The following is a 57671-nucleotide window of genomic DNA, read 5'->3' as shown; positions in this document are numbered from 1 at the left end:
ATCAAATACATATTGGCTGGATTCTTCAACGCTCTGTATAATTTCAGGTGCATTGTCTACCAGTGCATTGATTTGACCTGTAACAATTGGACCAATCATGATATAAAACAAATAAAAGACTAAAACAATCGACAACAGAACGGTAAGAACTGCAGCCCATTTCGGAAATTTTCGCTTCATCAGAAAATGCAAAACCGGTCTTGTCAGATAAAATAAGACGCCTCCCAACAATAACGGCACAAAAATCGTCCCTGCTATAATGAATAAAGGTTCGAAGATCCCTTGTACTTCAATAAATAATCGAATAATGACTAAAGTCAAGATAATTCCTACACCTACTTGAAACCAAAGCTTGTTCGTCAAGCATTCCACTCCCTTTCTTTCAATAGTATACCCAGTTTACCATGAAAATATGGTATTATATTTTTTATGTTGTTTTGAAATTGTTGCTCGAAAAACACCACCAACAGATAAAATAAACAAACGAATCTATGGAGGAATTATTTCAATGGACCAACTATGGCTTACACTCAAATTTCTGCTTCTTGGCCTTTTCCAAGGTCTTACGGAACCGATTCCCATCTCCTCAAGTGGACACTTACTAATTGCACAGTATTTTTTAGATGTTCAAATTGAAGGAAGTGTGTCAACTTTCGCTTTGCTAGTCAATAGCGCATCACTTATTGCCGTCTTGATTATTTACCGTGAGGACGTTCAACGTCTCGTTGTTAACGGTTTAAAATACTTTACGGTAAAAAATACCGACACCAAAAGGGATTTCATGTTTATTGTTTACTTGGTGGTCGCGACTATTCCTGCTGCAATCATCGGCCTGTTATTTCAAGATGCGATTGATGACAAACTTTCAACCGTCGTGACAGTTGGCTTGACCTTAGTTGTTACGGGCTTTGGCCTTTGGTGGATTCGCAATATGCGTGGTCAGCGAAAAGATGGCAATATGACGATGAAAGACGCAGTTATTATTGGCGGCGCGCAAGCAGTAGCACTGATTCCGGGAATTAGCCGCAGTGGCGCCACAATTGTCGCGGCGATGGCCCGTGGCATCAATCAAGAAACAGCTTTGCGTTTTTCTTTCTTATTGTTTATCCCGATTAGTTTAGGTGGTGCTGTTTTAAGCATTACCGATATCATTAAAGACGACAACTTAGCTGCTATGGCCATTCCTTACATCATGGCTTTTCTGGGGTCTCTAGTTGCTTCGTATTTTTCACTAAAGTGGTTCATGAACATTATGGCAAAAGGTCAATTAAAGTATTTTGCTATTTATTGTTTTATCGTCGGCCCACTAGTTGTTTTCGCTTGGTTTTTATTAAATTAACAGAACAGGCAGGCTGTCAACATTGACAGCCTGCCTTTACTTTATCGATCGAAAAAATTTGCTGTATAATAAGGCTGATTTTCTGAGTTAAATGCCGTTCCTACTCCTAAATACCTAAACTCCGGTTTAAAAATGTTTTCACGGTGACCTATGGAATTCATTAATCCTTCATGTGCAAAAATACCACTGTATTGACCATATGCCAAATTTTCACCGGCCACAAAAAACTCAATCCCGTCTTCATTCATTCGATCAAAAGGCGATTGACCTGCCAGATTTGTGTGGCTAAAATATTGGTTTTCTGCCATATCATCGCTATGCTTCCGAGCCGTTATCATTGTCTGCTCATCCCATGTCAGCAGCGGTAAGTTTCGTTGAATACGAGCTGAATTGGTTAATTCAAAAAGTAAGTATTCATAGCCCTCTTTTAATTTTTCATTAGGCTCTGCATAAATTTCGGGACGTTTTTTCTCAAGTTCCTCATGAACGACTTGTACAGCAGTTACAGTATCTTCTTCATGGATATCGTAAAAAATTGTCGTGTACGTATTGTCAGTTTTAAAAACATCGTATTCTTCCCGGGTATCCAGTATATATTGAACATTTCCTTTTTGAAGACTTTTTAATGGCGTGCCAAGTAAAGAACGGACATCCGATTTAGTAGAAGACATCGTAATGCCTTCCTTTGAGGAAAATAAATCTTGATTGGTAAACATGCCATTCACTTTGTCATTTTGGTCATAAGACAATAACACATAATTTTGATAATCCTGATGGTAGCTGTGCCAATCCGTTCCGTATTCATTGCGCATTAAGCGAAGCGGCAACCCGACCTTTTCTTGAGCTTCTTTTTTGTCCATACCAAGTGTGACATTATGAACAGCAATCAAAGAATCCGTCTCAACAAGTTCAGGCTTTGCTACAGCCTCCGGCAATTCAACCGAACTCGAAACAATTAGTGACTGCAACTCGGTACCCATGCGGGATGTGAAATTTTTGGCTTCTTCAAAAGCCTGTGATACTTCTGGATGTTCAACAATATTTTCAACTGTACGATCGACAGAATCTAAAAAACTCAAATCGACATATTCCCCAACAGGTTCTTCCCAAATCGGGCGTGCAAAAAAAACCGCCAGCAACACAACAATCAACCAAAACAGTTTCCGCATATGCATCACCTCTTACTCTTCATTTTACTGGCAAACCTATCAGCAACAAAGCAAAAAGCCTTTAGACACCGAAAAGCGCAAGCGCCCATGTAGATTCGACGGGCATAAGACAGACCAGCAGTATGGCGCTCTTTGCCATACAGCTGGGTTGGCTTATGACCCTAGAATCTGGGCGCTGGAGCTAGACACCGAAAAGCGTAAGCGCCCGTGTAGATTCGACGGGCATAAGACGGACGCTTTCCGCGAGCACGGAAAGCAGCCACCCTTATGTTCCTTCCCCCTGCTCATTCCTTTGAAAAAACAGAAAAAAGATTGACTACAAATAAGAAAACGCCCGGATTAAAAAAAACTGCCGAGGTTTCTCGACAGCCTGAAGGTGCCATCACAAGTGATGACACCTTCTTACATACTTATACTTCTTCTGTTATTGCCGTTTTTTTAGGTGAACTAAATAGTAACGTAAAGGACAGTCCAAGCACGAACGTCACCACGCTAGCGATTAATGTAGTCAAGTCGCTCGAAAACCCGGGAAACACAACAAACAAAGAACCTAAGATCAAGCCAATAATTGCTGCGTAAGTCACGTAAGTAAAATGCGCTAACAAGTACTGAATGGCTTTACTGCTGACAATAAAGCCAACAATCACACCGGCTCCAATAGCCAAAGCGATTGGAATATTCAAAGTGGAGAGCGCATTGATAGCTGTCGAATAGACACCCAGTAGCAACAGAATGAACGAACCACTGATACCTGGCAATAGCATAGCCATACTTGCCAACCAACCTGAGAAAAACAGTAAAAAGAAAACAGGTAAAGTCAGCGACGTAATAGGTGCCAGATTTTCTTCTGTCGGGATAAAAGCTGTAACTGCCAAGGCAGTTCCGATTACACCCAACACAATCAAATGTCTAGCAGTAAAGTTCTTTTTGACTTCTGCTTGCTTCATGATATACGGGATAACGCCGATGATCAGCCCCATAAAGAAAAACTGAGTCGCTTCGTAATAATGCTCTAATACATACTCAATTACACGACTGAATACTAGCAGTGTAATGACAATTCCTATGCCAAGAGGCACTAAAAAACCTAAATATTTTTTCCAATCACGGCTGAAAAATCCACTGATTGACTCTAGTAATCGGTCATAAATCCCTAAAATAAACGCAATTGTGCCTCCGCTGACTCCTGGGATCAAATCACTGATGCCCATTAAGATGCCGCGGTATATATTCTTCCATTCCATTCGTCTAATCTCCTCGTCTTCAAATAACTTTTATTAGTATAGCATGGGTGAATTGGAAACTCGAGTATCACTTTGACCAGTTCACTCTACAAACCTGATTCGTTTAAAATTGTTTCTGCTTCTTCTATAATAGCTCTAACAATGTCCACGGTGGCCATTTCCTTATGCAGGCCTCTAGTAGATTGCCCTGCCCATAATGACATAAATTCTGGATTGTTAGATTTTGCAGCCGCTGAACGAATATCTTTTGTGAATGTGTTTTGAGAAGGAAATGGCAATGGCTCTATACCGCTTTGTTCAAATTCTCGTATAAAGCGATTTTTAATCGCGCGTGCGGGTCGCCCAGAAAAGCTTTTAGTTATAATTGTGCTTTCCTCGTCACTTTCAACTATCGCTTTTTTGTGTGCTGGATGTGCTCCAGATTCTTTAGCGCTAACGAAACGAGTACCGATTTGAACTCCTTGAGCCCCGAGAACTAGTGAAGCGACAAGGCCACGTCCATCCACAATACCTCCTGCTGCAATGACTGGAATTCCAACTGCATCTGCAACCTGTGGAACTAAAGACAGCGTACCCACCTGTGCACCTGACGGATGAGTAGCAAGAGAAAACGTACCGCGGTGACCTCCCGCTTCACTTCCTTGCGCTACGACAATGTCTGCTCCACAACTCTCTGCCTGTTTTGCTTCCTCTACGGTCGTAACCATCACTATAATTTTGACCCTTCGCGCTTTGGCCACCGCCATCTGTTCAGCAGATAAACAGCCAAAAGCTGTACTGATAATAGGTACTCCTTCTTCAATACAAATAGCAAACTGTTCTTCGCTCCAATTAGGTGACGAATAAGTTGACTGGAGGTTGCCAATAGCTAGTTCTGAAAAGAAAGGATTTAATACTTTTTGTACTTCTGCTAACCGGCTAAAATCGTCTTTTACTGGGGCTGCAAAAATATTAACACCAAACGACTTGTCAGTTTTCGATTGAATTTCTTTGATGGCTTGTCGCATAGCGTTCGGGGCCATATACGCAGCCCCTAAAGTGCCGAGTCCCCCTGCATTACTAACTCCAACAACAAGTTCAACAGTTGTCGTTCCCCCCGCCATACCGGCTTGAATAAGAGGGTAATCGATTTTAAGCAATTGACAAATTTCTGTTTTCAATAAAATCACAGATAGTCCCCGCCTCTCATTTGATTGCATGTTGCTAATGCTCTCAGTATCTCGTAAACAGCAATATACAGCAACAAGGAACTTTTTTACGAGATGCAACGTTTGGTATAGTAAGCAAACACAAAAGGCGGGATTTACTATGAAGGGATTCCTTTCATTTTTAGGCATCACTTTAATTGTTGGAGCATGTGGATTAATTCTCTTAACTTTTTACGGCAATCCTTTAGAAAAAGCGATCAGCCAAGAAAGTATGTACGCATATACCGAAACACGTGAGAATCGTGTTCCTGAGATACCTGAAGAAAATCAACTAACATCAAAAATTCCTGTGCAAGCAGCATTTACTACTACAGCCTATACCTCATTAGACAATAGTTGCATCGTAGTTTCTCAGAATTAGTAAAAAGGGGCTGCCGCAAAAGATCATAAACAATGATTTTTTACGCGCAGTCCCTTTTGCATGTGACAGCATGACAGCAAAGCTTACGAAAATAAATTGATGATACAAGTTTCAGGCAAACGCAAAACTGAAGGGGAAAGCGTGTTCGTTTATTGAGGGCAATCGATCGTTCGGGAAATTTCACCTGTGTAGTCTCGAAAAAGGACAAACCGAGTTTACGCTTGTGGCATTGGCCCACAAGCTTCTGAAAGTAGCTGACACCCATAACTACTTTCTATATTCTCGACGGCAATTCAAAAAGCAGGCGGAGAAAAAGGAACTCTTTTTCTCCGCCTGTCTTATTTTAGAGATTTATGGGGCAGTCCTTTTTACTGCAATCAAACAACTAAACGAATACTATTTCCTGATGGATCTTTAACTTCCCAATACTCATCCCGTTTGATTATTTCTGTTCCTCGTGAGCGTAAGTTTTCGATTGCTTTATCACGATTTTCCTTCTCCATTATTAATGTATAGTAATTCAACCCGGCTTCTTTCTCAGGTAGCGCGGGAATTCCTTCACCATTCCACATATTCAACCCAATATGATGATGGTATTTTTGATCTGCGACAAATAACGCTTGCCGCCCTAACCTCGAAACGACTTCAAGCCCTAATCCTTCTGTATAGAAGTTTTTAGCTTCTGTTAAATTCGAAACATGTAAATGAATATGACCCATAACCGTTTCAGCGGGTAGTCCACACCAAAGCATAGGAGATTTCTGAGCTTCCTCAATTAAACCTTGTGCATCAATTGGTTCTACCGCCATCGATACTTCCTCATTACGCCAATTCCAATGATCTGGTGTACGGTCTCTATAAATTTCGATGCCATTGCCTTCTGGGTCTGATATATATAACGCTTCACTAACTAAATGATCAGACGAACCTAATTCAATTCCTTGTTGATGAAGGTGCACAAGAATTTTCCCTAGTGCTTGTCGAGTCGGTAATAAAATAGCTAGATGATACAGCCCAGTGTAACGACCTTGTTTCGATGAAATCCCTTCAATTACTTCAAGTCTAACCAATACATTACCGCCAGCACCCAGTGCTACTAAATGCGGTTCTTCGGAAATCACTTCAAATCCAATTACCTCTGTGTAAAACTCTTTCATTTTCTTTATATCGACTACTTTCAATCCGATTTCACCTACATGTGTAACGGGCTTGTTGTGAAAATCCATTGCTTTTAACCCTCTTTTCAATTAGTTACTTTATGTAACTAACTATATTTTAAATACTTAATTACGTCAAGTAATTAAATTCTTTTAAAATAGTTGGCATTTATGCTACTATGTTAGAAAAGGAGTGATGAGCATGGATACTTCCATCATCTGCCCTCGTTTCGAGACAGCTATTTCCCTGCTCAGTCAACGCTGGACTGGGCTGATTATTTACCAACTACTTTCTGGATCCCAACGTTTTAGCGAACTAACCGAGATCATTGGTATCAGTGGACGGCTGTTATCTGAACGACTGAAAAGATTGGAAGCACAAGGCTTAATTACACGCACAGTTTATCCTGAGACGCCTGTACGGATTGAATATGCTTTAACCGAAAAAGGACGGTCGTTACAACCCGTTATGGATGAAATTCAAAATTGGTCGCAAGTATGGATAGATCCTACTGAAAAAAGCAACGAATAATTTTGTGGATCATTAGCAAAAGAGCTTATCCGAAAATCGGATAAGCTCTTTTTTTTATTCGATAGAACTTGCTACTTTTTCTCTCGTAGTCGAATAGCCTCCCTCAAATCGTTCAATTGTTTCATTTTTGAGCCAGTAAGTAACAGGAAATAGCTTATCTAAAAAATAACGATCATGTGAAACTGCAATAATCGTTCCTGAAAAATCACTTAACGACTCTTCCATCACTTCTTTTGCTTCTAGATCTAAATGATTTGTCGGTTCGTCTAAAATTAGTAGATTATGATGTTGATGCATCAGCTGTGCGAGTCGCAACCTCATTCGCTCTCCACCGCTAAGCTGTCGCACCGGTTGAAATACCATATTGCCAAAAAACAAAAATTGAGCGAGCATTGGACGTGCATCGTATTCCGAAACAGCAATTGCTTCACGAAATTCTTCTATAACGGTTCTATCATTATCCATCTCTAATGTGTGTTGAGATAAATAGCCGATTGATAAGTTACTTCCTAACTTTACATCTCCGGCATCAGCTGACTCTTTCCCAACCATCATGTTTAGCAATGTCGTTTTTCCTGTCCCATTTGAGCCAACAATCGCTACTCGTTCTCCGTAACGGATATGCATTGCAATGTCTTGAAACAGCATACGCTCTCCAAATTCTTTCCACACCCCATCCAGATGCACAACATCCTTGCCACTACGTCCGTCTATTTTCAAATTTAATGCCATCTGTTTTTTCGATAACAGAGGACGGTCGAGAACTTCAATTCGGTGTAACGCTTTTTCCATGCTTTTCGCTTGCCGATGCATACCTGCATTAGGCGGATTTGCTCGATTGGCCCATTCTCTCAATCGTTTGATTGCCTCTTTCATCTTTTGAATTTTCTTTTGCTGGTCTTGATAGTGCTGAAACTCTACTAATAAGCGAGCTTCCCGTTCTTTTACATAGTTCGAATAATTTCCTGTGTATTGAATCAACTCACCTTGTTCCAATTCCCAAATGTGCGTAACCGTTTCATCCAAAAAATAGCGGTCGTGAGATACAAGGACAATCGTTCCTTTATAATGGCTAATAAATGAACCGAGCCATTCAATCGCGTCTAAATCTAAATGATTTGTCGGCTCGTCGAGCAGGAGCAAATCTGGTTTTTGCAAAAGTAACTTTGCCAACCCCACTTTCGTTTTTTCTCCACCGCTTAACTGTCCCCATTGTGCAAATTTTAACGACTTAATCTTTAACCCGTTTAACACTTGGTCGATTCTCATGTCGATGTCGTAACCACCGCGTTGAATAAAATCATCTTGCATCGCTCCGTAACGAAGAAGAATACACTCCATTTCATCGGGATCGACAGTTTCCATCTGCTTTTCCATCTTCGTTAACTGCTCCTGCAAAGCATTTAACGCTAAAAACACAGCTTTTAATAATTGTTCTACCGTTTGCTCTGGCTGCTCATCAGGGGATTGTTCTAACAGACCGATCTTACTGCCTTTTTTCCACGTCACGACTCCTTCAGTTGGCTGCAAGGTTCCCGCGAGTACATTTAATAGCGTTGACTTTCCTTCTCCGTTTCTTCCGACAAGTCCAATGCGTTGACCTTCTGAGACTTCTCCTTTTATATGATTGAATATTTTTTGCGTTGCAAAATGGCACATTACTTGTTGAAACTGGCTAATAATCATTATGCTCTTCCTTCCTAATGAAGAGACATGCACACAAAAAGGCACGCCAAGAGGCATGCCTTTGTCAAAATCCGATTGTAGGCAGATGTCTCTTACTGGTAGTATTCACTCGATTTTGTTGGCTGAAAAAAGACAGATTTCTCCCCTCCAGCTACTCCAGTGAAAGTAACGCCATGAAGAATGTAGAGATATTCTTGACATTCTGTCATGCGCTTACCAGTTTGATTCATCTTACCCACCTCCTTAATGTATTGTTATCATCATACAATTTCATATCCAATTCGTCAATAATTCGTCAGAATATTCTTCCTTCAACTGAATTCATTGAAAGAAGTAGGGATAACTCTTAAGAAACGGGGTAATGATAATTAACAGCGGTTTCTCAGAAAGGTGGTCAGAATATGTCTATGTATTCCAGATTAACTTTTGATAATGACACCCGAAAAGTAGAAAAAGCTTTAAAAAAGTACGAAGACAAAAAAACGGAAGCTTTGGTTTTACTTGCAGAAATTGACATGCTCGAGAAGATGGAAGATGTCCAAGATGCGGAACTGTGGAAACGACAATCCATGAAGGAAAAGCTTGTTGCTGTAGAACGTCAGCGAAGGGACTTAGTAGAATTGGTTACAGATTACGTAGAAAAGCATGGAAACCAAGACCTTTACGTTTATACGGAGTTGCTGCAAGAGCTAGAAAGAGATAAAGCAACATAAAACCACAGCGGGGCTATTGCCTCGCTGTGGTTTTATTTTTTCCCGGATGTAGTTCGACCAATAGACTGTAGAATATCTCCCATCCACCCTTTTCGCTTTAGATAAAGATAAAGGACAAAGGTAGTACCGATAATCACCACTATCGACATGATATAGCCTATCTGCCATTTTAACTCCGGCATGTTCTCAAAATTCATTCCCCAAAGAGCTCCCCATGCCATAACCGGCGTAAATAAGGTAGTTAGTACCGTTAACGTTTTCATAATTTCATTGCCTCGGTAATTAGCTACTACATTTTCGATATCAACCATGTTATTCACTTCATCTTCATACGCGTTAACGAGCATAACACAGCGATCAATCCGATCAGCCGTGCGTTGGTATTCGACTTCTTCTGCAACTTTTTTACCGAAAGTTTCTTTAATCGCCATTTTAATTTCTTGAAATCCCATAATTAAATGTTTCCACAATAAAATTTCATGCCGAATATTCTCAATTTCTCCTAAGGTTTTCTTATTATTTTCTTCTTTGATTGCCCATAGTAAATCATGCAAACGTTCCTCAAAACTATCTATTTTATGTAAGATGGAAGCAACCATTTCTCCAAGAATAATATTCATTATTTCTATAGTAGAAGTGGCGTTTTCCATTTGACGCAAAATTTCATCTTTCTCCAAATCAGCATCTTGTTCAAAATCAATTTTATTCGTGACGAAGACCTCTTCTGATAAGTAAAAGTGAAAAACTTCACGTGAATCCTTGGATTTTGCGCTTTGTCGGTAAATCAATGATCCCCATAGTGCTTCTTGGCCACGATCCACCGTGTGAGTATGAAGTATATTAACAGCCGTATTTTTCGACTGGTCGATCCAATTGTGCATTTTTTTATTTTTAGGAAGAAATTTGCGGAAATTATAATCTTCAACGCCGTCTTCCTCATGCCAAATTGCATGTTTAAACGTATATTGCGGCATTGCTATGTCCCCTTCCTATTCAATACGATGCAAAAAGCAAGCCAGTACATGGCTTGCTTACTCTTTTTGCGGTGTATGATCTCTGTATTTTTCATTTGAGTTTTCTTCGTATTCCAAATCTCTGTTTGGCATCGGGTCCATTTCCTTTTCAGGCGGCATATTTCGACGTGGCTCAACTTCTGGAATCAGTCTTTCACCTTCTTTTTTTCCCTGGTCGTTCTTCATCCAAAACACCTCCTTGGATTGTTGTTATACCATAATTACCCGTTTTGATTTTTTATAATCCAAGAAAATCAATTGATTAATGCACTGCTAAAGATTCGATCAGCGCTGCGTCATCCGGATAAGCCAGCTCTAATTCTCGTAGTTCAGCTATAGATTTCCAAGCTACATCTGTAATCCACTCATCTTCAGCGTGAAGTACGATTTCGCCACCCGTTACTTTCACTTTAAAATAAGTAACTTCAAACGATACGGCCGAGTCCTCGTATTCACCAGTTCTAGCATCCAATTTCTCTATAATTTGAACCGTCAATCCGGTTTCTTCAAAGAATTCACGCATGCAGCATTGTTCTGCCGTTTCCTTGCCTTCAATACCGCCTGCTGGTACCGTCCATTTCTTTTCCTCACCAGGTATGCCTTGTAATACTAATAATACTTCGTTTTTTTCGTTGACACAGACACCTGCTGCGCCTTTCCAATTTGACATTTTCATGTAATCTCTCCTAAAGTCTATTTCGATTTGAGCAGTTTCTTGTCCTCTAAAAGAAGTACTATGCTGCCAGTTGTTTTTACCGTACCACATATTTCAGCGCGCTAGACGAGCTTATGCAAATAATTTTAGACAAAACAAAACGACTTACTCTAGTAAGCCGTTTTGTTGGGTATATTACTCTGCCTTTTTTCGATGTTCCTGCTCTAATACGATTCCATGAGTTGACTCTGGTAATCCCAAATCTCCAGAAAATCCATTTGCTCTGTAAAAGGCATCTGCAGCAGAAGAATCTGTCCGAACAACAAGCTCATGGAAATGTCCTTTTGCATCTTCAATAATTTTCTGTAATAGTTTTGTGCCAATCCCTTGTCTGCGAGCATTCGTAGAAATATAGAACCTCCGCAGTCTCCCTACACTTTCTTTACTGGAATAAGGATCACGGTTTAATCCACCGATAGCTACCAAATGATCCTGGTGATCCCATACTCCATATAACACTTCGGCGGTTTTATTGAATGTATTGCTCCCATCTTCGTACTGATCGACAAGTCTTCTTAGAAAACGATAGCCTTCTGCTTCACTTTCTTCCACTAGTTTTGAGACATCCATTGCTTTTAAGTCTTGGATTTCTTTGATTTCTATTGTCATGTCGCATCCTCCTCATTATGGATATTCACTTTCCACTTCCGAATTCTCTGACGCTTCCCTACTCTTTCAGTGTATAGCAGATATAGTTTAAATGCCATTAAATATCAGAATTTTCATTCAACTAAAATAAGGACTGTCCCAAAAGCCATGAAAAGTGACTTTTAAGGGGCAGCCTCTTTGTGCATTTATGAGAAAGGACAAATGTCCATTCCCATCAGCTATTTTAAACCTAAATCAGGAGACAAAAACCGTCCATTTCTGTAAAATGAAAATCCCCATCCCCGCCTTACAGAAAGGCCGATTTTATGTGAAATCCGAAGATGACTTCCCCAAAGGACAGCACGGAAAAGTATTGATGGACGTCCTCTTTGAACAGATAACGCAAAATTGACCGAGAAAGTGTGTTCGGTCCTATCAAAGGCAATCGGTCGTTCCGGCGATTCCTTCTCCGGGACCTCCATAAAGTACACGCGGAGGTCAAGATTATGGCATGGACCCACAATCTCCTGAAAGTAGCTGGCATTTACCAACTGCTTTCAAGGCGCTCACTATAAAAACAGACGAAGAAAAGAAATGCTTTTTCTCCGTCTGTTTTTAGGGACTTATGGGACAATTCTCTTTTTATTGAACGGTTTCTTCTCGTATCGCTTTTTTATCTTCTGTTTTCTTGATGATGAAAATACTCGCTTCATAAAGACCTGCCATTGGAATCAACACTAACAACTGACTCAAAAAATCCGGTGGAGTGATCAAAGCTGAAACAATGGCCAACACGAGATAAGACCATTTTCGGACCTTTTTCATTGAAACGGAAGTTAATATGCCAATGGATGATAAAAATAAAGCGATAATCGGCATCTCAAACAGTAAACCTAACGGAACGGTTGTCATAATCAAAAAGTGAATGTATTCATTTGCTGAAATCATGACATCGAAATTCGCCATCCCTAAACCAATCAAAAAGTGAAAACTGAGCGGATTGACGATAAAGTAACCAAATGCCAGTCCCAAAACAAACAGTAAAAACATGACTGGAGAGTAAAGACCTAGAAAACGAGCCTCTTTTTCTTCAAGTCCTGGTTTAACAAATTGCCAAATAAAATGAATTAGAAATGGTAAAGACAATCCTAAAGCTAATGTTGCGGATATTGACGTGTAAAATTTAATAACTTCCAAAGGCCCTAAAATAACCAAATTATTTCCCTTAACAATATAAGGAAACCAAAAATTTAACGTTGAGAAAACAACTAGTAGGAAGAACAAGAAAACAATCACACTTTTAATAAGTTGCTTTCTCAATTCTCCTAGATGGCCAACTAAATTTTCCACTCGCATTTCCGGTTCTTCCTTGGGCTCTTCTGGCTTTTGAACAGGAGATTCCGTCACCTTTTCCGAAGTCTCCTCCGCAGGGTTTTCTAACTGTTCTGCTTTTTTATGCAGTGGACTTGTTAATTTTTTGTCTCCATACGGATCCATCTAACCACCTTCATAGTTTCTCAGATTTTTTTAAGTCTTTATCCTCGACCTTTTCTTTTTTGACGGTTTCTTCGTCATCGTCATCCATTAAGCCTTTTGTTGAACGCTTGAATTCAGAAAATGTTTTCCCGACTGCTCCACCGATTTCGGGCAATTTTTTTGGTCCAAATATAATTAAAACAATGACTAAAATAATGATTAAGCCCGGCACGCCAATTGAAGCTAATCCTCCCATGTTGTTCTTCCTCCTTTATTAGACGAGTGATCCGCCTTCGCGGCTATAACGAATAATACCTTCTGCACAACGGTAAGCCAGTGCTCCGACAGTTCCCGTTGGATTGTAGCCGCCATTATGAGCAAAATTCCCAGCTCCTATAACAAATAAATTTTCTGCATCCCAGTGTTGCAAGAAGTTATTGACTACACTCGTAGCAGGATCTGCGCCCATTATCGTTCCACCCGTATTATGAGTAGTCTGATACGGCACGATGTCATAATCTGTAATCTCTCCACTTGCAGCAACTGTTTTCGCACCCATTTCTTTCACAATTCCAGCTGCTTTTTCCGTAATATAGCTGTGAAGTGCACGGTCTTGGTCTGTAAAGTTATATGTCAGTTGCAATAATGGAACGCCGTAAATATCCTTATACGTATCATCAAGTCCTAAGAAGTTCTCTTTGTGTGGCATCGAAGCTCCTTGGCCACCAACACTTAAGGTTCTTGTAAAGTTCTCTATTGATGCTTTTTTAAATTCTGCGCCCCACGACGGGGTTCCTGGAGGTGTCGGGTTAGATAGAATTGGCCGAGATCCAGTTTGAGTTGAAGACAAGCTCGCACCGTGAATAAAATCAAGATCTCCATGGTCAAAGGTGTCGCCATTAAAATCATCTATCGTCATGCCAAGAGCTCCTGCGCCCATAAATGTATTCATTTGTTCGTCAAAAAATCCTGTAGCACCCGGAAGAATTTGATATGCATAATTTTTACCTAAAGATCCTTGACCTGTTTCCGGATCGTATTGCTGACCGATGTTTGAAACCATTAACAATTTGGCATTATTCATGACGTAACTGGTCAGAACAACAACATTTGCAGGCTGTATAAATTCTTCGAACGTGACCGTGTCGTAGTACCTTACGCCCGTTACCTTGTCTCCTTCTTTCATCACTTCGACAACATTTGAATTGAATCTGACATCATAATTACCCGTTTCTTTAGCTGTTGGCACAACGGTTATCTCCGGTGAAGTTTTAGCCCCGTACTCACAGCCAAAGCGCTCACAAAATCCACAATATTGACAAGCGTTGATTTTCTGCCCATCTGGATTTTCGTAAGCTTCTGATAAGTTAGCAGAAGGCATCATAAACGGTGAATAACCCAAACTAGTCGCTGCTGTTTCAAAACGTTGCAAAATGGGTGTTTTTTTCATGGGTGGCGTTGGAAAGTCACTTGATCGCTTGCCCCAAAACGGATTTTTATCTTCTCCTGAAAGACCAATTGTTTTTTCAAAACGGTCAAAATAAGGCTCTAACTCGTCATAAGTGATTCCCCAATCTTGAATGGTGTAATCAGCCGATAGTTTATTTGCGCCGTATTTTTTATCTGTCATGGTTTTTATTTCAAAATCATACGGAAGAAAACGCCAGGTTTGACCATTCCAATGCGTTCCTGACCCCCCTAATCCTTCACCGAGTAAAAATGATCCTAATTGACGCATTGGCAATGCGCGTTGCTTACGATTATTTCGAAACGTCAGTGTCTCCTTCGACAGATCCTGCATCAACTCATAGCGGACAGCGTAACGGTATTCATCGTGGACCATACTAAAATCCGCAGTGCCACGCTCACGACCACGTTCTAGTCCCACCACTTTCAATCCTTCTTTTGAACATTCAGCAGCAATAATACCACCTGTCCACCCGACTCCTACGGTTACTACATCAACGCCTTCCAAAGTTGTCACCATATCGATTCCCCCTTTTCAGTTAATGATTCATGCCAAGAGATTTCGGTTTGATTTCTACAAAATCTTCACTTTCGATGTCTTTAATATAAGCAAGCTGATGTCCAGGAAAGCCTTTCATTTGCCAGCCATCCATATTGGCATTTCCACCATAAATCGGATCAGCATAAGCTCCCTCTAAAGTTGCTTGTCTCAATAATCGGAAAAAGAACTGAGATTCAACACCCCTCATTTTAATTTCATTTTCTTGGAAAGCTGTTAAAATTTCATCCATTTGTTCGCCTTCTAAATCAACAAATTTAGTTTTAAACCGACTGTCGGCTTCTTCTTGCATTAATTGAATGCCTTGTATAAACATCTCATTTCGCTTTAATCGACTTTGATAACCTTGTGTAGGCTCCCCTTGCGCAAATGGCGCCTGCATGTATTCTTTCGAATTTTCACCGTAGCTACCTGCTAGTTGATTATCAATAAAATAAGGCACAGCTAAACCAATTGCACCCGGTCCTAAATCATCTTCAGGAAAAATTCGCTCCGTAGCTTGAGACAAAACTTCAAAATCTGCCATACTTTTAAAAAACGTTAATCCTCTAATGCTACTAGAAGCTTCTTTCGTTCCACCTGAACTGCTAGAAGAATCTGTCGCATTATCTTGCTTGTTTGTATTCGCGCCAATTAATCCACCAATAATCCCTCCGCCAATTAAAGCACCTGTTGCAATACCTGAAGTTTTTAGAAAATCTCGCCGAGAAAAATTCTTATCTTTTTCCGCCATTTCACAAACCTCCTTTTTATTTTAATATTCTGAATACAATTACTATACTCCTTTAATACCGTTTTTTGCAACCAGACTAGTAAAAATCAATTTTTTTACATAAAAAAGATCAAAAAAAAAGAAGCCAAGGGAGTGGACACCTCGGCTTTGTAGCATAGTAATGTTTAGTTTAATACTTTAATAGTAATGTTTTTACGTCCCCAGTTTAGGGCTTCGCCTTGCGTTGGGATAAAGACATCAATTTTATTGCCTTTAATTGCGCCACCAGTATCTCCAGCGATTGCTTCGCCATATCCTTCTACCCATACTTTAGAGCCCAGTGGAATAACTGAAGGATCTACTGCAATTACTTTTTGGTTTGGATTTGCACGAAGATCAATTCCTGTTGCAGTCGTACCTGAGCATCCTGCGCAATAAGCTGTATAAGCTGTTGCAGAAACTGTCATTGTTTTACCAGCTTGCGTTGAAGCTTGTGTTGGTGCTTTTTCAGCAGGTGCACTTGCTGGCGTTGGTGCTGGTGCAGTAGACTTTGCTGGTGCAGATGCTGTTTTAGCAGGTGCTTTTTCAGCTACGGCAGTTCCGCCTTTAACTGTCAACGTATCACCTGGGTAAATCATGTAGCCTGAAATACCATTCCAGCTCGTTAAGCTATCTAATGAAATTCCGTGTGCACTCGCGATTTCGAATAATGTATCGCCTGATTTTACGGTATATGTCGAGCTATCTGTTTTTGGTGTTGCTGCCTGCCCATCAATTTCAAGTTCTTGACTTGGCAAGATCAAATCTGAAGATAGATTATTCCATCCCTTTAAGCTTTCTACCGATACGTTCTTATCTTGTGAAATCCCCCAGAGTGTATCCCCTGATTGAACTGTATATGACGATGAAGCGCTAGCTGTAGTAGCTGCTCCCACACTTAACACTGCAATAGCAGTTAGTGTAACGATATGTTTTTTCATAAATTGAAATTCCTCCTTTTCACTAACAGGAATGATCATAACACCTCGACATGTCAAGAACATGACAGAACGACAGATAGAATATCACAATTTCATGACACAGATTTAGACTTTATTACAAACTGTAATAAAACTAAGGGATTTCTTAGACTTATTAACAAAAAAGTTCTACAGCGTTTATTCCATTGAAATTAGGGAAACTTAAAAAGTTATTTAACGAAACTTAAAGGAGAGAGCTACTTGAAAAATGTTACGGTTGTTTTTTGGACTTCATTATTAATTTGTTTAGGATTGGTTGTTTGGGGGTTGTCTTCACCTGACAGTTTCAAGTCACAAACAGGGGAATGGACTGTGGCGATTTCAAATACATTCGGCTGGTACTACCTTCTGACGGTTTTTCTAATTCTAGCTTTTTGTATTTATTTAATTTTTTCTAAGTTTTCAACGTTAAAGTTGGGGAAACCTGAAGACAAACCAGAATTCTCTCTCGTTTCTTGGTTTTCAATGTTGTTTAGTGCAGGAATGGGTATGGGGTTAGTTTTCTGGACTACAGCCGAGCCAATTTCGCACGCCTTCATTAGCGCCCCAAAATCTGAACTCGGATCTAACGAAGCAATTCAAGAAGCAATGCAATTCTCATTTTTTCATTGGGGTCTGCATGCATGGGCAATTTACGGAATCGTCGCGTTGGTTTTGGCTTATTTCAAATTCCATAACGATGCACCTGGGTTGATCAGCGCGACGTTAATTCCTTTGTTCGGTGAAAAACTAATGGCTGGACCACTTGGTAAAATGATTGATGTGTTGGCCGTCTTTGCAACTGTTATCGGTGTAGCTTCAACACTTGGATTCGGATCTGCTCAAATCAATGAAGGAATTTCGTTTCTTTTTGGTACCCCCAATACATTTACATTCCAAGTGTTGATTCTTGCGGTGGCTACAGTTCTTTTCATCGCTTCTGCTTGGTCCGGTATTGGTCGTGGCATTAAATATTTGAGCAATATTAATATGGTTTTGGCGTTTGTTCTACTTCTTCTGTTATTGATTGTTGGACCTACACTTTATATCTTCAATTCGTTCTCTGATGCTATTGGCGGTTATTTAACAAACTTCTTTTCCATGAGCTTTAATCTCGAGCCAGTTAATGAGGAACGTCGTACTTGGGTTAATGCCTGGACCGTATTTTACTGGGCTTGGTGGATTTCATGGGCGCCGTTTGTCGGTATTTTTATCGCTCGTATTTCGCGTGGGCGCACAGTTAAGGAGTTTATGCTAGGTGTTTTACTAGTACCTTCACTCGTTTGTTTCATCTTTTTCGCAGTATTTGGCGTTTCTGCATTGAATTTAGAACAAAACAATATTGCCAAAATTTCTGAGTATAGTTTAGAAACAGCCACTTTTGGTGTATTGCAATATTATCCACTTGGAACTTTACTATCCATTATTACATTGGTTGTTATCGCCATCTTTTTTATCACTTCTGCCGATTCAGCTACATTTGTTCTCGGCATGCAAACGACCGGTGGCATGTTGAATCCGCCAAATTTGGTGAAGATTACGTGGGGCTTAATTCAATCAGCAGTTGCCGCAATCGTTATTTATACCGGCGGCACACAAGGTCTTCAAAACGCATTAATCATTGCGGCATTACCTTTTTCACTCGTTATTATTTTAATGGGCATTTCATTTTTAAAGGCTGCTTCATATGACCCCCTCGTAAAAAACAAAAAAAGGCAATAAAAGATCCGGCACCTTTAAAAGGTACCGGATCTTTTCTCTTTTATTTGAAAACGCTCGTACTATGCAATGGTTGAACTTTCGATTTTGGATCCAAATAAGATTTAGCGTTGTTGATGGCTGTCGGTGCTTCGCCGAAACCTACCGCGATTAATTTCACTTTGCCATCGTACGTGGCGATGTCACCTGCCGCATAAATACCCGGAATACTTGTTTCCATCTTAGAATTAACGATGACGGAGTTTTTATCCATCTCAAGACCCCATTCTTTAATGGCACCTAGAGAAGTGATATTACCGTAGTTACAAATTACATGATCGACTTCAAGGCGTTCTTCGTTGCCCTCTTTATCAATCAGTATAAGCTCACGGACCTGGCCGTTTTCACCGACCAACTCTTTGACACCAAATGGCTTTTTCACCTCTACTTTTGATGCCATTAAGACATCAATGTTTGCTTCGTGTGCAGTCATTTTCTCTCTGCGGTGGCTTAGCGTTACATGCGAGGCGACGTTTTCAAGCATCATCGACCAGTCGACTGCTGAATCGCCTCCGCCTAGAACCACTACTTTTTTATCGCTGAAGACCGTTAAATCTTTTACGCCGTAATGCAGCGATTTCCCTTCGAACGCTTCGCATCCTTCAACTGCAAGTTTGCGAGGTTGGAATGCTCCAACGCCAGCAGTCAATAAAATTACTTTTGTGTAATGAAGACCTTTGTCTGTTTGAATCACAAAATGATCACCATGACGTTCAGCAGCTGTTACCGATTCCTCTAAACAAATTTCAGGATCTCCATATTTTGCTTGTTGAACTAAATTGTCCACTAAATCTTTTGCTAATATTTTGGGAAATCCACCAATATCGTAAATGAATTTATCCGGATATAGTTCAGTCAGCTGACCACCAAGCTGTGGCAAACTGTCAATAATTTTCACTTTCATTTTGCGCATACCGCCGTAAAAGGAAGCAAACAAGCCCGTTGGCCCGCCGCCGATAATCGTTATATCAAAAACTTCGCGTTCTTCCATTTATAACACTCCTAATCTACTCAATACCTATATCCTATCATATTTACCCCTATTTCACGCCATTGGACTTATGACGGAAATTAAAAAAATAAAAGTTTGAATACTCTGTATTCCATTCATAACCTGGAGGGTAGATACAGATAAAAGGATGAATGCAGCGGACTTAGGACTTAACAAAAAGTAGTTGTCGTTATGAAAGGTTTAGGTAAAGCAACAGCATTGGGATTTGCTTGTCATAGAAGGCGGTTCATTAAAAGCCTTACAATGTGGCAAATGATTATACAGCCACCCAAAAAATCGATATACTGGGAAATGAACCAATTATAAAGGAGATGTTTACACATGGCGAAAAAAGGACACATCCACATGGAAAACGGCGAAATCATCGAATTCGAACTTTTCCCGAACGAAGCACCCAACACGGTTAAAAACTTTGAGGACCTTGCAAACTCAGGTTTCTACAATGACGTAACATTCCACCGCGTAATTCCTGGCTTTGTAAGCCAAGGCGGCGACCCAACTGGTACTGGTGCTGGCGGCAGCGGCAAAACAATCAAATGTGAAACTCAAGGCAACCCACGTAAGCACCAAGCAGGAAGCCTTTCAATGGCACATGCTGGTAAAGACACAGGTTCAAGCCAATTCTTTATCGTTCACGCACCACAACCGCATCTTGACGGCGTTCACACTGTTTTCGGCCAAGTGACTTCAGGACTTGAAACGGCTAAAGCAATGAGTAATGGCGATAAAATGACAAAAGTTCACGTTTTTGACGAAGAATAAAAGCGATTGAACGCAAACCGGTCTGGATTCCCATCCAGACCGGTTTTTTGTCCGATGTTTTATTCCATATTTTTCAAATACTATCGGGTTTGTTGTAAATACTGTCGGAATGGAATGAAATACTGTCCGATTTGAGCAAATACTGTCCAATTCACACCAAATACTGTCCAAATGCTAAAATCCATAAAAAAATACGCCCAGAGGCGCATTTCTCTACAATACTTTACTCAAAAACGCTTTTGTCCGCTCATGTTGTGGATTGCCGAACAATTCTTTCGGTACGTTTTCTTCAACAATATAACCTCCGTCAATAAACAACACGCGGTCACCCATTTCAGCGGCGAATCCCATTTCATGTGTCACGACGACCATGGTCATCCCTTCGCGCGCTAGTTGCTTCATAACATCTAGCACATCGCCTACCATCTCCGGGTCGAGTGCTGAAGTTGGTTCATCAAAAAGCATAATTTTCGGATCCATTGCCAGTGCGCGAGCAATTGCCACACGCTGCTTTTGACCGCCGGAAAGTTCGCCTGGATACGCCTTCGCTTTTTCACGAAGTCCAACTTTGTCTAACAATTCATAGGCCTTTTTCTCAGCGGATTTTCTGTTCCCTTTTTTTACTTTCATCGGTGCTAGAATGACGTTTTCCAAAACCGATTTGTGAGGAAACAGATTAAATTGCTGAAACACCATTCCGACGTCTTGACGAATTTTATTGATATCTACTTTCGGATTTGTAATATCCGTTTCTTCGATATAAACATGACCACCTGTAATTTCCTCTAGTCGGTTTAAGCAGCGAAGAAAGGTGCTTTTTCCCGACCCAGAAGGACCAATAACACAAATCACTTCTTTTTCTTCTACAACGGTACTCATATCTTTTATAACTTCCAGCTTGCCGAATGATTTTTTTAAATTTTCTACTCGTATCATAGTCATCGTAAAACAAACTTCCTTTCTACATAGCTCGCCAGCATGGAGAGCAAGTATATGATGACGAAGTATATAATTCCTAGGATTAAGTACACATTAAACGCGTCAAATGTGGCGCTGGCCTGAATACGCCCTTCTTGCGTCAAATCTGCCACCCCAATGACTGACAGCAAGGAAGTATCTTTCAGTGAAATGATTGCCTGGTTCGTAATTGTCGGCAACATGCGTCTGAAAGCTTGAGGCAAAATGATATAGCGCATATTTTGCGTTGAATTCAATCCAAGTGACCGCGCAGCTTCTGTCTGTCCTTTATCAATCGACTGAATACCTGCACGAATGATTTCTGAGAAGTAAGCACCTGCATTAATCGCTACCGTTACAATACCAGCAGTCGTATTATCCAAAGAAATAAAAGCTAAAGAGTTCAAACCAAAATAGATAAAGAATAACTGGACAATAAATGGTGTTCCGCGAATCGCATCAACAAAAATTTTCGCAATCCAATTTAAAATTTTCAACGGTGCCAGTCTAAACAACGCAACAATTAAACCGATTAAAAATCCAAGGACAATGGCAATCGCAAATATATATAACGTTACTTTCAGACCTTCCATTAAATATGGAAAGGCATTAACAATCGTATCCATTTTCACATCTCCTTTGAATAAAAAAATGCAGCGCGCTTATGCGCGCTACATTTTTAGTTTATTCTGCGATGTACTTCGCTAAAATTTTATCGTACTCACCACTGTCGCGTAATTCTTGTAGACCTGCATTGATTTGTTTAAGAACTTCTGCGTTTTCACCTTTTAGTACAGCAATTCCGTATTGATCTCCTGTTAAACGTTCGCCTGCTGTTTTCAAATCAAGTCCACTTTCCGCAATAGCATAAGCAATAACTGGGTAATCTTCTAGCAACACAGCTGCGTTACCATTTGAAACTTCTTGGAACATAGATGGGCTATCTTCGAACTGTGCTACTGTGTAGCCATATTCCGCTTCGTTATCACGAGCAAACTGAGCACCAGTTGTCCCACTCTTAACAGCTACCGTCTTGCCTTCAAGATCTTCTAAAGAATTAATTTCTTCATTATCTGCTGCGACAACAAGAGACAAACCTGCATCAAAATAAGGATCAGAAAAGTCTACTACTGCTTTACGCTCATCTGTAATACTCATACCAGCAATCGCAACATCCAATTGATCTGCTTGCAAAGCTGGGATAATTCCGCCAAAATCCATTGGGCTGAATTCAATTTCAAAACCTTGGTTTTCAGCAATCGCTGTAATCAAATCGATATCGATTCCTGTATATTCTCCGTCCACTTCAAATTCGAATGGCGGATAAGTTGTGTCGATTCCTACTGTGTATTTTTCTGCTTTACTGCTTCCGTCATCACTTGTCGCATCTTCTTCAGCTTCATCTGATCCACAGGCAGCAATGACGAATATCATTGCTAGCAATAGTGCTAAAAGACTCCATTTCTTCATTTTAAATCCCCCTTTTTTCAATTTTCAATCCTTCTGAACATTAATATATCACAATTTTCTGATTTTCAGAACCTTTGATAGAAAATAACTAACATTTAGCAAAAATAAAGGGACTAAATGACCTCTTTGTTAGCAACTCCTCTTTTTTTCCACAAACGATTAAATAGTCGAAAGTTATGAACGAGCGTTTTCACTACTGCATATGTTGGAATAGCAATCAAAATGCCAATAAATCCATACAAAGCACCGGCAATCATTAGCAACAAGATGATTGTCAACGGATGAATGTTTAATCGGTTGCTCATAATATTGGGTGTCACCAAATTCCCTTCAAGCTGCTGTACGACTAGTAAAACCAAAACCACCTTTACCGCCATCCATATATCGCCACTCATTAAAGCAACAAACAGGGCAGGAATAATCCCAATCAGCGGACCTAAAAACGGAACGATAATTAAGAACATCGCAAAAATTGCTAAACTAAGGGCATAATCCAATCCAATAAGTAAATAGCCGATATACATGAAAGTCCCAACAACCGCAGCAACAATCGCTTGACCGACAATAAATGCAGAAAGGGTCCGATCAATATCCTTCAATAGTTTTTTGCCTTCCGGCTTATGTTCCTCAGGCAAATACTTTGTTAAATGCGGAATAAACTTTTCGTCATCTTTTAATAGAAAGAACAGAACAAAAGGGACAACGATTAGCACAATCGCAACATTCATGACTGTTGTTAAAATAGTCATGACATTATTTAATAAGCTTTCTGAAAGATTTTCCAAAAAGTTCAAAGCTCCTGCTTTTATCTCCGGACCTGTAACTCCACCTAATTTAAAATCAGCCAGTAAATCATTCGATTCCTCGGTTACTTCTTCAACTTTTGAAGGCGCTAAGTTCGCCAAACTTTCGACTTGATTGGTGATGACAGGACCGAAGAAATAAAGCAAGGTAGATAAAGTTAAAATAATGATTGCAAAGACGATTCCAATTCCTATAATTTTAGATACATAACGCATCAGTACCTTCACAAATGGACGCAATAGGTAATAAAGAAGTCCACCGATTAAAATAGGGGCAAAAATAGTTGCGACGATGATTTGCAATGGCTCAAAAATATAATCGATCTTTCCTAAAAAGAACAAAGTAATGGCAACGAGCAAGATTGCCGTTGTGTATTCAAAAAACGGTTTTTTAATCCACAAAGTTTTCCCCACCTCTCTTTTATCCAAAGAATTTCCGACACAGAAAAGCGAAAGCAAAAAGAACTTTTGCTTTCGCTCGTGGTCATCTTTTTAGTTATCTTCTTCAAGCTCTCGCATTTCTTTATGAGTTTGTGGAAATGCATTGGCTTGCCATTCATCCCGGTAAGCTGAGTCTAACTGAGACAGACCCTTCTCAGCGGAGTCATCTAGAGCATCTACACTTTCGCGTTCGTCAATTTCTGAACTATTGTACATATCTATATCCGGTTCTACACGCACTGCATTTCTTTCTTGGTATGCGCGGTAGACAAAAATTCCAGAGGCCGCTGCAAGTGCGCTGCCAATAAGTGTGTTCATTGTCGATTTCTTCATCCATAATTCCCCCATAAAAATACATATATTTTCTCACTTCCTTTTATATACCCGTTATCTGTTTTCTAAACTAACTAAACAGAACTTAGCTCGCTGTAAATTTTCTCTCATAACAGGATTCCGCCTAGAACTACCGCCTCGTTTTTTGTATTTATCTTTGAACACAAGCACTTTAGTGATATAAGCGTAGCTGGTTAAATTAATCTTGATTTATTATTTTATATAACAATTATTTGTTACTTTTATCTTTATGATGTGGTAAAATAAGATCAAATAGGGAGGGATCAATATGAAGACTTTGTTGTCTTTAATTGCTGCTGTCATCCTGATGTTCAGTTCGTTTTTGTCTCCCGCCAAAGCGATTGTTTTGTTTGATGATGTGTATGCCAGCCACCCGTTCGCTTTTGAAATTGCTTACTTGTACGAAGAAGGAATCATCAACGGTTACCGTGATGGCACCTTCCGACCAAACGATCCTGTTACACGTGCCCACGCTGTCGCGATGATTGGACGTGCCTTAAATTTAGACGACACTTCCCGCTCGACCGGCTTTAGAGATGTATCCGCCAATAATCGGTTCTCAGGTTATATCGCTTCGGCCGTTGAAGAGGAAATCGTTTTCGGTTTCCCGAACAATTATTTCCGCCCAAACTGGACTGTCACTCGTGCCCAAACGGTTGCAATGCTTGACAGAGCCTTCTATTTTCCAGAAGCTCCGGCTAATACGTTTAAAGACATGAGTGCAAATCATTTTGCATTTGATGCCGTATCAAGACTTGCCCACCAAGGTGTTGCACGTGGCTATTCGAATAATACGTTCCGCCCCGATGTTCCAGTAACGCGCGCTCAATTTTCTGCATTTCTGGCACGCGCGATCGAGCCGTCTTTTATTCCTGAAAAACAGAAATTGCTTATGACAGCTAACGACATTTTGGCGGATCTGAAAGCCAAAAAATTTAGTGACGTGGCAACTTATGTGAGTTCAACAGATGGATTAACTTTCTGTCCTTACAGCGGTGGCTGCATCGATAGTGGTGGCGTCACTTTTACCAAAGCACAGTTACCTAACTTTATGAAAAACTCCACTAATTATCTATGGGGTTATCAAGATGGTAGCGGATTTGAAATCAAGTTGACACCAGCTAAGTATTACAGTGCGTACTTGATGAATGCGACCTACACCGCTAAAGAGCGATATGGGCAGACCATCCAACCAACTACACACGAGTTTATTCATCAGCTGTATCCTCAAGCAACGATTGTCGAATACTATTACCCAGGTACAGACCGGTATGGACAAATGGATTGGCAAAGCCTGAATATGGTATTTGAAAAGAACAGTAGTGGTGATTGGCAGTTAATAGCGATTGTCAACGATCGCTGGACAATCTAATTGCACCTAATAAGTAAAAAAATGCTCGGCGACTTTAGGTCCCGAGCATTTTTTCATTTTCGCTGACTTGTTCTAGCAATTTGATTAGGGCCACTTGAAATTTCTCATTATCTTCAGGCTGACGTTTTTTCGGTCCTTTCATTCTGCCTCCACTTTGTCGAATTTTTTTGGCGACATGACGGCCGTGGAGCAGCTGTTCAATATTTTCATCTGAATAAACACGGCCATTTTGATCGATTGGAATTCCGCGTTTGGCAAGTACCATTGCCGCAAGTCCATAATCTTGAGTGACGACAATATCCCCTTTTTTAACACGATTTACGAGAACAAAGTCCACAGCATCTGCTCCTTTTGATACGGTAATTGTCTCTGCTCCTTCTCGATGCATTTCATGGGAAGTGTCGCAAATTAAAACAACAGGCAAGCGAAATTTTTTAGCCAAATCGATGGTCTGCCCAACAACCGGACATCCGTCTGCATCAATAAGAATGTTGACCATTATTTTTCCACCCTTTCCACCATCTCGTCTACCAGTTTTTCAGCCGCTCTTCGGTAAAGATTGCTGGTGTGTACGAGTGACGCAATTAGCAGTACGCGCTCCAATTCTTCGGAGTCTTTAACTTCTACAACTTGATCGGCAGCTTCTTGTGTTTGGTGTTTTAAGGCATCCGCAAAAACCTCTGTGTTGCTTTGCTGAAGGGTTAAATAACTGCGATAAAATGCCTCTAAATCTAATTCTTTTTGTTCTGCCTTTTCATTAATTCCAGTTAACACTTGCTTAACGTCATTGATCGACAAAGCGCTTTTCATTTGATAAATCAAGCTAATCAACATAATGTGATCACGGCTGTATTTTTTGTTGTGAACCGGATAAAATAATTTTCCTTTAGCATAATTGTTAATCATCGTTTTGGTTAAGATTTTCTCATCGGAACGGCGCTTAGAATCAACAAAACTCGATTCAAACAATTGAATGACCTGATCGATATACAGGTCAATCTTTGGAATATCTTCTGGCAAAATCTGATTATGGAAAACCATCTCTCCGATGACATCAGTCGCTTTTCTCATACATCGCACGCTCCCTACAGGTATTTATATTGGATATCTTACCTTATTATTAGAGTTTCTCCAAACTTGACTCCCTTTAATAATGCGAGTATCGTTATAAATAGTTTCAATAACTACGTAGAGTGAGGAGCTATTCCATATGTCCGTATATATCCGAGAACCGTTTAATGCCTTATCCCATTTAGCAGGAGCTATTTTATCATTAGTTGCACTTTTGGCAATGGTTATTAAAACTGCTTATGCCAATGAACCTGTTTTGCACGTAATAGCTGTTTCTATTTTCGGCATCAGCTTAATTTTGTTGTATACAGCTTCTACCATTTATCATTCAGCTCTATCACAGCCTTATATTATTGCGTTTTTGCGAAAACTCGATCACTCGATGATTTTCGCTTTAATTGCAGGTTCCTACGCACCCTTTTGTTTAATCGCTCTTGGCGGAACACTTGGCTGGACCTTATTTTCACTTGTCACTATTTTAGGGCTCAGCGGAATTTTCTTTAAAATGGTTTGGTTTCATTCTCCGAGATGGCTCTCCACGGCGATTTACATCGCTATGGGCTGGATCATCATTTTCGCTGTCGTTCCCTTGGCAGACAGCCTTTCTTTAACCGGGTTGCTTTTGCTTGTTGCCGGTGGTGTTTCTTATACAGTCGGTGGTGTTATTTACGCAATAAAACCCAATTTTCTATCGTCTAAATACTTAGGTTTTCACGAGATTTTCCATCTTTTTATTCTCTTCGGCAGCCTTTTTCATTTCTTGTCTGTTTATTTTTACGTATTGTAAAATGCAACAACTAAAACCAACCTAAAAACAGATGGAGAAAAAAAGACTCTTTTTCTCCATCTGTTGTATTTTAAAGTATTATAGACAGCTGCTTTCTTAGTTTTCCTGCTTTTCTTGTTTCGATTCAATCCACATATAGTAAAAAACAACAAGGATTACAAAAAGACCGAGCATTAAGTAGAGATTTGAATACCCTGCAATTCCTGCGATTAATCCGAGCAGTACAGATCCAACTGCGATTCCGCTATCATAAAAAGCAAAGAACGTTCCTGTTGCATATCCGCTACGGTGTTTATCTGCAGCTTGGATGGCTAAACTTTGGAAACTTGGAAGCAAGGTTCCGTATCCAAGACCGATGAGCGCCCCTGATAGTAACAACATCCAAGAACTCTCCGTAAAACTTAGTGAAATGAGTCCGATTCCGAAGATGATGATAGATGGGATAATGACAACTTTTGGTCCACTAGTGTCGAATAGCCGCCCGGAAATCGGACGAACAATTAACATTGAAATTGCGTAAACAACAAAGAAAAAACTGGCAGCTTTGAGAAGTCCAAGTGATTCAGCATAAATCGAAATAAATGTAATGATGCTCGCATACGCAAACGAAATTAAAAATCCAACTGTCGCAATGGGTACCGTTTTTTTCTCTAAAAAATCATCTATCGATAGCTTAGATTTTTCTTGTTTTACGAACGGTGTTTCATCCACTTTAACGACTACTGCACAAAAGAACCCGATAATCATAATTACTGCTAACGTCGTGAAAACTGTTTGTGCTGATGCATATTGCTGTAAAGTCAACGCAATAAAAGGACCAACCACAACAGCAAGATTCATAGCGATACCGTAATAACCTAACCCTTCACCACGCCGCTCTGGCGGAATAATGTCTGCAGCGATTGCCCCTGCTACAGTGGTCAGTAAGCTAAACCAAATACCATGAAAAAAGCGGAGCCACAAAAGCACAGTAAAGCTACCAACAAATATATACAGCACAGTACTCACAGCAAAAAAGAAAAGCGAAATCATCAAGATTCGTTTTTTCCCGAATTTCTCTAGAATCATGCCTGCAAAAAAGCGCATGATAATTGCAGATAGTAAGAACACAGTTACTGCTAGTCCTCCGTCTGTTGCTGTACCCCCTAAATCATTCAATACATATAGCGGTGTATAGGTGAGTAGCGCGTAAAAAACGACAAATATAAAAAATGTGCTTACAGAAATGTTAATAAAGCTTCTCGTCCAAATTGGTCGTTTTTCACTCATTGTTTACATCCTTTTCACCAGAATTATTCGTTCCTATTTTTTTCAACAGAAGAATTAGCTGGTCTTGTTCTTTATCGGAAAGACCCGAAACTAAAGTTTTCTCGGTTTGCCCGATTCGTTCTGCTATTTCTGACATCTTTTGTTCAGCAAAAGGTGAAAGTTGAACAATTCGCTCGCGCTTGTCTTTGCCTTCTCTCCTCAATATCCATCCACTTTCTTCCAAACGTACAATCGTCCTCGTAACAGTCGGTGCTTCAACATTTAAGTATTGCCAAATTTCTTTTTGCGTCATTGAACCAAACTGTTTAAGGCAAAACAAGATAGACCACTGCGAGCTATATAATTCAAATTCTCTCAACGTATCATTTACTTCTTTCACCGATAAACGAGCTTTTTGATGAATTTCATGGAACAGTAATTTTCTCATCATTTTCATCCCCCGAACTACTTACTTAGGTAAGTATATGCTCTTTCTATAGACTAGTAAAGAAAAAGCATTTCGCTAAACGAACAAAAAGCCGTCTTCAAAAGAAAACGGCTTTTTGCTTCTATTAAATTAAAAATCCATGTTTTTTCGCGTCGAACAATAATTCTTCTCGAAACTTAGGATGAGCAATTGCCGCTAAGCGCCTTGCCCGCTCTGAGATGGAAACACCATGCAGACGAGCTACCCCATACTCTGTAACAATATGATCTACATCATTTTTTCCCGTAGTGACAACCGATCCGGGAGCAAGTTGTAGCTTAATACGTGATAATGTATCGTCTTTCGCGGTCGATGGCATGCAAATATACCCCTTACCATTTTCAGCAAATCGAACGCCGCGAGCAAAATCTACTTGGCCACCACTTGACGAGTAATACTTGCCGCCTACTGTTTCAGACGCACACTGACCGAACAAATCCACTTCTGTTGTCGAGTTTATCGATACAATATTTTTTTCTTTAGCAATTTCTCTAGGATCATTAACAACACTTACCGGCAAAAATTCAACTGCTGGATTATTATCGATAAAATCATATAAGTTTTTAGAACCAAAAGCAAAAGTAGCTACAATTTTTCCTGGATTCGTAAATTTCCGTGTTCCATCTACCGCACCCGCAGCTACCAGCTTTGCTACACCATCTGGTAGCATTTCTGTGTGAATTCCCAAATGCCGATGATCTTTTAGCATACTAATAACAGCATTAGGAACAGACCCGATTCCGATTTGCAAAGTATCCCCATCTTGAATATCTTGAATGATGGAAGATGCAATCAACAAATCTTTATCGCTTACTTCCATCACTTTTTCTTCTGAAAGAGCTGCATGATGCTCTACATAGCCTGCGATTTGGCTGATGTGAATTTGGTTGCGACCAAATGTACGCGGCATTTGATCGTTCACTTCTAAGATAAACGGCACTTTACCAATAAACTCAGCAATATAATCAGCCTGAGTTCCTAATGTAAAATAGCCGTGTTCATCCATTGGTGAAGCAACTGTTAAAATCATCGACATTTTAGTAGTTTTCCGAAGCAAACGCGGCACTTCATGGAAGTTGTTCGGAACAAGTTCCATTTTTGCCTGCTGGTAGACTTTTCGTGTAGCACCACTCAAAAAATACGAAACATGCCGCAATTGCTCGATGTCACCTTGGATGTACGAGCGTGAACGCAATGCCAACATTTGATGGATTCTTACCCCATCCAATTGCTCTGCATTTTCCTCTAATATATCTAGTAAGCGAATTGGCTCTCCATTAGCAATTGGAACGATCAAATCTGCTTTGGAATCGATTAAATCGATAACTTCTTGTGGCATTAATTTTTTTCCCATCACGTAACCCCCTGTACTTTCCCTCATAATGCTCTAGCTTTACTATACGTCATCACGACTCTATTTTCCTTCAAAATTTCTATACCATTGTACTTGCTGCACACATAAAAAACCGTCAGTTTTTCTGACGGTTTTTCAAGGCAAAACCGATGCCAGCCAAGCCAAATAATGCCATTAATGCCCACAAAATCACCAGAGTAATGGACCCTATTCCATCAGACCCTTGCACTACAGCAAATAACTGCAATGCAAAGAAAGCCAGACTGATTAAAGTAATTGCTCCAAAATAAACCATTCGCGCTTTAAAACTAAAGTTTTTCATATTGTAAACCCCTTTGGTTTCACTATTTTACACATTACGCTCTTATCTCTAGCATTCACTTTTTTGGAGTGTACTAAACGCTCGAATCCTTCGTAACCGATCTTATTTGATAAGAAATTTTGTGCGGCTATGTCCTTCTTTTGATTTTTTGACTTCCAGTATAGCCGGAATCGCAGCTTTCAGTTCTTGCACATGTGAGATAACACCAATCATTCGTCCTGATTTTTGCAAGTCAATCAAGGTTTCAATTGATTTATTAAGCGATTCTTCATCGAGTGAACCAAAGCCTTCGTCGATAAACATTGTGTCAATTGAGACATTGCCTTGGAAACTTTGAATGACGTCCGCCATTCCGAGTGCTAAACATAATGAGGCGTTGAATTTTTCTCCACCCGACATGGTTTTCACATCACGCGTCTGTCCTGTGTAAGCATCGTAAACGTCTAGACCCAATCCACTTTGTTTGCCACGGGATTCTTGACGGTCACTGCGAATCAAATGAAATTGACCATTGGATAAATTTTTCAGCCGTTCGTTGGCCGACAAGATAATTTGCTCCAAATATTCGATTTGCAAATAACGTTCAAATGAAATCTTTAAGCCGTTCTGTCCGCGAATCATGTCATGCAAATCAGCAATTCGATTCAAATTCTGTTCGGCTACAAGTGCACTTTCAATCACCCCATGAATACGCTCGATTAACTCTAACCCGATTTTTTCGAAATCGCGTGATCGATTGCGTTCTGCAAGTGCTTGCTCGTACGCATCTTTCAGTTCAACCAACTCTTCCTGTGCTTGACTCAAATCTTTGAAACTCTGAGTCGCAAGCTTTTCGTTAAGCTCGTTCACTTGTTGCGATAAAGTATGACGGGTTTGATTGAATTCAAGAATCTCTTTTTTCAATGTTGTAAATGCGGTGTCTGATATTTTTGCCTGCTGATACGCTGCTTCCGAATCAAAGGATGATTTCGTTAAAGCTTCCGTAAACTGTTGTTGCGCTTTTTCTCTTTTTTGCGCTATTTCTTCTGCTACGTCTTTAGCGTGATTGACGGAAACCAACGTACTAGCTAGCTTTTCTTTCGACTTTTGGAACTGCTCTTGAGCGCTAGTCCAGCTTTGTTCCAACTGCTGCTTGCGTGAAGAAACTTGCTGCAACTGCTGTTCTAAAACAGAGAGCTCTCGTAAATTTTCTGGAACCGCAGCCAGTTCGTTTTCAAAAACAGCTTTAGCTGCAAAATAAGAAGATTGCTTTTTCTGCACCTCTTCAACCAATCCACGGCTATTCCGCTCCAGTTCTTCTATTTTACGGGAACAATTAGCCAGTTGTTCTTTCCACTTCCGCACATCTAGTTTGGCGGCCTGCTGCTCTGTCATTTGCTCTGTTAACTGACGCTTTGTTTGTTCCAGCTGACGCGACTGCACTTCAGCCTGCTGGGCATTCAGGTTTACGTTTGTGAGTTCTATCTGTTTATTTTCCAGTTGCTCTTGCAAAGCAAACAATTTTGCTGATCCATTGCGGTATTCCGTATCCACTAAGTCAAAATCGAATTTTGCCATCTCCACTTGTTCTTTGGATACAGGTTGTTCTTCTGTTTTCAAGTCCATACCCGGATGGTCTAAACTTCCACAAACAGGACAAGCCTCTCCGTCATGCAATTGAGCGGCTAAAATATGCGCTTGATTGGTAAACCATCGCGATTCTAGTTGGCGGTAAGAAAGCTCTACTTGTTCAAAGTCTGTCTTTTTCGCTTCTTGAACAACTTGCTGCTGCTGTTTTTGCTGTTTCAGTAAAATGAACTCAGCCGTTAACTTAGCCTTCTCCGTGACTGCCATTAGCTGTTGCTGCGTTTCATCAGCTGTTTCCAGAGAAACTTCTAATTTAGTAATTTTTTCATCTAAGTCTTGCTTTTCGTTTTTCTGAACAGTGAACTCTTTTTCAGCGTGCTTTAAATGGAGTTCTGACTGCTGTAATTCTTTCTCAAGGCTGACTAGGTTTCCTTTTTTCTTTTCTAGCTCTTGAATGGCCGGCCATAGTTTTTCCAAATCACTAATTTGCTCACGTAGCTTGTCCCGTTCACCTTGAAGTTCTTGTTGTGCAATAAACTGCTTTTCAGCAGAAAGCTTTGTTTGTTGTGCCTGTTCTTGCTGGCGGATTGAATCTACTAACTCTACTTTTTTCTTCGTTTCATCAGCACTTAATTCATGAAACAAGTTTTCAATGCCTGCAATATAACTGGCACGTTCGGCCGATTGTAAAGTTGCTTCTTTTTCTGTATATTCTGCTTGCTGCTGTTGCAGCCGCTCAAGCTGTACTTTTTTCGTATTCAGTTCTTCAAAGCGATCATTCCACATTTTTGCCTCGTGATAAGCATTCATTTTGTCACCATGCTGTTTATAGACACTTTGATAATGCTGTTCATCCGCATTGATTTTTTCTTTGTAAAAGCTAGTTTCTTTCTCCAGTCCTGACAACACTTGATGAACATTCTTGTGTTCTCGATTTAATACGTCGAACAGTTCAGAATCTCGTTTTGGCAATGACGACATGATGCGTTGGAGATGGATATTCAAGTCATGTTGCTCACGTTCGAAAACTTTAACAGCGGCATCTTTTTTTTGTTTGAGCCGTTCACTGATCAATTTATATGGCTCTGTCTTGAATATTTTACGTAAAATCTCTTCTTTATTATCTGTTTCAGAAGTTAGTAATTTACGAAATTCACCTTGTGGCAACATAACAATTTGACTAAATTGATTTTGTGTCAGTCCAATAATTTCCTCAACACGTCGATTTATTTCCGAAACAATTTGCCGCTCAACACAAGGCTTTTCAACTCCGTCAATGCGTTCAAAGAATTCATAACGTTCGCCCGTTGCGCTTTTATTGCCTTTTTTCACGTGACCCATTTGACGCAAAATACGATAGATTTTGCCGTGTATTTCAAATTCCATTTCAATACAAGTGTGGGTCGTGTCATCTGCAAAATCACTTCTTAATATGCGTGACTCGCTGCGGTCCGAACCACTAGCAGAACCGTATAAAGCAAAACAAATGCCATCAAAAATGGTCGTCTTGCCTGAACCTGTGCTACCTGAAATGACGAATAGCTGATTGCCCTGCAAATCAGCAAAATCAATTTCTTCTGTATTTTTATAAGGACCGAATGCCGTCATCTTTAGCTTTAAAGGTCTCATGACTTCACCTCTTCTATTTTGGCAGGTTCTTCATGCAGAAACTCTTGCAATACCTCTTTAAAAATATCAATCGTTTCAGCTTTCGCTTTTTCGCCTTTTACTTCCTCGTAAAAATTATGAAACAAAGACAATGAATCCATCTTTCGGCGCGACTCTGTATCACTTTGTAACAGACTCCTAGAAAAATTCTTTCGTTCCACATGCATAGCATTCGGATACACGGAACGTACTTTTTCCATCGGAAATAATACAGGCGCTTCGTCCAATAAAGTCACGAAAACAAAATCCTCGCTCATTTCATGGTGCAAAATTTCATCAATAGTGCCTTCAACCGTACGCATATCACGTCTTGGATTAAATAACCGCTTAGCTACTGACACTTCGCCTTGTCCATCCATTTCAACAACATGGAAACCTTTTTTATGATGCTCTTCTGAAATCGAATATTTTAAAGGGGATCCTGAATAACGAATGGTGTCATTCAGCACATAATGTGCTTTATGAAGATGACCAAGCGCTGTGTAATGGAATCCTTCAAAATGGCTTGCATCTACATGCTCTGCTCCGCCAATTGATAGCGGTCGTTCAGAGTCACTGGTGTTTTCTTCTTGTTCACCATGAGGCGTCACAAATGCATGCCCCACAAACACATGTCGAGCTTGCGAATCGTATGTAGCTTTAATATTTTCTGTAATAGCCTTCATCGCGTCATTATGCGTACGGATGGTGTCATCTTCAAACTCGTAGCGGACCATAGAGGGATCTGCATAAGGCACTAAATGAAAATGAACTTCTCCAAACTGATCGTTCAAGACAGTGGCTTGATGATTTTTGTGGACATGGCCAGTGAGATGAATTTCGTTCATCTTCATCAATCGGCTACCAAAATTCAATCTTCCTGGACTGTCATGGTTGCCGCCTACTGCCAAAACGGGTGTCTTTAGTTCCAACACAATTTCCGCCAGTAGTTCATCTAGTAAATTAACAGCATCAGTTGGCGGAACCGCACGATCATAAAGATCTCCCGCAATAATAATAGCGTCAGGTTGCTCTTTTTTTATAGCATCTATGAATTGCTCCAGCACAAACTGCTGTTCTTCTGTCATGTAAATTCCTTGCACTAACTTTCCTAAATGCCAATCGGCAGTGTGAAAAAACTTCATCAAATTACCCCTTTCTCGTTTCACAAAAGAATATATGTTCGTTCTATTATACACGATACTACCTACTTGTTTTAACTGTGACGATGTTTTATAATAAGAACAAACGTTCTTATTATAAGGAGGGTTACTCATGAAAGCACAAATTTTGAAAGCTTTTAACTACCAGCAGCTGATCGATATGATGTACATGGCAAATGATGGCACCATTAGCAAACGCCGTATCAAAATTTTAAAAATTAGTGGCGACTCGTTTCAAGCCTATTGCTTTCTTCGCTACAAAAAACGCACTTTCAAAATAGATAATGTGCTTTCAGTGATGCCTGTTATCCATAGAGAACGCCAAATCATATAATTTCTGCCAGTATGATACACTGAAAGAAATATCTTTTGGAGGGTGACATGATGAGAATAACTGTTTATCTTGCTGGAGAAATTCATAGCGCTTGGCGCGAGGAAATCAAAAAAAAGGCAGCTACATTGGATTTGCCAATTGATTTTGTAGGTCCAATGGAACTTCATGAACGTTCGGATAATATTGGCGAGGCTATTCTTGGCGAACAGCCTAACGCTGTCGCCAAAGACCACGCTGCTTCTAGCTTTAATAACTTGCGCACGAGTGTCTTGATGCACAAAGCCGATTTGGTCATTGCACTTTTCGGTGAACAGTACAAACAATGGAATACAGCAATGGATGCCAGTACAGCACTTGCTTCGGGCAAGCCAGTCATTCTCATTCGTCCAGAAAAATTACATCATCCATTAAAAGAATTGTCACGAAAAGCACATGCCACGGTTGAAACCTGTGACCAGGCAATTAAAGCGTTAACGTATATTCTTGAATAAAAAAAGTCCCCTCAAAGGGGACTTTTTTTATCGATACCAACTTCCGACTATCGGATAGTCGAAATACTCGTTGTTGAGCGCTTTGAGAATTCCCATGATTGGAATAATGATGCCCATCAGTCCAAAGACAATTAGCATTGGAATGCCGATCAAGAAAACAATCAAAAAAATCGAGATGGAAATCAGTACACCTAAAACAAGTTGAAATAGCAGTGCCTGAATAGACAACTTCTTCACTTCTTTGTCTTGTGAAATGAGAAAAACAATTACCGGAACGAGAAATGGTGCAAAAAACGCACTAGCATGGACAAGTATTTTTAATCCTGTGTTCTCCATTGCGTAAACCTCCAGTCAAATCTTTCTTATCCTTTGTATACGATTGACTGATCAAAAAGTTTCGTTATTTATTCGCTTATTTTCAAAACGACTTTGCCAAACTGATTGCCAGACGCTAAATAATCAAATGCTTCTTGCGCTTGGTCTAACGAATAAGTTTTATCAACGACTGGTCGCATATTGTAAGATTCCATATGCTCGAGCATATCACGTAATTCTTCACGACTTCCCATCGTCGAGCCAAACAATTGATATTGTCCATAAAAAAACTGACGAAGATTAAAATCGACCGTATCTTCTGTAGTGGCTCCGAAAATAACAATGCGTCCACCTTTTTTCAAAATGTCGAGTGACCGATTAAAAGTAGCCCCTCCTACGCTGTCTATGACCAAATCAATTGTTTCATCTGCCATTTCTTCTACCCAATCGCTGTCAGTCGCAATAGTTCGATCGGCACCAATTTTCTGGGCGTGCTGACGCTTTTCTTCACTGCGGGAAGTCACGATTACTCTAGCTCCAATATTTTTAGCGAATTGAATTAAAAACGTTGCAACGCCACTCCCAGCACCTGGAATAAATAAGGTCTCGCCTTTTTTCACTTGCCCTTTTGTAAATAACGCACGGTAGCCCGTCAATGCCGGCAAAGCTAAACTTCCTGCTTCTTCCCAGCTTAAGTAATGAGGTTTTTTCTCTAGCTGTTCGGCTGACACAGTAATTTTCTCTGCAAATGTTCCGTGATCAGGCATCCCTAAAATATCAAACTCTACGGGTGGGCCTTCGCTATTGGTATACCAGCGCAGTGCAGGATTAATGATGACCTCGTCTCCAGCAGCAAAGTCGATGACATCTTCGCCCACTGACTCTACTATACCTGCCCCATCAGAGCCGACGATCATTGCCTCAGGATTGTCACCATAACGCTTGATTAAGCCCAAGTCTCTCCGATTGATGCCTGCTGCTTTTAGCGATACGACCACTTCTTCTGACTTCGCTAGCGGTTCTGGCATATCTTTTAGTTTCCATTCTCCAGATTCCATTACAAATGCTTTCATTTTGTTCATCCTTTCTGAAAATACTCACTAAACAACTCCAACTGTGTCTTACTAATAATATCTTGTGAAAAAAGCGGCACTTGCACCAATTTTTGTTTTGGAAAAGTTTCTTCGATCTGCTGTAAATACTTTTTCTCGTGTTTTTTTCTTTCCATTAAAAATTTACCATCTGCCTCTTCTGGCAGAATTTTATTGATAATCAACGTTTTTACATGAAGATGATATTGATGCAATAAATCCAATGCTTTTTTGGTTTCCAGAATAGGCAGCCGTTCTGGATTTAAGACGAAGATGAATCCTGTTTCTTTTTCATCTAGTAAGAGATCCCGTGCTTTAGAAAAACGCTCTTGTCGTTCTCTCAACACGTCATAAATAGGATCTTCACGAGGTTCACCATCATTTAGCAACTGTGTATAGTTTTCGTTCGTCTTACGCCGTTTTTCAAGTAACCCGTCAATCCAAACACCCATCAACTCAGGCAAAGTCAAAAGCCGGATAGTATGACCAGTCGGAGCTGTATCGAACACCAATTTGTCGAAGTTTTGTCGTTCTTCTAAAATAATATGAATTAGTTTATCGAACAATGCTGCTTCATCTGCACCTGGAGAAGCTTTCGCCGTATCCAATTGTCGGTTCACTTCCTCCATCATACTGGAGTGAACCGTACCTTTAATATTGGCTTTTACTGTTTTAATGTAGTTATCCGTTTCAATTTCAGGATCAATTTCCAGCGCGTAGAGATTGTCGGCAATTGCTTTTGTTTTACCGCCAATGTTCTCATTAAAAATATCGCCCACATTGTGTGCTGGATCTGTTGAAATCAATAAAGTTTTATTGCCTTCTTTGGCTGATCTCCAGGCAATGGCTGCGGCAGATGTCGATTTTCCAACGCCACCTTTTCCTCCAACAAAAATGATGTTTTTTGATAGCACATCCATCCTACTCCCTCATTCCTTATAACCCTAACAGCAACGAATGCCGGTTAACGGTGATTTATCCATTCCCATCCGCAGATGCCAATCATGGAACTCTTCAATCATGTACGGATACAATTCCAATGTGTAGTAATAAACTGGATTGGGAATGCCGAGCATCTCCGAGTAGAGCATTAGAAGAAAGAGATCATCTTCATCTCGAAGTTCACGTGCAATTTCAGTGCGATGCGGCAATTCAAGGACAGCTTCATAGAAAGCGATCAATTGTTTTAATTTATCGAACACCAACATAGTAGCACCTCTCTCTACTAAAAATACAAGGGATCACAACATGCATGATCCCTTGGCCATTCTTCATTTTATTCTTCTTCTGAGAAACCTGGATCTGTTTTATTCAATAATGCTTGGACAGCGGTTAGGATAATCCATAACGTAAAGACGAAGATGATAGCTCCAAATATGAACAACAGCATACTTGGCTGCTCTGCATACCACGCCCACTGCAAAAACACTTGCTGGAACATCGCCCAAAGCGTCATAAACATAAGGAAAATCATTGGGATGATAGTGATCATATAATTTCGCCCGAGCTTCTTAAGCCATATGGAAATTAACAATAAACTAATACCCGCGAGTAACTGATTGGCTGTTCCGAACAATGGCCACAACAAGTAACCACCTGACCCAAATCCGTTTGGTCCTTCAGGAAGCAACACTAGTGCTGCACTTGCTCCAACGGCAAGTGTCGTCGCGACGTGTTTTTTCTCAAGAGATGGAATTTTGTATTCGACACCTAATTCCGAAATGATGTAACGCATTAAACGAACCGAAGTATCCAAAGTTGTTGCAGCAAATGAAACAACAATAATCGAAACAATTGTTGAAGCGATTTCCGGTGGAATCAGCAATCCTTGAGCTAAATTGGTAGCACCTTCGATAAAGGCCCCTAAACCAGCTCCATTAGATGCTTGGAAACTGCTATAAGTTGCAAAGAACGATTCACGGTCGGGGAATAATGTAATAACGGCAATGATGGAAATCAATGCCAAAATCCCTTCTCCAATTGCCCCTAAATAACCGACAAAGCGGGCGTCTGTTTCTTTATCCAACTGTTTTGAAGAAGTTCCGGAAGAAACCAGTCCATGAAATCCTGAAATTGCACCACAGGCAATCGTGATGAACAACAACGGAAACCAGGAGATATCGGCATCTGGATTGGTCATCGGTGCTGTGATTTTAGGGTTCGTAAATAACAAACCAAGATAAAGAATACCAAGCCCAACGATCAATTGATGAGAGTTGATAAAATCGCGCGGCTGAAGTAGTTTCCAAACCGGTAGAGTAGAAGCAATATAAACATAGATCATCAAAACAATAATCCAAATAAAGAATGCGGTGGAAATCGGATCGAGACCGAATATTCCAGTGCCATTTTCTCCACCCATGTATTGAACAAGATCAATTTGAAGAAAGCTTATTTGGCTGGCGGCGATAGCGGTTATATACATAACTGCCAAAGCAAACAACGAAGGAATAAGCATTTTCTTATTTTTCTTATAAACAGCATGACCAATCCAAACAGCTAAAGGAATCTGAATAAATACTGGCACAACGCTAGCTGGATATGAGATAAATAGTTTAGCAATCACCCAAGCAAATACTGCGTTGACCATTAGCACTAAAATTAAAATGATAAACAAGAACAAAACTTTTCCTCGTTGACCAATCAACCGGTGTGCAAGTGTTCCGACTGATTGTCCTTTGTTTCGAACTGATAAAACCAATGTCCCGAAATCGTGAACACCTGCCGCAAAGACTGTACCGAAAACTACCCATAACACTGCCGGTAGCCATCCCCAATAAACAGCAATAGCTGGTCCTAAAATCGGTGCAGCTCCAGCAACAGAAGTAAAATGATGCCCCCATAAAACAAATTTGTTGGTCGGAACAAAATCGACGCCATCTTTAAAGCGATGTGCAGGAGTAACATAGTTCGGATCAAGTTTGAAAATCTTTTCTGCTATAAATTTGGAATAAAAGCGATAACCTAGTATAAAGATGAAAATTCCGATAGCAGCAAGTGCAATAGCATTCATGAATCCAACTCCTTTTCTTTTTTTACAAACGCTAAAAAATCGCTTGTATGGCAATCATAGATGATTGTCAAAAGAATGTAAATGTTCCGACAAATATTTCTTTTATTTCACAAATGCTACAACTGTATACGTGTATTAAGAACTTCCCTCTCTCTCACCCACCTAGAATTGGAAACAAAGAAATCACTCCGACAGTATATACGTTGTAACAGTAATTACAGAAAAACTATTGTCATTTATTCAGATAGGAAGTTGCAAACGATTAGCCTGAGCAATGTTTCTTGAAACTATTGAACAGCTTGTCTTTGTTCGTACAGCATTAATTTTGTAAAAATAATTTCAAGAATAGGAACAGAAAGCTGCACTTCTTTAGCTTTACCAAGTAAGTAACCTTGCAAATGTTCGGCTTCCGTAGGCTGCATTTTCTCAATATCACGTTGCATGGAGGACTTCATTTCCGCTGACATATCATTAATCCGTTGGAATTGTGTTTCAGCAATTGCTGGTGCGATTGGTGCACCTATTTTTTCCATAATAGCTACAAGTTCTTCCAAAAACACACGGATAACGTGTTGTCCTGTTTCAAGATCTCGTATAGGTCCGATAGACGTCTCCATCATTGATGTAATGCCAGACATCGCTGTGATGAACAAATATTTATGCCACATATCTTGATTGATGTCATCGCTCTTAACGAACTCTGCTTTGGTTCCTTTAAAGGCCAACTCTAATTTGCCAATCCGTTCTGTCTGTTGACCTGTTCGTTCCCCGTAAACCAATTGATGGACAGGACTGGTCTGGACAATTGTGCCGTCGTCCGACAAAGTCGATTCGACAAAACACAAGCCTCCAAGAACTTTTTCTTCTCCGAATGCTCGAATTAGTATCTGTAAGTGAGCAATCCCATTTAGCAAAGGCAGAATCATGGTTTCTGGACCGACGAATGGCTGAACATCTTCGATTGCAGTCGTAAGCTGATAGGATTTAGTAGAAATGAGCACAACATCAAACGGCTTGCTATTATCACTTTTAGTAATTAACTTCGGTGAAAATTGTAAATCTCCATTTTTGCTTCGAATGTTTAAACCTGTTTTCTCCAATATTTCTTTTTTGTTTGCTCTTACAAGAAACGTAACGTCTTCTCCTTTTTCTACTAAACGACCACCAAAATATCCACCAATTGCACCTGCTCCAACAATTAATATTTTCATTTTCTCACTCCTTGTCTATACTTTTTTCATGTTGCCAAATCTCATGAATTATTTTGCGCGTACATTCTTTTGTACCGTAGATATTCCAAATGTGCCAACCCTCTTGCATAACCAAAAGGATAAGGATGGTAGCAAGTCAACCGTATATCGATGACATTTTTGTTCGCTAATTCAGATTCCAACAACCTCCACGTTAGGTCATTGTTTAAACCTGCACCGAAAACTGTCCAACTCTCACCATGTTCCGCTAAAAAGCGATGTACACGATTTAACCAAAAGGACAATTCAATTCAAATCAGTTTAACTCCGAGCTTCTCAAGCATGGGGATGGGATTGAAACATGTTACAGACAGTTACTATGTCATGGCTTGAGAACCAATTTCCCAATGGTTTTCCGTCCTTGCAGCGAATAATGCGCTTTGGCAGCTTCAGCAAGTGGATAAGTTCCACCAATCGTTAAAATCAATTCACCAGTCTTCATATAAGCTAATAGTTCACTAAAACTTTTTTGAATCAATTCAGGGTTGCGCATAATCTGTGGTAAGAAAAAGCCGATAACAGATTGATTTTTACGCATTAATTGACCTGGATTAAATGAAGCTTGTTCTCCACTGGCTGCTCCAAAAATGACTAGCCTGCCAAATGGAGCAAGACATTTCACGGTTTTATTAAATACTTCACCACCAACCATTTCGAGTGCTAAGTCGACACCTTTACCGTCCGTGATAGCTTTTATTTTATCTACCCAGCCTTCTTCTGTGTAGTTAACTAGATGGGTTGCTCCCATTTTTTGTGCATGAAATAGCTTTTCTTCAGTGCTAGCTGTCGCAATAATTTTTCCTGCACCAAAAATCTTTGCTAATTGCACCGCGATTGCACCAACACCACCTGCAGCAGCATGGATCAATACAGTTTCTCCTTTTTCAAGACGCCCCATAGTTTTCAATATATGATAAGCACTCAATCCTTGAAGCGGCAAGGCGACCGCTTGCTCAAAACCTACACCTTCAGGAACTCTTGTTAAAACACTTTCATCAACTGCAGCGTATTCGGCATACCCTGCGGAGCCGATAAGTGCGACGACGCGATCACCTACCTTAAACTGTGATACATTTTCTCCAAGTTCAACAATTACACCTGCTACTTCGGATCCAGGAATGTAAGGCAATTCTGTTGGTACCACATACTTTCCTTCACGTCTTGCCGTGTCTGCATAGTTAACACCAATCGCTTTTACTTCAATAACCACTTCTCTAACACTTGGATCTGGTTTTTCAGCTTCAACCCATTGCAAAACATCTGGCCCACCATATTCTTCAAATTTGATAACTTTCATCTTAAAGCCCCCCCTAACAAATATAGCGATCTGTACTCAATACATTTTGTGCTATTTGACGTTTAATCTTATTCAAGCCACCCCGCTGTAGTCGACTCAATTCATTGGTCACAGCGGTAGTATTACGAACCAATTGATCTTCTGGAGAAGCATATTGCAGCAATTTGCGCGCATTCATTTCTACTTCTAGCAATGCATCCCCACTCAACGCCTGCACCAATGGCAGTTTCTGTGCAGATAGCTGTTCCTTATCTGTTGCTATTGCTTTCGCGGTTCGAATCACTGCCGATTCCAAAGCATATAAAGCAATTGCGATATCGGCCAACATCATCAGAATTTCTTGTTCCTCGCTCAGTCGACTGCCATATGCTTGATACGCAATTCCTATGCAAAACAAGAAGATGCGGCGTATCGCCTCTACGCTTTCTATTTCCCGGGAAATAGGGCCATCTGCTATTTTTAGAGGCGACCCCATTTCTTCAATAGTTGAAGCCACCAGTTGGGAAAGCGGTACTTCCCCTTTCGCTGCCAACTTCAACAAATTTCCAGGTATCAACAAGCGGTTCACTTCATTTGTACCTTCAAAAATTCGGTTGATTCGTGAATCTCGGTACAATTGCTCTATTTTGTATTCTTTAATATAGCCATATCCTCCGTGCAATTGAAGTGCTTCGTCCGCAACAAAGTCAAGCGTTTCCGAGCCATATACTTTACACACTGCACACTCGACTGCATATTCCATTAACTGTTTAGCAATTACGCCATGATCTTGTGATTCATAAAGATTACCAAGCGCGTCTTCTAAGTACCCCGCTGTCCGATATTGCAACGATTCAGAAGCATAAATACGTAATGCCATATTCGCTATTTTTTCTTGCGTAGCTGTAAATTCAGCAATCGCTTTACCAAACTGGTGACGTGCTTTGGTATATTTCAGTGCCAACTCTAGTCCGTATTTTGCTGCGCCCATGCAGGCAGAACCCAAATTGAAGCGTCCCAAATTCAAGACATTCAAAGCGATCATGTGGCCTTTGCCGATTTCACCAAGTAGATTTTCTACTGGTACTCGACAATCTTCAAAAATGACTGCACGCGTAGAAGAACCTTTGATGCCCATTTTCTGCTCTTCAGGTCCGAGAGATAACCCGGGGTAGTCTTTTTCAACGATAAATGCCGTAAACGCTGTGCCATCTACTTGTGCATAAACGATAAAGGTATCTGAAAAATCCGCGTTTGTGATGAACATTTTCGTTCCATTTAATAGGTAATGAGTCTTTGCCTCATCGAGTTTAGCAGTGGTTTTTGCAGAAAGAGCATCCGACCCTGCCCCGGGTTCAGTCAGACAATACGCACCGATCAATTCACCAGAAGCGAGTTTTGGCAAGTACCGCTCTTTTTGCTCTGCTGTTCCAAAATAGGTAATTGGCAAAGTGGCGATACATGTATGATTAGAATGCGCTACGCCATAGCCTCCTGCTGAACCAAGCGATTCACCAACTAGTCCTTTGCTTATTTTGTCTAGACCTAGCCCCTCGTAAGCTTCTGGAACACTATGACCGAGCAAACCCAGTTCGCCAGCTTTTTTAAACAGTATTTTGACCAAGCCAAAATTCTGTTTTTCGATTTCATCATTATTTGGCCGTACTTCTTTTTCTAGAAAGCGAGTAGCCGTTTTAGCAATCAATTTATGTTCATCAGTAAAGTCTTCCGGTGTGAAAAAGTATTCAGAGGATTGATAAAGAAAAGCTGCCCCTTTATATGTTGAGGTTTTAGTTTCCACGGTGGCTTTCCTCCTTGATCAAATACTTTTCAAGTTGCTGGCGTTTTTCTTCAGGTAAGCCTTCGCTTTTTTGTGTATCAAAGTTAAAATGGACGGCATTTGCTTGCCCTTTTGCAATCAGTTTGCCACTCTCTGCATCTTTGATTTTATGTACTAGCTGGAAGCTTGAATTCCCAATTTTACTAACTTCTGTTTGAACGATTAACTTTTGATTGTAATAGCCTTGACTAACAAAATCACAAGAAATTGAGGCAAGAATAATCTTCCAGTTATTGAGGTCGCGTCCAAAGCCAAGTTCCGCAAAAAAATCAGTCCGCGCTTCTTCTAGGTATATGAAATAACTAACATTATTAATATGTCCCAATGCATCTGTTTCGCAAAACCGTGTCTTCACTGGAATTTCATATACCATTTCTATTTCCTCCTTCATCTATTAAACAATGCCATTAAAAATTAAATCACTGTATACACGTGCCAGCCGATCTGCTGAAATTTCTCCAGATGGATTAAACCATTGATAACTCCAATTAGTAACACCTAAAATGGCAAAAGCAATTATACCGGGCTCAAGCTCTTTCTTAAATTCATTTTGAGCAATGCCTTCACTTATGATAGCTTCCAAGTTTTTTCGGAATTTTTCACGCTTTCTTTTTACCTCTCGTGCATTGTCTTCACAAAGATGGCGCATTTCTCTGAAGAATACTTTGCCACTCGGTCCATGATTTGCGATATCTATAATTAGTAACGCGATAAGCTCTTCTAGCTTTTTACGGTTGCTGAGCTGATTTAGACGAACTGTTTCCTGACGTTCTAGTAAATCATCAATATAACTTACGTGAATATCCATCAACAATTGTTCCTTGCTCGTGAAATAATAGTAGAAGGTCCCTTTAGTTACGCCTAGAGTTTCGACAATATCTTGTATAGATGTATCACTAAAACCCTTTTTTTCAAACAGAAGAATGCTTTTTTGTTTAATGTCATTTTTCATGATTATCTACCACCATTCTTTTTCCTACAGCTCACAGCACATGCATACCTCCGTCAACGATTACGACATCTCCGGTGATATAATCAGATGCCTTCGATGCTAAAAATACAGCAGTCCCTTTTAAGTCTTGTTCTGTCCCAAAGCGATTTAAAGGCGTTCTGGATAATAACCCTTCCCGACCTTTATCCATCACTGCTTTTGACATTTTGGTTGGGAAAAATCCAGGGGCAATCGCATTAACATTGATATTATGCTGTCCCCACTTTGCAGCCAAATCTTTCGTGAAAGTAATGACGGCGCCTTTACTGGTGTTGTAGCCAATCGTATCCATTAACGTTGGATCAATTCCACCCAATCCGGCAACTGATGAGATATTGATAATTTTTCCGCTCTTTTGTTGGATCATCGCTTTTCCGACTTCACGACTCATCAGGAATGTGCCCGTAACATTTACATCTATCACTTTTTTCCAGGCATCTATCGGCATGTCAACAACAGGTGCCCCCCACGTGGCTCCCGAATTATTGACCAAAATATCTATCGAACCAAACGTTTCTAGTGTTTGTTGCACAAGGTTTTCTACATCAGACTCATTGGTGACATCACAGGCCAATGCTAATGTAGCGACTCCCATCTTTGCTAGTTTGTCTGCTATTTCCTGACAGGCCTCTACTTTTCGCGAACACAAGACAACGTTAGCTCCTGCCTCAGCAAAAGCTTCTGCCATCATAGCCCCAAGACCTCGGCCACCTCCTGTCACAATTGCCGTCTTACCATCTAGCTTAAATAACGCCATTACACTCATTTGTCATCCTCCTAACTGCTGATCGACCCTATACTAACTAGTCGGTATGTTCAGAATACTTAAAATTTATGTTACCGCTTCTCATTTTGTATTGCAAGAAAGGATTTCATAGTATGTAGAAAGGTTATCCCAAGAGAGCATGAACAATGACTTTTTAAGTGCAGCTCCTTTTGCATGCTACAGAACAAACTGATGTTCATTGCGACGTACGCTTCCTCGAAAGTTGCCGTTTTCATTGCCGTCAGCTGCTTTCTATATGCTCGGTGTCAGTCAAAAAAACAGCCGGAGAAAAAGAACCCTTTTTCTCCGGCTGTTTTATGCAAGAAGCTTATAGGACAGACCCAGCTTTTCATTTTCATTAGATGTTCACTATTTTTTTTGCTCGTGTTTGTCGCTGCCTTCATCTATTCGCCGAACATCGTAACTTTTAGTTTGTTACTCGACCCGCATCCAACCATTCAACTTTCTAACATATTCGAAATTTGATGAAGATCGATATTCCCACCAGACAAAATGACCGCAACCTTGTCATTTTTGCCCCCTACTTTCCCAGACATGACAGCAGCGAGTGCAGCGGCTCCTGATGGTTCGACAAGTTGCTTTGTACGTTCCATCAAAAATTGAAGAGTTTCTACTATCTCAGCTTCTGTAACCAGAACGGAATCATCCAAATGCTCTTTCAAAATAGGAAAGGTTAAATCACCCGGTTGTAAAGTACGCAGTCCGTCAGCGATAGTTGAAGTTTCGGAAATTGCGGTAATTTCTCCTTGTCGAAGTGATAAAAATGTATCATTTGCTGATTCAGGTTCGACACCTACCACTCGAACTGTCGGCTTCATGTTCTTGACCGCACAAAGAACACCAGCCATCAAGCCCCCTCCTCCTACTGGTACAACAATAACGTCAACTTCCATTACTTGTTGTAAAATTTCAAGTGCAACAGTGCCTTGCCCAGCGATAACAGCAGGATGATCATACGGGGGTATATATACTCCATTATTTTCTTTTGCACGTTGCTTAGCTCTTGGTATTCGATCAGCGGATGTTAACCCGCAATATTCAACTTCTGCACCGTATGCTTTAATAGCTGAGACTTTGGCACGATTCGCATCTTCTGGTACGACAATCACTGCGGGTATGCCCAGCTGATTAGCAACATAGGCAACTGCTTGCCCATGATTCCCTGACGACGCTGCTGTGATAAAGCACGCTCCTTCTGCCATTGCTTGCTTGACTGCATTGGCAGCTCCTCTTATTTTGAAAGAACCCGTTTTTTGGAGATGCTCTGCTTTTAAATAAACTTCTCTGTCACAACGGACGTTTAAAAGTGATGATGTTAAAATCGGAGTTTTATGGATAATATCGTTTATCTCCTCATGTGCTTTTTTTACGTCATCTAAGCTAACCACCTTGTTCACTTCCTCTCTTAATGATTGAATTTTTCTGTATGGACTGTATTTTATCATACTCACACTCAAGTAAATTAACTATTACAGTAATTCGGATCATCAGTAAGTACTTGCCGTTGTCACTTACAAACGGCTTGAGTATTCAATCCTTCTTCTTTCATGTAGACTAAAATTTCAAATCTTTTAAAGGGAGTGAAAAAATTGTTGAAGCGATTAGTCGTCACTGGTTACAAACAGCACGAACTAGGAATATTTGACGAAAAGAATCCCGGTATTCGCTTTATTAAAAAAGCGCTAGAAAACAGATTCCGTGTGTTACTTGACGAAGGGCTCGAATGGATTATTTTAAGTGGTCAGCTTGGTATCGAAACTTGGGCTGCAGAAGTCGTTCTTGAGTTGAAAGAAGAATTTCCTCAATTAAAATATGCGTTGTTAACACCGTTTATCGATCAAGAAAAAAGATGGAACGAAACTAAGCAAGAAAACTACCGAACGATCATCGACAGCGCCGACTTCCATCGCAGCTTAACTAGTAAACCTTACGAGGCGCCTTGGCAATTTATAGAGAAAAACAAATTTTTCCTGCGCAATTCTGATGGCATTTTAATCGTCTATGATGAAGAAACTGATGGTTCTCCAAAATTCATAAAAAAAGAAGCCGAACGTTACGCAGAGACAGCAGATTATGAAATACTAACGATAACTGGCGATGACCTCCGCGTTGTTGCAGAAGAAGAACAAATGGAGGAGTGGAATGATTAAAGACGAGTATGCCACAGCGGTTGACTATAGACCTGCTTTTAGGTACCCTTAAAGGCTATGTTAAAAATTTCCTCAGGAGGGTTTTATGAAAAAAGCTTCGAAAGTCTTTTATATCACATTTGCACTAGTAATTTTAACTGTTGCTTTTGGCGTTATCGCGCCGCAAGCCTTTGAGTCTGCCACTGGAAGTATCCGTAATTTTATCAATACAACATTCGGTTGGTATTATTTATTGATCATGGCAATTCTCATGATTTTTGTCATCATTATCATTGTGAGTCCTTACGGCAAAATTAGACTCGGCAAAGATTCCGATCGCCCAGAATTCTCAACATTCAGCTGGATCTCAATGCTGTTTTCTGCGGGTATGGGGATTGGTCTCGTCTTTTATGGCGCCTCAGAACCCTTATCTCACTTTGCTGTTCAACCTGCAACTGCTGTTCCAGGAACTGATGAGGCATTTAAGGAATCCTTGCAACGAACTTTTTATCATTGGGGGATTCACGTTTGGACGATGTACGGAATGGTTGCTTTATCTTTAGCCTTTTTCCAATTTAGAAAAGGCCAACCTGCATTAATTTCGTCAACATTAAAGCCGATTTTTGGTGATAAAATGAACGGTCCTTTAGGAACGCTTGTTGACGTGCTTGCTGTTTTTGCTACCGTATTTGGTGTAGCAACTTCGCTTGGCTTTGGCGCTGCTCAAATTAATGGTGGACTCGCTTATTTATTTGGCGCACCTCAAACCTATTGGGTACAGATGGCAATTATCGGCGTGGTCACCATTCTATTCATCATTTCAGCATGGTCAGGACTTAACAAAGGCATCAAGTATTTGTCTAATACCAATATGGTCTTAGCCGTCGTTCTTTTAGTAATGGTGTTAATATTAGGTCCAACTCTGTTAATCTTGAACATGTTCACGGAAAATTTCGGAGAATACATTCAAAACCTAATTAGCACAAGTTTTAAATCTGCTCCATTAAATGCGGAAAACCGTAGTTGGTTGGACGGTTGGACTATTTTCTACTGGGCATGGTGGATTTCATGGGCACCATTTGTCAGTATGTTTATCGCGCGCGTCTCTAAAGGCCGCACCATTCGCGAGTTTCTGACAGGTGTCGTACTTGCGCCAACGATTTTTGGATCGATCTGGTTTGCCACTTTTGGAACAACCGCAATCAATTTCCAAAAGAGTGGTATAGATTTAGCTTCTTTCCCAGCTGAACAAACTTTGTTTGCGATGTTCAATGAGATGCCTTTTGGGTTTATCATGTCAATTGTCGCTATTTTACTGGTCAGCACATTCTTTATCACATCCGCTGATTCAGCCACTTTTGTGCTAGGAATGCAATCAACACGCGGTTCACTACTGCCTAGCAATCAAATCAAAATTTTATGGGGAATTGCTCAATCGACGGTAGCTGCAATTCTATTATCCGTAGGTGGTTTAACCGCAGTACAAAATACCATCATCGTTGCGGCATTGCCCTTCTCTTTTGTTATTATTTTAATGGTCATTTCTTTATTCAAAGCATTAAATTCAGAAATGGACATGATAAAAAATAAAAAATAAAAAAAGTCGTCTTCGGGAATGTTTCTGAAGACGGCTTTTCTTATTGATTAAACCAAGAAAGTTAGGGTAATGATAACTATACTATACATTTGGAGGTGTTCTAGTCATGCAGACAGAAACTCAAAAAGTGATACAGGAATCATTAGATGCCTTGCTAGAAAATGATTCATTTTTACCCGACCTAGAAAATCGCAGACAGGCATTCACTTCACTAAGTGCAATTCTTTCCACCCCCGACAATCTACATAAATCTTTTCTCAGGATTCCATTAGATGATGGAAGTGTGGTCCGAATTCCTTCTTATCGCGCACAGCATAACAATGCAATGGGTCCTTATAAGGGCGGTATCCGTTTCCATGAAAGCGTCAATGAAGATGAAATCATCAACCTCGCTTTTTTGATGACTTTAAAAAATGCTCTTCACAAAGTACCCTTTGGCGGAGCAAAAGGTGGCATCGTCATCAATCCGAGGAACTACTCAGAAAAAGAACTCAATCTCATTTCTAAAGAATATGTTCGGTATTTCACAGATGTTATCGGTCCTGACAAAGATATTCCTGCACCAGACATGGGTTCGGGCGAACGAGAAATGGACTGGATGATGGCAGAATATAAGGAAATCCATGACGGCACCCCTTACCTAGGAAGTTTTACTGGTAAAAGTGTTGTAAATGGTGGCTCACTTGGTAGGCGTGAAGCAACTGGCAAAGGAGTATACTTTACATTCCGTTATTTACTTCATGATTACGTGAAAGCCAATGAGCAAATGCTTGCCCAAAGCGACAACCTTTTTGCCAAAACGACATTAGAGTTATACGACCGGCCATTAAAAATGGCGGTTCAAGGATTCGGAAACGTGGGCTCTGTAGCCGCCCTCGAAGCCTATCACTGCCATTTGATCAAACATAAAATTGTCGCTGTTAGTGACCGCAACGTTACTTTATACAATGAAGACGGATTGGATATACCTACATTAATTGAATTCGCCAAAACGAATCGTGGTGATTTACCATCCACAGAAAAGCAGCTACAAAACGCTGCTATTAAGGCTGAAATCAAAGATCGCGACTGCCTAGTTACGTTACCCGTGGATATCTTGCTTCTCGCAGCGTTAGAAAACCAAATTCGAAAAGACAATATGGCAGACGTTCAAGCACGAATCATCATTGAAGGCGCAAACGCTCCGACTGCACCAGAAGCTGATCAATACTTGAGTGAGCATGGAGTCGTTATCATTCCTGATATTCTGGCAAATGCCGGTGGGGTCATTGTCTCTTATTTTGAGTGGCTACAAGGACGTGAAACTCAATTTTATGACGAAGCTGAAGTCTATCGGCTATTGATAGACAAAATGAAAGAAACGATGGACATGATTCTCCCGCAGTACTATGGAGATCCATTTGCTCTTCGTCAAAACTGCTTTATTCACGCGGTTATGCGATTATCAACTGTCATTTATCGACAGGGTAAGCTTTATTAAACGCAAACAACGCACAGCCTTATCAAGGGCTGTGCGTTGTTTACGTTTCTGACATTCTGCGTTGATGAGAAATTTCATATGCATGATGCCGGAAGTTTAGAATTCGATCTTCTGAACATTCGAGCCCTGCTGTCATAACAGTCGGGTCGAACAAAATATCTTCTGCCTCTGGTGCTTTTTCCGTTATTTCCAAATAGCCAACCGTTAGTCTTTCCCGAGTTTTTGGCCATTCTTTTGTCGGATCATCCGTGGGGTCTTCCGATTGACCTATTATGACATCAAGCCGGAATTTTACAGGACCTTTTGCAATCCGGTCTTCCATGTCTGCTTCGAAAAATCCGACCGGTAAAGCGATTGCGTCAAGCGGAGACAAAGTTTCTACTCCGTTTTCTGGTTCCCAAAGATATTTAATCGGCTGCTTTTGACCTTGTTGGCTAATCAAATAAAACGCGTGAATGGAATGGTACTGACCTGTAGCAAAACTAGAAGGCGCCTGCATTTTCCGAATATTATTGAGCATCGCCCCACTTTCAGGATAATCAGCTAATAAGCTTGCCAACTCTTTTAAACTAGGCTTTCCTTTTTTAAACGACTTCACCACGCCAAGCATTTCAGAAAAGATTTCAGGTGTTTTAGCAAAAAAAACAGGAGAGGTGACACCTACGATATTCGTCATTTCACCATCCGGCAAAAGGAATTGAACGGCCATTCCTTTGACTGGAGACATCGCATCAGCCCATGTTGGATCTGGAGAAAAATGTGAAAATCGGACAAATGCTGCGGTTTCTCCTTTTTGGAAATGGGGCGCTACAGTTAAATGACTAGCGGAACCGTTTGCTATAAAGCGAGCCTTATAGCTTTTTCCTCTTGCATGAGCTCTCCGGTAACCTGTTGGGACATCAAACACCTTTTCAATTTGATCAATAGTGGTCTTTGCCAGTTTTTTCATTTCATCACCTCTTATATCGTTGCATACCCTTTTTTCTACTTTTAACTTCTTCATTTAGATGAACATAAATGAATATTCTTTTCCCTAAAGGGAATACAGTAAAAGACAGTCGGATAACTAGTAATCGGAGGAGGGAACGTTAGTGGATTTCATACAGGAAAACAAAAAAATCTCAGCAATTGAAAATTCCGAAGAAATGGCATTTTTAAGCTATACAGCAAAAAATGAGGTACTAACTATCGATCATACTGAAGTGTCTCCACAGTTAGAAGGTCAGGGAATCGGTCAAAAACTAGTTGCACAAATTGTGGAATACGCCCGCAGTGAAAACAAAAAAATAGACCCCCAATGCCCATTTGCCAATAGCGTTATCGAAAAAACACCCGAATTCCAGGATGTACTGGAAAATAAATAATCACCCGTTTAGAACAAGAACTTGCTTTAAGCAAAGTAATTTTTAGATATCCAGCCAAGTGCTGGAAAAATAACCGAACTAAAAGGCGACCCGCAATGGGGTCGCCTTTTATACTTTCTATCTAAATTCGCCATCCGTGATGTTATACAAATAACTCCAGTTATCTGCTTTGTACAATTGGTGAAAAGTAAGTCGCTCTCCTGTACCCAGAATCACTTCTTCTTCAACTATCGCCACTACCATTGCCGTTCCTGTATTATCCAAGTTCAAGTAGACATCTCCAATAGAAGGGCGAATTGCGTTTTTCTCACGCAGTACTTCTTCTAATTGAGCATCTTGCTCGAGCTGTTCAGCCGACACCTTAGATTTATCAAAGTAAACGATATCGTTGCTGCTCGCTTCTTCGCCAGGTGTCATCACGAGAAATTCTTTTGATTTCACCGTATTTTGACGCGTCGTAATAACGTTTTTCCCTTCAACCGACTCAACTCTTTCAAATTCATTGAGCGAGTAATGATCCATGTAATCCGGATCTGGTTTAGTGATTAAGATATAGCCGCCTTCTTCTGCCGGCTGATTTTCACGCAAAGTAAATCTAGAACCAAAGAATAAGAAAGAATCCATGTGCTTTGGTTTGTAGAATGTGACTTCGTCAGCTTTGCTTGAGACTTGCTCCATATCTTTAACACGGAACATCAGTACTGACCTTTTAGCCAGCGGTTTTACAGAATAAACTTTGTGCAATTCATTTTGGTAATAAACGAATTGTCCTTTTCGTACTTGCAATAACTTCATAATTCATCCTCCGATACTATTGTTGCTATGCCTCCATTCTAGAGGAAAAATGGGCAGAAGTCCATGCAGGTACTTGAATAGTTTGGTATGCTACTATCACTAATCTATTTATGGTGGAGGTGCCTATACATGGACTATGAAAATCGAGATGAATACATCATTAAAAAATACCAACAAGATGAACAAATCATGGTACAACTTTTTGTTCAATGGTGTATAAACTATCAACTAAACCCCGCTGAACTTTATCAGCGTGCATACCCACAACAATTACAAAGTTCTGTCCTGACTGCTGCAATCGATCAGGCAGATGGCGAAAAACTGGACCTTAGCCACGAAACCTTATTGGATGTTCTCCAAATGTTTGGAAACGATGATTTGGCTTTTGTAGTTTCAGAAGAAATTGAAAAACTTTCAAAAAAATAAAAGATCGAGTGCCGACGCACTCAATCTTTTATTTTTTGCGTTTCCGCAGTTCTTTAGCTTTCATTTCAATGTAACTCGTCTGCAGATTTTCGTACCGGTTAGATGCAACATTGCTATAGATTTTATCAAACTTCGAATCCTTTTCGGCCGGTTCAATTTCTGCTTCAATTTCTTCCGGTTCTATAAGTCGTGAACGTTCTTCTAGTTCTTTTTCTTTTTTATCCTCCATCATCGTCAAGCACTCCTTTTTCTGATCCACTTCAATTTATTTAGCAAAAGAAGCCGGCATTACTACTGCCTTGACCTCGCCTGTTGCACATAGCGTTTCACCTGCGAAGACCTCTACCTTCACCTTAAATTTCTTTGGGTGAATTTCTTCGATTTTGCCAACTGCTTTTAAAGCAACTCCTTGAGGTGTCGGTTTTAAATAATCAACCTGTAAAGAAGCCGTAACAAAACGTGGCGGTGCTTCCCCACTTCCTGGCTCAAAACCGTTTTTTCGGTGCAGTGCTAACGACGCCGAACCCGTTCCATGACAATCAACCAACGATGCAATCAATCCTCCGTAAACAAATCCAGGAATTGCTGTATGTACTTGTTTTGGTCTATATAAAGTAACAGTTTCTTCGCCGTTCCAGGCTGTACGGAATTGATGACCTTCTGTGTTGAGTCTACCGCAACCATAACACCAGGCAAAGTCTTCTGCATATTCGTCCTGTATTGCCATTATTGAATGATTCTCCACGACTAATTCCCCCTATTCCTTTTTTAGCATTGAAAACACCTTACATAAACTTTAACTTTTCAAAAGTCTATACAAATAGCCTACACTAAAAAACTGATATTTCAAAATCCAAAGGAAAAAGCATGATCCTTTTCATCAGATCATGCTTTTTCCTTTTTCCATCCCTCGAAAACCCTGAGGGAGTTTTGCACGCGGAAAACCCTATTAAATTCTTTCTACAAACTGTACATCTCTGACGAATACGAAACTCTCGTCATTGCAGTTTAGTTACGCTGACTGTCATTCGCCAATAAGGCAATTGCATTCACATCAATATCTCAGTGAATTTTTTGGTACTGCAGTCAGGCTTTCAAATGCACTTCCACAAAAAACTTACGGCTTACTGTTTGAAACACTTACCGGATAGAAACCTGAATAACGATGGTCCCTGACAAGAGTAAATATCGTCAGTAAAGCAAATTTCCCGCCAAGGCTGTGCAATTTCTCGTCCGAAGGCGATTCTGGATCGAATCCAGTCGTATTCTTCTGACGGTGATTCCGCCTTGTATTTATATAGTACCACCATTAATCTATAAATAAACCTACTTTTTAAAATTTTTTAATAAATTCTGAAATTTATTTTTACATTTTTATATTTGCCGATTATACTAGTAATTAGTTCGAAATCCGTAATACATAGAGGAGAGATTATATGGTTACAAGTTTACCACCGCGTTCAACTATCCCCATCGAAGAGACATGGGATTTATCCAGTTTATACAATAGCTCTGACAGTTTCAATTTGGTCTTAGAAAATCTCGAGCAAGAAGCCAAAGATCTAAATCGAAAATTCCAAGGAAAGATTGTCGATTCGTCTACCATCATTTTAGTGTTAACAGACTACATGGCTTTTCTAGAAAAGTTAGTGTTGCTAAGTACTCATGCAAATTTGGCAGTCAGTACAGATCAAACAGACGATAAGGCTCAGCTGCAATCTAGTAAGTTTGGCGCAGCTGCCGCTAAAATTGGCAGCACACTTTCTTTTATTACTAGCGAACTTCTCGCTTTGCCGAAAGAAACAGTAGAGCAAGCAATAGAAGAATCAGCAGAATTTAATGTATTTCTTAATAAACTTCTCCGAAAAAAACCTTATCAGCTGCATCCAGAAGCAGAAAAAAGCTTGGCCGCTTACTCATCGACATTTAACGCACCTTATGGCCTTTACAATACAACAAAAATGGTCGATATGAACTTTGAGGATTTTGAAGTAAACGGTCAAAAGTATCCACTTAGCTATGTCTCTTTCGAGGGGGATTGGGAAGCAGAACCGGATACAGAAATTCGTCGTGCAGCATTTGACGCTTTTTCAAAAAAACTAAAAGACTATCAGCATACGACGGCTAAAACTTACGATATGCAATTGCAGACGGAAAAAACAACAGCAGATTTACGTGGTTATGACAGTATTTTTGACTACCTTCTTTTTAACCAAGAAGTAAATCGCTCTCTTTATGATCGCCAAATTGATTTAATCACCAAGGAACTTGCACCTCATATGCAAAAATACGCCAAACTATTGCAGAAAGTCCATGGACTGGATCGGATGACTTTCGCCGATTTGAAAATTTCGTTAGATCCGAGCTATGAACCCGAAATTACGGTTGAAGAATCCAAACAATATATCGATGATGCTCTTGCCATTATGGGTCCGGATTATATTGAAATGGTCGATCGCTCTTATTCTGAAAGATGGATCGACTTTGCCCAAAACAAAGGGAAATCTACCGGCGCTTTCTGTTCGAGTCCTTACGGAAATCATCCCTATATTTTAATTTCTTGGACTGGTCGCATGAACGAAGTCTTTGTGCTGGCTCACGAACTTGGCCACGCGGGTCACTTCTATAATGCCAACCGAGAGCAAAACATTCTTAATGCACGGCCGTCTCTTTATTTTATCGAAGCACCTTCTACAATGAATGAAATGCTTGTCGCTAATCATTTATTGAAAAATTCGGGAGACCTGAAATTTAAACGCTGGGTAATTTCATCAATCGTCGCTAGAACCTATTATCATAACTTCGTTACACACTTACTTGAAGCTGCTTATCAGCGCAAAGTGTATGACCGGATTGATGCGGGGCAAAGCGTCAATGCGGGAATTCTGAACACGATTAAACGCAGTGTTCTGGAAGAATTCTGGGGAGATGCTGTCGACATTACAGATGGCGCTGAATTGACCTGGATGCGTCAGCCTCAC

Annotated in this window: 63 protein-coding genes (2 of these 63 only partly in view); 17 read left to right on the top strand and 46 right to left on the bottom strand. The window is 40.2% G+C overall.

The genetic code is table 11. The annotated features are described in order from the left end of the window. Positions 1-363 carry the start of an AI-2E family transporter gene (locus AJGP001_RS02100; protein WP_071153473.1) on the bottom strand. 720 nt of this gene lie to the left of the window's left edge, so 363 of the gene's 1083 nt are visible here — the first part of the coding sequence; its start codon is at positions 361-363; its stop codon lies beyond the left edge, outside the window. Between the two features lie 145 nt (positions 364-508). Here AJGP001_RS02100 and AJGP001_RS02095 point away from each other — a divergent pair, with 145 nt between their 5' ends. After that, a complete protein-coding gene (locus AJGP001_RS02095) occupies positions 509-1339 on the top strand; it encodes an undecaprenyl-diphosphate phosphatase (RefSeq protein ID WP_071153472.1) in 831 nt (276 codons plus the stop codon). Positions 1340-1380: 41 nt separating this feature from the next. Here AJGP001_RS02095 and AJGP001_RS02090 read toward each other — a convergent pair whose 3' ends face one another. The 3 genes from AJGP001_RS02090 to AJGP001_RS02080 form a co-directional block, all read right to left on the bottom strand. Beyond that, a complete protein-coding gene (locus AJGP001_RS02090) occupies positions 1381-2508 on the bottom strand; it encodes a CAP domain-containing protein (protein ID WP_071153471.1) in 1128 nt (375 codons plus the stop codon). Positions 2509-2918: 410 nt separating this feature from the next. Continuing rightward, entirely contained in the window at positions 2919-3752 is an 834-nt protein-coding gene (locus AJGP001_RS02085) for a DUF368 domain-containing protein (RefSeq protein WP_071153470.1), read from the bottom strand. Between the two features lie 86 nt (positions 3753-3838). After that, positions 3839-4921: an NAD(P)H-dependent flavin oxidoreductase gene (locus AJGP001_RS02080; protein WP_143039508.1), complete on the bottom strand. Its 1083-nt coding sequence runs from the start codon at positions 4919-4921 to the stop codon at positions 3839-3841. A gap of 139 nt (positions 4922-5060) precedes the next feature. On the opposite strand from AJGP001_RS02080, the gene AJGP001_RS02075 reads away from it, so the two are divergent. Continuing rightward, on the top strand, positions 5061-5321 hold the full coding sequence (locus AJGP001_RS02075; RefSeq protein ID WP_071153468.1) for a hypothetical protein: 261 nt from the start codon (positions 5061-5063) through the stop codon (positions 5319-5321). A 377-nt stretch (positions 5322-5698) separates the two neighbouring features. On the opposite strand, the gene AJGP001_RS02070 is transcribed toward AJGP001_RS02075, so the two are convergent. Next, positions 5699-6547, bottom strand: a complete 849-nt coding sequence (locus AJGP001_RS02070; protein WP_071153467.1) for a VOC family protein — start codon at positions 6545-6547, stop codon at positions 5699-5701. Positions 6548-6680: 133 nt separating this feature from the next. Here AJGP001_RS02070 and AJGP001_RS02065 point away from each other — a divergent pair, with 133 nt between their 5' ends. Further along, entirely contained in the window at positions 6681-7010 is a 330-nt protein-coding gene (locus AJGP001_RS02065; RefSeq protein WP_071153466.1) for a winged helix-turn-helix transcriptional regulator, read from the top strand. Between the two features lie 54 nt (positions 7011-7064). Here the strand turns inward: AJGP001_RS02065 and abc-f are convergent, their stop codons facing one another. Both abc-f and AJGP001_RS17435 read right to left on the bottom strand, forming a co-directional pair. Further along, positions 7065-8696, bottom strand: a complete 1632-nt coding sequence (abc-f, locus tag AJGP001_RS02060) for a ribosomal protection-like ABC-F family protein (protein ID WP_071153465.1) — start codon at positions 8694-8696, stop codon at positions 7065-7067. A gap of 92 nt (positions 8697-8788) precedes the next feature. Next, a complete protein-coding gene (locus AJGP001_RS17435) occupies positions 8789-8926 on the bottom strand; it encodes a hypothetical protein (protein WP_169835250.1) in 138 nt (45 codons plus the stop codon). Positions 8927-9097: 171 nt separating this feature from the next. Here AJGP001_RS17435 and AJGP001_RS02055 point away from each other — a divergent pair, with 171 nt between their 5' ends. Further along, positions 9098-9409: a hypothetical protein gene (locus tag AJGP001_RS02055; protein WP_071153464.1), complete on the top strand. Its 312-nt coding sequence runs from the start codon at positions 9098-9100 to the stop codon at positions 9407-9409. 32 nt (positions 9410-9441) lie between these two features. On the opposite strand, the gene AJGP001_RS02050 is transcribed toward AJGP001_RS02055, so the two are convergent. From AJGP001_RS02050 to AJGP001_RS02040, 4 genes are all read right to left on the bottom strand, one after another. Then, positions 9442-10383 (bottom strand): magnesium transporter CorA family protein, encoded by a 942-nt coding sequence (locus AJGP001_RS02050; protein ID WP_071153463.1) that lies wholly within the window; start codon positions 10381-10383, stop codon positions 9442-9444. Between the two features lie 57 nt (positions 10384-10440). After that, positions 10441-10608: a hypothetical protein gene (locus AJGP001_RS17430; RefSeq protein ID WP_169835249.1), complete on the bottom strand. Its 168-nt coding sequence runs from the start codon at positions 10606-10608 to the stop codon at positions 10441-10443. Positions 10609-10684: 76 nt separating this feature from the next. After that, a complete protein-coding gene (locus AJGP001_RS02045; RefSeq protein ID WP_316833999.1) occupies positions 10685-11098 on the bottom strand; it encodes an NUDIX hydrolase in 414 nt (137 codons plus the stop codon). Between the two features lie 174 nt (positions 11099-11272). After that, entirely contained in the window at positions 11273-11746 is a 474-nt protein-coding gene (locus AJGP001_RS02040) for a GNAT family N-acetyltransferase (protein ID WP_071153462.1), read from the bottom strand. Positions 11747-12132: 386 nt separating this feature from the next. Between AJGP001_RS02040 and AJGP001_RS17680 the strand changes: the two genes are divergently transcribed. After that, complete coding sequence (locus tag AJGP001_RS17680) at positions 12133-12300, top strand: transposase (protein WP_143039512.1); 168 nt, start codon at positions 12133-12135, stop codon at positions 12298-12300. 67 nt (positions 12301-12367) lie between these two features. Here AJGP001_RS17680 and tatC read toward each other — a convergent pair whose 3' ends face one another. The 5 genes from tatC to AJGP001_RS02010 form a co-directional block, all read right to left on the bottom strand. Next, on the bottom strand, positions 12368-13222 hold the full coding sequence (gene tatC / locus AJGP001_RS02030) for a twin-arginine translocase subunit TatC (RefSeq protein WP_071153460.1): 855 nt from the start codon (positions 13220-13222) through the stop codon (positions 12368-12370). Positions 13223-13232: 10 nt separating this feature from the next. Further along, positions 13233-13457, bottom strand: coding sequence for a twin-arginine translocase TatA/TatE family subunit (tatA, locus tag AJGP001_RS02025; protein WP_058386499.1), 225 nt, complete (start codon positions 13455-13457; stop codon positions 13233-13235). Between the two features lie 18 nt (positions 13458-13475). Then, entirely contained in the window at positions 13476-15188 is a 1713-nt protein-coding gene (locus tag AJGP001_RS02020) for a GMC family oxidoreductase (RefSeq protein WP_078080089.1), read from the bottom strand. A gap of 19 nt (positions 15189-15207) precedes the next feature. Then, positions 15208-15960, bottom strand: a complete 753-nt coding sequence (locus tag AJGP001_RS02015; protein ID WP_071153459.1) for a gluconate 2-dehydrogenase subunit 3 family protein — start codon at positions 15958-15960, stop codon at positions 15208-15210. 164 nt (positions 15961-16124) lie between these two features. Continuing rightward, positions 16125-16919 (bottom strand): LysM peptidoglycan-binding domain-containing protein, encoded by a 795-nt coding sequence (locus AJGP001_RS02010; protein WP_058386502.1) that lies wholly within the window; start codon positions 16917-16919, stop codon positions 16125-16127. A gap of 240 nt (positions 16920-17159) precedes the next feature. On the opposite strand from AJGP001_RS02010, the gene AJGP001_RS02005 reads away from it, so the two are divergent. After that, positions 17160-18659 carry a BCCT family transporter gene (locus AJGP001_RS02005; protein ID WP_071153458.1) on the top strand — a complete coding sequence of 500 codons (1500 nt, stop codon included), beginning with the start codon at positions 17160-17162 and terminating at the stop codon, positions 18657-18659. A 40-nt stretch (positions 18660-18699) separates the two neighbouring features. On the opposite strand, the gene AJGP001_RS02000 is transcribed toward AJGP001_RS02005, so the two are convergent. Further along, on the bottom strand, positions 18700-19686 hold the full coding sequence (locus tag AJGP001_RS02000) for an NAD(P)/FAD-dependent oxidoreductase (RefSeq protein ID WP_058386504.1): 987 nt from the start codon (positions 19684-19686) through the stop codon (positions 18700-18702). 342 nt (positions 19687-20028) lie between these two features. Between AJGP001_RS02000 and AJGP001_RS01995 the strand changes: the two genes are divergently transcribed. Beyond that, positions 20029-20469 (top strand): peptidylprolyl isomerase, encoded by a 441-nt coding sequence (locus AJGP001_RS01995; protein WP_058386505.1) that lies wholly within the window; start codon positions 20029-20031, stop codon positions 20467-20469. Positions 20470-20682: 213 nt separating this feature from the next. On the opposite strand, the gene AJGP001_RS01990 is transcribed toward AJGP001_RS01995, so the two are convergent. The 5 genes from AJGP001_RS01990 to AJGP001_RS01970 all read right to left on the bottom strand — a co-directional run bounded on the left by AJGP001_RS01990 (position 20683) and on the right by AJGP001_RS01970 (position 24473). After that, entirely contained in the window at positions 20683-21411 is a 729-nt protein-coding gene (locus AJGP001_RS01990) for an amino acid ABC transporter ATP-binding protein (protein ID WP_071153457.1), read from the bottom strand. Continuing rightward, positions 21408-22052 (bottom strand): amino acid ABC transporter permease, encoded by a 645-nt coding sequence (locus tag AJGP001_RS01985; RefSeq protein WP_058386507.1) that lies wholly within the window; start codon positions 22050-22052, stop codon positions 21408-21410. The genes AJGP001_RS01990 and AJGP001_RS01985 overlap by 4 nt, the downstream gene beginning before the upstream one ends. Before the next feature lie 58 nt (positions 22053-22110). Beyond that, a complete protein-coding gene (locus tag AJGP001_RS01980) occupies positions 22111-22896 on the bottom strand; it encodes a transporter substrate-binding domain-containing protein (protein ID WP_071153456.1) in 786 nt (261 codons plus the stop codon). Between the two features lie 113 nt (positions 22897-23009). Then, a complete protein-coding gene (locus AJGP001_RS01975; RefSeq protein WP_071153455.1) occupies positions 23010-24101 on the bottom strand; it encodes an AI-2E family transporter in 1092 nt (363 codons plus the stop codon). Between the two features lie 90 nt (positions 24102-24191). After that, positions 24192-24473 carry a hypothetical protein gene (locus AJGP001_RS01970; protein WP_071153454.1) on the bottom strand — a complete coding sequence of 94 codons (282 nt, stop codon included), beginning with the start codon at positions 24471-24473 and terminating at the stop codon, positions 24192-24194. Between the two features lie 289 nt (positions 24474-24762). On the opposite strand from AJGP001_RS01970, the gene AJGP001_RS01965 reads away from it, so the two are divergent. Beyond that, positions 24763-25866, top strand: coding sequence for an S-layer homology domain-containing protein (locus AJGP001_RS01965; protein WP_071153453.1), 1104 nt, complete (start codon positions 24763-24765; stop codon positions 25864-25866). Positions 25867-25900: 34 nt separating this feature from the next. Here AJGP001_RS01965 and AJGP001_RS01960 read toward each other — a convergent pair whose 3' ends face one another. Continuing rightward, entirely contained in the window at positions 25901-26365 is a 465-nt protein-coding gene (locus tag AJGP001_RS01960) for a YaiI/YqxD family protein (RefSeq protein ID WP_058386512.1), read from the bottom strand. Beyond that, entirely contained in the window at positions 26365-26937 is a 573-nt protein-coding gene (locus AJGP001_RS01955; protein WP_071153452.1) for a DUF1836 domain-containing protein, read from the bottom strand. Before AJGP001_RS01955 ends, AJGP001_RS01960 begins: the two co-directional genes overlap by 1 nt. Positions 26938-27076: 139 nt before the next feature. On the opposite strand from AJGP001_RS01955, the gene trhA reads away from it, so the two are divergent. Next, positions 27077-27724, top strand: coding sequence for a PAQR family membrane homeostasis protein TrhA (gene trhA, locus AJGP001_RS01950; protein WP_071153451.1), 648 nt, complete (start codon positions 27077-27079; stop codon positions 27722-27724). Between the two features lie 96 nt (positions 27725-27820). On the opposite strand, the gene AJGP001_RS01945 is transcribed toward trhA, so the two are convergent. The 6 genes from AJGP001_RS01945 to AJGP001_RS01920 form a co-directional block, all read right to left on the bottom strand. Then, positions 27821-28993: an MFS transporter gene (locus tag AJGP001_RS01945; protein ID WP_071153450.1), complete on the bottom strand. Its 1173-nt coding sequence runs from the start codon at positions 28991-28993 to the stop codon at positions 27821-27823. Continuing rightward, on the bottom strand, positions 28986-29429 hold the full coding sequence (locus tag AJGP001_RS01940; RefSeq protein WP_237150188.1) for a MarR family winged helix-turn-helix transcriptional regulator: 444 nt from the start codon (positions 29427-29429) through the stop codon (positions 28986-28988). Before AJGP001_RS01940 ends, AJGP001_RS01945 begins: the two co-directional genes overlap by 8 nt. A 115-nt stretch (positions 29430-29544) precedes the next feature. Further along, positions 29545-30813, bottom strand: coding sequence for an acetyl-CoA hydrolase/transferase family protein (locus tag AJGP001_RS01935; RefSeq protein ID WP_071153448.1), 1269 nt, complete (start codon positions 30811-30813; stop codon positions 29545-29547). Positions 30814-30928: 115 nt separating this feature from the next. Further along, entirely contained in the window at positions 30929-31135 is a 207-nt protein-coding gene (locus AJGP001_RS01930; RefSeq protein WP_058386518.1) for a hypothetical protein, read from the bottom strand. 102 nt (positions 31136-31237) lie between these two features. Next, positions 31238-34330, bottom strand: a complete 3093-nt coding sequence (locus AJGP001_RS01925) for an SbcC/MukB-like Walker B domain-containing protein (protein ID WP_071153447.1) — start codon at positions 34328-34330, stop codon at positions 31238-31240. Then, complete coding sequence (locus AJGP001_RS01920; protein WP_078080088.1) at positions 34327-35493, bottom strand: exonuclease SbcCD subunit D; 1167 nt, start codon at positions 35491-35493, stop codon at positions 34327-34329. Before AJGP001_RS01920 ends, AJGP001_RS01925 begins: the two co-directional genes overlap by 4 nt. Positions 35494-35623: 130 nt before the next feature. Here AJGP001_RS01920 and AJGP001_RS01915 point away from each other — a divergent pair, with 130 nt between their 5' ends. Together AJGP001_RS01915 and AJGP001_RS01910 are read left to right on the top strand one after the other, a co-directional pair. Continuing rightward, positions 35624-35845, top strand: coding sequence for a hypothetical protein (locus AJGP001_RS01915; protein WP_058386521.1), 222 nt, complete (start codon positions 35624-35626; stop codon positions 35843-35845). Positions 35846-35895: 50 nt separating this feature from the next. After that, complete coding sequence (locus AJGP001_RS01910; protein WP_058386522.1) at positions 35896-36336, top strand: YtoQ family protein; 441 nt, start codon at positions 35896-35898, stop codon at positions 36334-36336. Between the two features lie 27 nt (positions 36337-36363). Here AJGP001_RS01910 and AJGP001_RS01905 read toward each other — a convergent pair whose 3' ends face one another. From AJGP001_RS01905 to AJGP001_RS01850, 12 genes are all read right to left on the bottom strand, one after another. Then, a complete protein-coding gene (locus AJGP001_RS01905; protein ID WP_058386523.1) occupies positions 36364-36672 on the bottom strand; it encodes a magnetosome magnetite crystal formation protein family in 309 nt (102 codons plus the stop codon). 68 nt (positions 36673-36740) lie between these two features. Continuing rightward, positions 36741-37724, bottom strand: coding sequence for a zinc-binding dehydrogenase (locus AJGP001_RS01900; protein ID WP_078080087.1), 984 nt, complete (start codon positions 37722-37724; stop codon positions 36741-36743). 5 nt (positions 37725-37729) lie between these two features. Continuing rightward, complete coding sequence (locus tag AJGP001_RS01895; RefSeq protein WP_071153446.1) at positions 37730-38662, bottom strand: ArsA family ATPase; 933 nt, start codon at positions 38660-38662, stop codon at positions 37730-37732. Positions 38663-38686: 24 nt separating this feature from the next. Next, complete coding sequence (locus AJGP001_RS01890) at positions 38687-38950, bottom strand: cory-CC-star protein (RefSeq protein ID WP_006829350.1); 264 nt, start codon at positions 38948-38950, stop codon at positions 38687-38689. Positions 38951-39018: 68 nt separating this feature from the next. Beyond that, the gene (locus AJGP001_RS01885; protein WP_058386526.1) at positions 39019-40755 is read right to left on the bottom strand and encodes a carbon starvation CstA family protein; all 1737 of its coding nucleotides are present in this window, start codon (positions 40753-40755) and stop codon (positions 39019-39021) included. A 287-nt stretch (positions 40756-41042) separates the two neighbouring features. Then, complete coding sequence (locus AJGP001_RS01880) at positions 41043-41966, bottom strand: ketopantoate reductase family protein (protein ID WP_071153445.1); 924 nt, start codon at positions 41964-41966, stop codon at positions 41043-41045. Between the two features lie 361 nt (positions 41967-42327). Continuing rightward, positions 42328-43302, bottom strand: a complete 975-nt coding sequence (locus AJGP001_RS01875) for a quinone oxidoreductase family protein (RefSeq protein WP_071153444.1) — start codon at positions 43300-43302, stop codon at positions 42328-42330. Between the two features lie 13 nt (positions 43303-43315). After that, positions 43316-45082, bottom strand: a complete 1767-nt coding sequence (locus AJGP001_RS01870; RefSeq protein WP_078080086.1) for an acyl-CoA dehydrogenase family protein — start codon at positions 45080-45082, stop codon at positions 43316-43318. Then, the gene (locus AJGP001_RS01865) at positions 45072-45494 is read right to left on the bottom strand and encodes an acyl-CoA thioesterase (RefSeq protein ID WP_071153443.1); all 423 of its coding nucleotides are present in this window, start codon (positions 45492-45494) and stop codon (positions 45072-45074) included. The genes AJGP001_RS01870 and AJGP001_RS01865 overlap by 11 nt, the downstream gene beginning before the upstream one ends. Before the next feature lie 21 nt (positions 45495-45515). Beyond that, positions 45516-46073: a TetR/AcrR family transcriptional regulator gene (locus tag AJGP001_RS01860; RefSeq protein ID WP_078080085.1), complete on the bottom strand. Its 558-nt coding sequence runs from the start codon at positions 46071-46073 to the stop codon at positions 45516-45518. A gap of 31 nt (positions 46074-46104) precedes the next feature. Continuing rightward, complete coding sequence (locus AJGP001_RS01855) at positions 46105-46878, bottom strand: SDR family oxidoreductase (RefSeq protein ID WP_078080084.1); 774 nt, start codon at positions 46876-46878, stop codon at positions 46105-46107. 458 nt (positions 46879-47336) lie between these two features. After that, positions 47337-48287, bottom strand: coding sequence for a threonine ammonia-lyase (locus AJGP001_RS01850; protein WP_071153442.1), 951 nt, complete (start codon positions 48285-48287; stop codon positions 47337-47339). Between the two features lie 201 nt (positions 48288-48488). Between AJGP001_RS01850 and AJGP001_RS01845 the strand changes: the two genes are divergently transcribed. The 3 genes from AJGP001_RS01845 to AJGP001_RS01835 all read left to right on the top strand — a co-directional run bounded on the left by AJGP001_RS01845 (position 48489) and on the right by AJGP001_RS01835 (position 52105). Then, entirely contained in the window at positions 48489-49049 is a 561-nt protein-coding gene (locus tag AJGP001_RS01845; RefSeq protein ID WP_071153441.1) for an SLOG family protein, read from the top strand. An 85-nt stretch (positions 49050-49134) separates the two neighbouring features. Continuing rightward, entirely contained in the window at positions 49135-50625 is a 1491-nt protein-coding gene (locus AJGP001_RS01840) for a glycine betaine uptake BCCT transporter (RefSeq protein ID WP_058386535.1), read from the top strand. A 106-nt stretch (positions 50626-50731) separates the two neighbouring features. Then, on the top strand, positions 50732-52105 hold the full coding sequence (locus tag AJGP001_RS01835) for a Glu/Leu/Phe/Val family dehydrogenase (protein WP_078080083.1): 1374 nt from the start codon (positions 50732-50734) through the stop codon (positions 52103-52105). Between the two features lie 40 nt (positions 52106-52145). Here AJGP001_RS01835 and AJGP001_RS01830 read toward each other — a convergent pair whose 3' ends face one another. Next, a complete protein-coding gene (locus AJGP001_RS01830; protein WP_071153440.1) occupies positions 52146-53054 on the bottom strand; it encodes a catalase family peroxidase in 909 nt (302 codons plus the stop codon). A gap of 142 nt (positions 53055-53196) precedes the next feature. On the opposite strand from AJGP001_RS01830, the gene AJGP001_RS01825 reads away from it, so the two are divergent. Further along, positions 53197-53469, top strand: coding sequence for a GNAT family N-acetyltransferase (locus AJGP001_RS01825; protein WP_078080082.1), 273 nt, complete (start codon positions 53197-53199; stop codon positions 53467-53469). A gap of 117 nt (positions 53470-53586) precedes the next feature. Here AJGP001_RS01825 and AJGP001_RS01820 read toward each other — a convergent pair whose 3' ends face one another. Next, positions 53587-54264, bottom strand: coding sequence for a hypothetical protein (locus tag AJGP001_RS01820; RefSeq protein ID WP_058386539.1), 678 nt, complete (start codon positions 54262-54264; stop codon positions 53587-53589). A 129-nt stretch (positions 54265-54393) separates the two neighbouring features. Here AJGP001_RS01820 and AJGP001_RS01815 point away from each other — a divergent pair, with 129 nt between their 5' ends. Beyond that, positions 54394-54690, top strand: coding sequence for a hypothetical protein (locus AJGP001_RS01815; protein ID WP_071153439.1), 297 nt, complete (start codon positions 54394-54396; stop codon positions 54688-54690). Between the two features lie 28 nt (positions 54691-54718). On the opposite strand, the gene AJGP001_RS01810 is transcribed toward AJGP001_RS01815, so the two are convergent. After that, the gene (locus AJGP001_RS01810; protein ID WP_071153438.1) at positions 54719-54922 is read right to left on the bottom strand and encodes a hypothetical protein; all 204 of its coding nucleotides are present in this window, start codon (positions 54920-54922) and stop codon (positions 54719-54721) included. A gap of 33 nt (positions 54923-54955) precedes the next feature. Next, positions 54956-55417: a PaaI family thioesterase gene (locus AJGP001_RS01805; RefSeq protein WP_078080810.1), complete on the bottom strand. Its 462-nt coding sequence runs from the start codon at positions 55415-55417 to the stop codon at positions 54956-54958. 709 nt (positions 55418-56126) lie between these two features. Here AJGP001_RS01805 and pepF point away from each other — a divergent pair. After that, positions 56127-57671 carry the 5' portion of an oligoendopeptidase F gene (pepF, locus tag AJGP001_RS01800; protein WP_071153437.1) on the top strand. 267 nt of this gene lie beyond the right edge of the window, so the window shows 1545 of its 1812 coding nt (coding positions 1-1545); its start codon is at positions 56127-56129; the stop codon falls past the right edge of the window.

The sequence above is a fragment of the Planococcus faecalis genome (assembly GCF_002009235.1).
GTDB classification, from domain to species: domain Bacteria; phylum Bacillota; class Bacilli; order Bacillales_A; family Planococcaceae; genus Planococcus; species Planococcus kocurii.
This window is presented reverse-complemented; position numbering and strand designations above follow the sequence as displayed.

Coding starts and splice junctions, on each gene's coding strand:
- AJGP001_RS02095 (WP_071153472.1), top strand. CDS start 509: ATGGACCAACTATGGCTTACACTCAAATTTCTGCTTCTTGGCCTTTTC.
- AJGP001_RS02090 (WP_071153471.1), bottom strand. CDS start 2,508: ATGCGGAAACTGTTTTGGTTGATTGTTGTGTTGCTGGCGGTTTTTTTT.
- AJGP001_RS02085 (WP_071153470.1), bottom strand. CDS start 3,752: ATGGAATGGAAGAATATATACCGCGGCATCTTAATGGGCATCAGTGAT.
- AJGP001_RS02075 (WP_071153468.1), top strand. CDS start 5,061: ATGAAGGGATTCCTTTCATTTTTAGGCATCACTTTAATTGTTGGAGCA.
- AJGP001_RS02070 (WP_071153467.1), bottom strand. CDS start 6,547: ATGGATTTTCACAACAAGCCCGTTACACATGTAGGTGAAATCGGATTG.
- AJGP001_RS02065 (WP_071153466.1), top strand. CDS start 6,681: ATGGATACTTCCATCATCTGCCCTCGTTTCGAGACAGCTATTTCCCTG.
- abc-f (WP_071153465.1), bottom strand. CDS start 8,696: ATGATTATTAGCCAGTTTCAACAAGTAATGTGCCATTTTGCAACGCAA.
- AJGP001_RS17435 (WP_169835250.1), bottom strand. CDS start 8,926: ATGAATCAAACTGGTAAGCGCATGACAGAATGTCAAGAATATCTCTAC.
- AJGP001_RS02055 (WP_071153464.1), top strand. CDS start 9,098: ATGTCTATGTATTCCAGATTAACTTTTGATAATGACACCCGAAAAGTA.
- AJGP001_RS02050 (WP_071153463.1), bottom strand. CDS start 10,383: ATGCCGCAATATACGTTTAAACATGCAATTTGGCATGAGGAAGACGGC.
- AJGP001_RS17430 (WP_169835249.1), bottom strand. CDS start 10,608: ATGAAGAACGACCAGGGAAAAAAAGAAGGTGAAAGACTGATTCCAGAA.
- AJGP001_RS02045 (WP_316833999.1), bottom strand. CDS start 11,098: ATGAAAATGTCAAATTGGAAAGGCGCAGCAGGTGTCTGTGTCAACGAA.
- AJGP001_RS02040 (WP_071153462.1), bottom strand. CDS start 11,746: ATGACAATAGAAATCAAAGAAATCCAAGACTTAAAAGCAATGGATGTC.
- tatC (WP_071153460.1), bottom strand. CDS start 13,222: ATGGATCCGTATGGAGACAAAAAATTAACAAGTCCACTGCATAAAAAA.
- tatA (WP_058386499.1), bottom strand. CDS start 13,457: ATGGGAGGATTAGCTTCAATTGGCGTGCCGGGCTTAATCATTATTTTA.
- AJGP001_RS02020 (WP_078080089.1), bottom strand. CDS start 15,188: ATGGTGACAACTTTGGAAGGCGTTGATGTAGTAACCGTAGGAGTCGGG.
- AJGP001_RS02015 (WP_071153459.1), bottom strand. CDS start 15,960: ATGGCGGAAAAAGATAAGAATTTTTCTCGGCGAGATTTTCTAAAAACT.
- AJGP001_RS02010 (WP_058386502.1), bottom strand. CDS start 16,919: ATGAAAAAACATATCGTTACACTAACTGCTATTGCAGTGTTAAGTGTG.
- AJGP001_RS02000 (WP_058386504.1), bottom strand. CDS start 19,686: ATGGAAGAACGCGAAGTTTTTGATATAACGATTATCGGCGGCGGGCCA.
- AJGP001_RS01995 (WP_058386505.1), top strand. CDS start 20,029: ATGGCGAAAAAAGGACACATCCACATGGAAAACGGCGAAATCATCGAA.
- AJGP001_RS01990 (WP_071153457.1), bottom strand. CDS start 21,411: ATGACTATGATACGAGTAGAAAATTTAAAAAAATCATTCGGCAAGCTG.
- AJGP001_RS01985 (WP_058386507.1), bottom strand. CDS start 22,052: ATGGATACGATTGTTAATGCCTTTCCATATTTAATGGAAGGTCTGAAA.
- AJGP001_RS01980 (WP_071153456.1), bottom strand. CDS start 22,896: ATGAAGAAATGGAGTCTTTTAGCACTATTGCTAGCAATGATATTCGTC.
- AJGP001_RS01970 (WP_071153454.1), bottom strand. CDS start 24,473: ATGAAGAAATCGACAATGAACACACTTATTGGCAGCGCACTTGCAGCG.
- AJGP001_RS01965 (WP_071153453.1), top strand. CDS start 24,763: ATGAAGACTTTGTTGTCTTTAATTGCTGCTGTCATCCTGATGTTCAGT.
- AJGP001_RS01960 (WP_058386512.1), bottom strand. CDS start 26,365: ATGGTCAACATTCTTATTGATGCAGACGGATGTCCGGTTGTTGGGCAG.
- AJGP001_RS01955 (WP_071153452.1), bottom strand. CDS start 26,937: ATGAGAAAAGCGACTGATGTCATCGGAGAGATGGTTTTCCATAATCAG.
- trhA (WP_071153451.1), top strand. CDS start 27,077: ATGTCCGTATATATCCGAGAACCGTTTAATGCCTTATCCCATTTAGCA.
- AJGP001_RS01945 (WP_071153450.1), bottom strand. CDS start 28,993: ATGAGTGAAAAACGACCAATTTGGACGAGAAGCTTTATTAACATTTCT.
- AJGP001_RS01940 (WP_237150188.1), bottom strand. CDS start 29,429: ATGAAAATGATGAGAAAATTACTGTTCCATGAAATTCATCAAAAAGCT.
- AJGP001_RS01935 (WP_071153448.1), bottom strand. CDS start 30,813: ATGGGAAAAAAATTAATGCCACAAGAAGTTATCGATTTAATCGATTCC.
- AJGP001_RS01930 (WP_058386518.1), bottom strand. CDS start 31,135: ATGAAAAACTTTAGTTTTAAAGCGCGAATGGTTTATTTTGGAGCAATT.
- AJGP001_RS01925 (WP_071153447.1), bottom strand. CDS start 34,330: ATGAGACCTTTAAAGCTAAAGATGACGGCATTCGGTCCTTATAAAAAT.
- AJGP001_RS01920 (WP_078080088.1), bottom strand. CDS start 35,493: ATGAAGTTTTTTCACACTGCCGATTGGCATTTAGGAAAGTTAGTGCAA.
- AJGP001_RS01915 (WP_058386521.1), top strand. CDS start 35,624: ATGAAAGCACAAATTTTGAAAGCTTTTAACTACCAGCAGCTGATCGAT.
- AJGP001_RS01910 (WP_058386522.1), top strand. CDS start 35,896: ATGAGAATAACTGTTTATCTTGCTGGAGAAATTCATAGCGCTTGGCGC.
- AJGP001_RS01905 (WP_058386523.1), bottom strand. CDS start 36,672: ATGGAGAACACAGGATTAAAAATACTTGTCCATGCTAGTGCGTTTTTT.
- AJGP001_RS01900 (WP_078080087.1), bottom strand. CDS start 37,724: ATGAAAGCATTTGTAATGGAATCTGGAGAATGGAAACTAAAAGATATG.
- AJGP001_RS01895 (WP_071153446.1), bottom strand. CDS start 38,662: ATGGATGTGCTATCAAAAAACATCATTTTTGTTGGAGGAAAAGGTGGC.
- AJGP001_RS01890 (WP_006829350.1), bottom strand. CDS start 38,950: ATGTTGGTGTTCGATAAATTAAAACAATTGATCGCTTTCTATGAAGCT.
- AJGP001_RS01885 (WP_058386526.1), bottom strand. CDS start 40,755: ATGAATGCTATTGCACTTGCTGCTATCGGAATTTTCATCTTTATACTA.
- AJGP001_RS01880 (WP_071153445.1), bottom strand. CDS start 41,966: ATGAAAATATTAATTGTTGGAGCAGGTGCAATTGGTGGATATTTTGGT.
- AJGP001_RS01875 (WP_071153444.1), bottom strand. CDS start 43,302: ATGAAAGTTATCAAATTTGAAGAATATGGTGGGCCAGATGTTTTGCAA.
- AJGP001_RS01865 (WP_071153443.1), bottom strand. CDS start 45,494: ATGGTATATGAAATTCCAGTGAAGACACGGTTTTGCGAAACAGATGCA.
- AJGP001_RS01860 (WP_078080085.1), bottom strand. CDS start 46,073: ATGAAAAATGACATTAAACAAAAAAGCATTCTTCTGTTTGAAAAAAAG.
- AJGP001_RS01855 (WP_078080084.1), bottom strand. CDS start 46,878: ATGAGTGTAATGGCGTTATTTAAGCTAGATGGTAAGACGGCAATTGTG.
- AJGP001_RS01840 (WP_058386535.1), top strand. CDS start 49,135: ATGAAAAAAGCTTCGAAAGTCTTTTATATCACATTTGCACTAGTAATT.
- AJGP001_RS01835 (WP_078080083.1), top strand. CDS start 50,732: ATGCAGACAGAAACTCAAAAAGTGATACAGGAATCATTAGATGCCTTG.
- AJGP001_RS01830 (WP_071153440.1), bottom strand. CDS start 53,054: ATGAAAAAACTGGCAAAGACCACTATTGATCAAATTGAAAAGGTGTTT.
- AJGP001_RS01820 (WP_058386539.1), bottom strand. CDS start 54,264: ATGAAGTTATTGCAAGTACGAAAAGGACAATTCGTTTATTACCAAAAT.
- AJGP001_RS01815 (WP_071153439.1), top strand. CDS start 54,394: ATGGACTATGAAAATCGAGATGAATACATCATTAAAAAATACCAACAA.
- AJGP001_RS01810 (WP_071153438.1), bottom strand. CDS start 54,922: ATGATGGAGGATAAAAAAGAAAAAGAACTAGAAGAACGTTCACGACTT.
- AJGP001_RS01805 (WP_078080810.1), bottom strand. CDS start 55,417: ATGGCAATACAGGACGAATATGCAGAAGACTTTGCCTGGTGTTATGGT.